Source organism: uncultured Thomasclavelia sp. (assembly GCF_944324745.1).
Lineage (GTDB): Bacteria > Bacillota_I > Bacilli_A > Erysipelotrichales > Coprobacillaceae > Thomasclavelia.
This window is the reverse complement of record NZ_CALUXO010000002.1, coordinates 1-57,671: the sequence shown is the minus strand read 5'-3', so window position 1 is coordinate 57,671 and position 57,671 is coordinate 1. Positions and strand designations below refer to the sequence as shown.

Sequence of the window (57,671 nt, the reverse complement as noted above, 5' to 3'; positions counted from 1 at the left end):
TTATTGTTTTATCAGCTAAAACAAGCAGATATTGATGTGATGGTATTTGAGGGTTTGATTACTGATATGATTAATCAAATAGAATTTGCACGAATGGATATTTTAATAAAGAATGATTAAAGCAATTCAATCTGGGATTGCTTTTTTAAATACAAAAAACCTCTAAAATTAGTTTTTTAGAGGTTTGATCATTAGTTATTAGTTAAGTAGCCTAATTCAGTTAATTTATTAAACAGTTGATTAGCTAAAAGCTGATTATAATAATTATTACCATTTAATCCATCAATTAATAAACTAGCTGGAACGTTTCCTGAAGCAATACTAGCTTGATCATCAGCAGTTGGTGTCAGCTTAGCATCATTTAAACCATCTGACAACAAGTAATTTTTAAAATCCAAATAATGCTGACCATAAGTAGTTGCCAGCAGATTATTAGTACTGTTACGATCGTTAGCTGTTAAGGAAACGACAATATATTGATCAGTATTAAAAGCTGATAAAATCTGATTTTGATAATTAACTAAACTGCCTTGAATACTTTCTTCATAAGAACCAGTAAATAAAATCAAGATATTATCTTGAGCAATTTCTGGTTTGGTGATTTCTACTTTAGTTAAAGTAGTGATCATAGTAGAACTGCCAGCTTCTAATCGTTTAAATAATAATTGATTAGTGTTAGCATCATAGCGAATACTGCCAGTAATGTTGTTGATAATACATGAATCAATCCCAGTTTGACTATTTAAAATAGCATCTTGGACTTCACCATTTTCATTGTATAACGTAATAGCTACTTCTTCATCACTACTTGGAATAGTCAAGTTATTGACATAGACATCCTGATTACCTAGTTTGATTGCTAGAGCGGCACTATTAATGCGATTATCACCAAGAACAGTTATCTCATTAGAAACTAAATCTTGTAAATATTCTGGATATGATTTAGTATCGTTGGCTCCCAGGGTAATACTATCGCCAACACAATAAATAGTTGGTAAATTAGTATCATTATTGGTAGCGACTGGAGTATCTTCACTAGAGTATTTAGAAAGAAATTGAGTTCTTTGATAACGATCATAAAATAAGATTGCTAAAATTAATGCAATTAAGACAGGAACAGCAATATAAAAATATAATGATTTTTTGTTGTGCATAACTAGTAATAATGATAATATCCGTTTTTAGAATTATCTTGTTCTACTTGGGTTAATACTGTTCCAATAATATTGACGTTATTTTTCTTTAAGATTTCAATTGATGCTTTGGCATCTTTACGATTTGTGATGCTTGAGGAACAAACAAAGATAGTTCCATCGACAACATTACCAATTGGAATGGCATCACTGACTGACATGATTGGTGGACAATCAATAATGATAAAATCATAAAGCGTTTTTAATTCGTTAATAAAGTTTTTAAAAACTTCACTACCAATCAGTTCCGTTGGATTAGGAACTTTGACTCCTGAAGTTAATACTGATAATTTCCCCACAAATGATGGATCTTCAACAAACTGAAAACATTTAGAACTAATAGTGTGACTATCACCATATTCCATTAATGCATTAGTTAAGCCACGAGAATTAGATAAATTAAGATAACGGTGAATTGTAGATTTTCTTAAATCACAATCAATTAATAAGACATTAGAATATTTAGTAGCATAAATTAAGCCTAGATTAATTGAAGTAGTACTTTTAGATTCACCAGGTATTGATGAAGTGACATTAATTGCTTTTACGTCTTTTCCAACAGTTGAATATTCAATACTAGTACGAATATGACGATAAACTTCTTTAAAATCAATTTTACTAGTTTTCTTTTCAGGTTGTGTGATTAAAAATGTTCGTTTTTCTTCTTTATTTCTTTTATTTCTAAGCATTTACTTTCTCCTTTTAAACCAAGGTATTCTCGATGTTTTTATCTTGTTTAATTTTACTAATTCTATTTTTTGACCATTGATAATTTTTAAAGGATTATCATACATCAGTTTAATGACATCTTCACTTTGATACTTTTTAGTTAAATAATCATATGTGTCTTGAAGATTTGGTGATCGAATGCCACTGGAACGATGAACGTCATTGGCAATTAGATGAACCATGCCCCGTTCTAATAATTCCAATGCAAATTCATGACTACGGCTATTGGAATTTAAGATACTTGAGCTATTGATTTGAATAACATAGCCATAATCAAGCCATTGTTCAATAATATCTAACTTTAGATGATGATGAAAATATCTTTCAACATGGGCAACAATAATTTTGTTTTTTAAACTAAATTCATAAATTCGTTCATCATAATCTTCTGGTAAGCGCTGGGTTACGTTGAATTCAACTAATACATAAGGACCGTTATTGATCGTTAAATAATTTTGATCTTGCAGCGCTGTTAAATAATCGCTGTTTAGCATGATTTCACAACCAGGATAAACTTCAATATCTAGTTGTTTGGCTAAAGCTTGTAACTCATTGATTCGCTGTTTCATTTGCGCAAATTCCAGGGCGGTTGTTGTCCCGGGAGTTAAATGTGGTGTCGCCACAATTTTACCTATATTTTGTTTTTTGGCAGCTTTAAGTGCTTCTAAGGCTTCATCAAGATCATTAATACCATCATCGATATCCCAGGCATAATGACTATGAATATCAATAAATTCCATTGCTTATTCCTCAAAATATGGTACAGTTCCTAGTAGTGGTACTCCTAGAAGTTGTTCGGCCTGTTCACCATTTTTAATTTTTGTATCTAATAAATAAGTTAATAAAATATATGCCAGGGCAATAACGACTCCAACGATGCCACCAATGATGATATTTCTAAAAATACTTGGTGATACCGGATTGGCATTTACTTCTGGTTGATCAACGATCGTCAGGTTGGTAACATTTAATTTTTCTTGAACCAGGGTAGTAAAGACGGTAATTGTTTCTGCTACGATATCTCTGGAAAGCTCTGGATCGGCTGTGGTAGCTGAAATCTCAATAATTTGAGTATCTGATGTGTTAGTAATTGTTAAGGCACTACGAACATCTTCAACAGTTATATTTAGATTTGTTGCTACTTCATTTTGGATGGTATTTCCTTGTAACAATTCAACATAGTTATTGACCATCATGTTGTTAGCACTTAGCTGTGATGAATCCATTGTTCCATCGACAACTTCAGCTCTTAACAGGACACTTCCTTCAGATGCGTATTTTTTATCAATTAAAAAAGTAGTAGCGGATACGGCAATAACGACACCTACTAAAGCTAACATAATGATTAATTTGATTTTTTTCTTCAATAATTTGAATAGTTCCGATAAATCGATCTCAACTTCATCATTTAATTCTGTTTTTTCCATATGTCCTCCCAAATATAAAATTAATTTTATTCAAATATATTATTAACATAATAAATATAACTATTCGCATAGTATTATCCTTTATAAAAAGAAAAAAAGCAATATTTTATCACAAAAAATCTCAAAAAAATCATAATCAAATAACAGAAATATAATAAAATATTAAAAATAGATTTTTTTCATTTTCTTAAATATGATTTATTTATAATATTTGAATGTAATTAATTGGAAAAATTTTGTCATTTCTTGTAAAAATAATTTATAAAATTAAGAAAGTAGTTGAAATGACTTGATTTTTTTGTTTTGATTAACGATAATATACCATGTATTAATGAAAGAAGATTTACATCATTAATGAAATAAAATTGTGATGAAAGATATTAAATTTATTAATGGGGGAGGAAAATTAATGGGAGAGAAAGCTAAACTGAATTTAAGAAGGTTTTTTCTAGTTGGTATCGATATAATAAGTATCGTTATTGCCAGCTATGGAGCCTTGTTTTTGCGATTCAATGGTCCGATTGACCCAATGTTTATTGCTAGATTAAATAATATTATCATCTTTTTAATTTTAATTGATTTAACAGTTTTTGTTTGTTTTCGTTTATATCACAGCTTATGGCAATTTGCCTCTATTACTGAGTTAAAAAATATTATTATCGCAGCTTTAACTAATAGCATTATTAATATGATTATCTGTGAGATTACCGGTAATGGAATGCCTAAAAGCTGCTATATCATTTTTTTCTTATTACTAGTATTGATGGTTGGTGGTGTTCGTTTCTTTTATCGTTTTGCCAGAATGTATAAGACCCATATTCATGTTGAAAAAGAGCGACGCCCTTTAGAAAAAGTTTTGATTATTGGAGCGGGTGTGGCCGGTGAAAAAGTTCTTAGAGAAATCAATAACTCTGATCATATTTATAAAGAAGTAGTTTGTTTCATTGATGATGAACCAACCAAATGGCGCCGTCAGATCCATGGTGTAGAAATTTTTGGTGGTCGTAATAAAATCATTGAAGCAGTTGAGCGCTATGGCGTTCAAGAAATTTTAGTTGCTATGCCTTCAGCTAGTAAAAAAGAATTAGCGGATATTTTAAATATCTGTAAAGAAACTAAATGTAAGATCAAAAGGTTACCAGGAATTTATCAGTTCATTAATGACGATATTCATATCAGTGACTTTAAAGATGTTGAAGTTCAGGATTTACTTGGTCGCGAACCAATCAAAGTTAATCTTGATGATATCATGGGTTATGTTACTAATCAGGTCGTCATGGTGACTGGTGGCGGTGGTTCGATTGGTAGCGAGTTATGTCGTCAAATTGCCGCCAATAAACCAAAAATGCTGATTATCGTCGATATCTATGAAAATAATGCTTATGATATTCAACTGGAATTAAAGCATAATTTTCCTGATTTGCACTTAGAAACGATGATAGCTTCGGTTAGAAATTCGGTTAAAGTCGATAAGTTATTCGAAACCTATCGTCCCGATATCGTCTATCATGCCGCAGCTCATAAACATGTCCCATTGATGGAAGACAGCCCTAATGAAGCGGTTAAAAACAATGTCTTTGGAACATTGAATGTAGTCAAAGCTGCTGATAAGTATCAAACTAAACGGTTTATCTTAATTTCAACCGATAAAGCCGTTAATCCAACTAATATCATGGGAGCAACCAAACGGTTGTGTGAAATGATCGTCCAAACTTACAATAAACGATCTAAAACCGAATATGTAGCCGTCAGATTTGGTAATGTTTTAGGATCAAATGGTTCAGTTATTCCATTATTTAAAAAACAGATCAAAGAAGGGGGACCAGTAACGGTAACCCATCCTGATATCATCAGATATTTTATGACGATACCTGAGGCTGTCTCTTTAGTGTTACAGGCCGGAGCTTATGCTAAAGGTGGCGAAATCTTTGTATTAGATATGGGAGAACCAGTCAAGATAGCGGATATGGCTCGAAACTTGATCAAATTATCAGGTTATGAACCAGATGTGGATATCAAGATTGTTTATACGGGATTAAGACCGGGAGAAAAATTATATGAAGAACTGTTGATGGAAGAAGAAGGCTTACAAGATACGCCAAATCATATGATTCATATTGGAAAACCAATTGAATTAAATGAAGAGATCTTTTTTGAACAGTTAAAAGAGTTAAAAGAAGCAGCATATGATGAAGTTGATGATATACGTCTGTTAGTTAAAGAAATGGTACCAACTTATCAATATCAGGGTACTGGTTTTAAAAGACGTACTACCCCAGCACTCAACAGTAGTAATGATGAGGCTGCATCTATCAACAATGATAATTTAGTTAAAGCTTAAATAAAAAATAAAAAAATAATTATTAGAAATAATTGTCGCTAGGTCACATTATTAAAGATAATTTGTCATAATAAAGCGTTAGTCGGCATTGATTGCTGACTAATTGTGCCTGCTCAAATGGAGGAATAACTATGTGTGAAAACTGGTATGTAATTCAGGTTCGTAGCGGGAAAGAGGAGGAAATTAAAAACACTTGTCAGCGGATGATATCTAGTGATGTCCTGCAGGAGTGTTTTATTCCTCGTTGTATCCGATTACGAAAAAAACAAGGAAGTTGGCAGGAATCTGAAGAAATTCTGTTTAAAGGATATTTGTTTATGGTTACTGATCAGATTGAAAACTTGTTTAATAAATTAAAACTAATTCCAGATTTGACGAAAGTATTAGGTAATGATGGTGAGTACATCTGTCCTATCATCAAAGATGAAGCCAGGTTTTTGATGGAATTTGGAAGAAAGGAACATGTGGTCAAAATGTCCCAAGGGCATATTATTGATAATCGTTTGCTGATTGTCAAAGGACCACTAGTTGGTTATGAGAACAAGATTCGCAAGATTGATCGTCATAAACGAGTTGCTTTTATTGAAGTTAGTTTATTTGATCAGGTACAAGTAGTACAAGTTGGTTTAGAAATTACGAGTAAAAATAGTTAAAAGCAGTCGGTTGACTGCTTTTTAAGTATTATTATTCACCTTCAAATATTTCTAAGATATCGGTAAGATTAAAGCCTTTTCGTTTTTTCTTTTTACTATCAGTAGTTTTATAGTCACGGTCTTTACCACCAGAACGTTCAATAATTTTTTCTAATTCACCACGATCTAACCAGATTCCGCGACATTCAGGACAATAATCAATTTCGACTCCATGTTTTTCGGCCATCAATAAAGTTACGTCTTTACAAACAGGACATTTCATCATATCGCCTCCTTTTTATGATTATATCATGTCGGCTATCTGGCTTTCAATAAACATCACTTGGTGTTTTGTTAAAATATTGTTATAATAACCAAGAAATGGAGGATAAGATGGAGTATTTAATTAAAGGTAATTATCTAATGCTTAAAATTGATGAAAATTTTGCTTCGATGACCTTAGAAGAAATCTTTCATTATTTTTGTTTATCAAAAAAGGCTATTCATTTATTGAAACAATATAAACAATATTTTTTAAATAATCAGTATGTGCCAATGAATACCATAGTCAAACAGGGTGATTGGCTTAAAATATCGGCTTTTGAAACAGGATTAGATTTTACCCCACAGCCTTTTTCGTTAGATATCGTTTATGAAGACGATTTTCTTTTAGTCGTTAATAAACCTTGCCATGTCATTATTTATCCTGAAGATAAAACTGGATCAAATACTTTATGTAATTATGTGGCTAATTATTATTTAGAAACTGATCAATATTATCCCATAAGACCGATCCATCGGTTAGACAAAGATACGACCGGTTTGGTTTTATTTTGTAAATGCGCTTTTTTGCAGCCACTATTAGATTCGATGCTATCAAAAAAAGAAATAGCCCGCTATTATTTGGCTTTGTGCCAAGGAATTATTGATCATGATATTGATATTAATTTACCAATTGGTCGTGATCGTCACACTAATAAAATGCGCATTAGTACATCAGGTAAACAGGCTATTACTCATGTTAAGGTATTAGAAAAAAATCTGGCTGGAAATTATACTTTGATCGAATGTCAATTAGAAACAGGACGCAAACATCAAATTCGAGTTCATTTACAGGCAATCTCACATCCATTAATTGGTGATCGATTATATGGAAAAGCCAGTAAATTAATCAACCGAACTGCTTTACATGGCTATAAATTAGTTTTTAAACATCCAATTTTAAATAAGCAGTTACAAATTACGGCTCCTTTACCAAAAGATTTTGAAAGACTTAAGAATAATTAATATTCTTAATAATTCTTAACATCTTTTTTACTTGTTTCTACTAGTTTTATTGTGATATTTGGGTAAGATAAGTAGTAGAAAGGATGAAGGTCATGAAAGGGAGAAATTTTTCTGGGAAACTTTTTGTGGAGTATTTTATTTTACCTAAATTAATAATTCTTGTTTTGGTGACAGTAGTGGCAGCTTTGGTTATTAAAAAGTATTGGTTGTTTATTTTATTGTTGTTACTGTTGGTTTTATTAATGAAAGCTGTTTATCAGTATTCAATGATGCAATCATCATTTATAAAAATTGGCAATAATAAAGTTATTTATCGTCATAAAGATAGTTTACTTAAAAATTTGGGGCAATATTTAAATTTATTTGATTGTGACGAACATAATTATTATGATTATCAAGTCAGGAGTATTACTGATGTGACTTCAAAATTCAATCATATTGTTATAAAGGGGCAAATCATTAAGCGCTGTTTTAGTGTTTATATGGATGATGATGAAAGTTGTTTGGACCAGCAAATATATCAGGAAATTAAAATTCCAAAAGTTTATGCTAATTTGAAACAGCTGATGGTATTTAAAAGTTACTAAATTGTTGCTTACACCGGAATTTTCTGGTGTTTTTTATGCAAAAAATACGATTTTAACTAGAAGTTACTAAATCGTATTTTATCATAATTTAAAAAAGAAATTTTAGAGTTTTGATAGCTTTGGTAAAAAACGATGGTTTAGAAGCACTGTTGTTAGTATAAAGAGGATAGGATATAGATGAATTGCCATCGATTATAACTTCGAGGGTACCAACAGTATCCCCTTTTTTTATTGGCAGTAAATTAGTATTATAGGTGATTTTAGTATCAATCTTACTTTCACTGTTTTTAGCTTTGGTATACACAATATCTTTATTACAGCGAACATCTAATGTGATATTATCCATTTTATCAACTAGATAGTTTTCAATCGTCGTATCTTTTGGATAAAGAGTAACTTGCTGATAATTATTAAAGCCATAGTCCAACATGGTACACATTTCTTCATTTCTAGTTTTAGGAGCTGCTTCGTTCATTAAAACCCCAATAATACGCTGATCATCACGTTTGGCTGTCGTTACTAAACAATAGCCAGCTTCTTTAGTATAGCCAGTTTTCAATCCATCAACACCATCATATTGTTTTAGTAGTTTATTAGTATTAACCAGCCAGAAACTTTGTTTACTGTCTTCACGAATATAACTATCATAAAGTGAAGTGACTTCCAGTAAATCATTACCACCAATTTCAATTAAATAAGCTGCCATCATTGCTAAATCATAAGCACAGGTATAGTGATCAGGATCATGAAGACCGGTAGCGTTTTTAAAATTAGTATTTTTAAGACCTAATTCTTTAGCTTTTTCATTCATCATAGCGACAAATTTTTCAATACTGCCCCCAATATATTCACCGACAGCAACACTGGCATCGTTAGCACTGGCAATTGCAATCGATTTGAACATATCTTTAAGGGACATTTTTTCACCAACTTCTAGATATACCTGACTGCCACCCATACTGGCAGCATATTTGGAAGTGGTGATTTGATCGTCAAAGGATATTTTTTGATCATTGATGGCTTCAAACATTAAAATCATGGTCATTATTTTTGTGGTTGAAGCTGGAAACAGTTTCTCTTCAGCATTTTTTTCATAAAGAATCTGACGGGAATTGGTCTCAATCAAAATAGCTCCTTGACCATTAGGAGTTAAGTCATTATCGATGGCATTGATATTTTTTATTGGTAAGATGCAAAAGATTAAAATGATAATTAAGAGTTTTTTCATCATAATATCGCCTCATTACATAATATGTCCTAGTTTGATAAAAATACATAGGACTTTTTTTGTCAGGCAAGTTCTACTTTTGTCGAAAGCATTTATTCGTTTTTTTAAAAGTTGTAAGATAGGTTCGAGGAGATGAGAAGATGGAAAATAAAATTGAGTATCAAGTTACTGATGATAAAATTATTGTTTATTTCTATGGTGAATTAAGCTGTAGTTATATTAGTAAATACCGAAGTTTATTAAATAGTATTTTAGATAAAAGTAGTAATCCGGTGTATTTTGATTTTTTACATACTAGTTTTATTGATAGTTCCGGAATCGGTTTGGTATTAGGACGTTATAATCAACTTTCTTTAGAGGGAAGAAAATTATATTTAACCAACTTGTCAAAGACAAGTTATAAAGTATTTGAGTTATCTGGGATGTTTGAATTGATGGAATATGTAGAGGGGGTAAAAAAATAATGAATCAAATGGAACTTAGTTTTAGTGCCAAGATTGAAAATGAGCCATTCGCTAGAACGAGTGTTGCCTCATTTGTTACAGCCTTGAATCCGACAATTGATGAATTAGTCGAAATTAAAACCATAGTCAGTGAAGGGGTAAGCAATGCCATTATTCATGGTTATCAAAATAATCCAAACTGCAATGTAGTAATCAAAGTAACGATTGAACAAAAGCGTAAAATTAAAATCATTATTCAGGATTATGGTAAGGGAATTGATGATATTGAAGCTGCTAAACAGCCAATGTATTCATCATTAAAAGAACTGGAGCACGCTGGAATGGGGTTGACGATCATTGAAGCTTTATGTGATCGTCTGGAAATTCATTCAACTTTGGATTTAGGAACAAAACTAACTATTATTAAGCAATTGAAAGAAAACGACTATCAAAGTGAATAAAACAATTGAATTAATTCAAAAAGCACATGAAGGGGATGAAAGTGCTAAAGAATTAGTAGTAAATCAAAATTTAGGTTTGGTCTGGTCGATTGTTCATCGCTTTAAAAATAATTATTATGATAAAGAAGATCTATTTCAAATTGGCTGTATTGGTTTGATGAAGGCAATCAATAATTTTGATGTGAATTATGGGGTCCAGTTTTCAACTTATGCAGTACCGATTATCATGGGTGAGATAAAACGTTATTTTCGAGATGATGGAACGATTAAGGTTAGTCGCTCATTAAAGGAGTTGAATTTAAAAGTTAATAAAGCTCGTGAAGTTTTAGCTAATCAAAGTGGTCATGATCCAACGATTGAGCAATTGGCTAATTATCTTCAAGTTGATCAGCAAGATATTGTTGAAGCAATTGATTCTTCATATTATCCAACTTCATTAAGTGAACCAATTTATGAAAAAGATGGTTCTTCGATTTCGATGGAAGAACGAATTGAAAATAAGCATAATAAAATGTGGTTTGAAAAAATTGCATTGGAAATGGAAATTGAAAAACTTGATGAAAAAGAAAAATTGATTCTTTATATGCGTTATCATTTAGATTTTAATCAAGAGCGAGTCGCTAGACGCTTAAATATCTCGCAAGTACAAGTATCAAGATTAGAAAAGAAAATTATCGCAAAGTTACGCAGTCACTTGAATGAATAAAAAATAATGATATAATGTCATCAGGTGATAATATGGAAGAATCAACTAAAAGTAAGAAACAGGTTTTATTAGAATACTTAAGAGTTATTGTAATTACATTGATAGTTACATATGGCGTATTGTATTTTGTTCAAATATCTAGAGTTTATGGAACATCAATGTTACCAACGTTTCATGAGGGTAATATTGTTCTTGTCGATAAAGTTTTTTATAAACATGGTGAACCAAAGCGTGATGATATCGTAGTAGTGGACTATAAGGATGCCGACCAAAATGAAACATATATTATTAAGCGAGTTATTGCTGTTGGTGGTGATCATTTAGAAATTAAAGATAATCATGTTTATTTAAATGGTGAGCTGCTGGAAGAGGATTATATCAATGGAACGATGATCAATAATGAAGATATGTCGATAGATATTCCTGAAGGAAAAATCTTTGTTATGGGTGATAATCGTAATAATAGTCTAGATTCCAGACGACTAGGATATTTTGATTTTGATGAGGATGTCGTTGGTAAAGTTTTCTTTACGGTTCCTTTCTTTTAAATTAATAAAGGTCTGATAGATTTAATGACAATATGTAGTGATAATATAAAAGCGGAGAATTTTAAAAAAATCCTCTGCTTTTTAATTTATAGAAAGCCAAAAGTGGTTTGAATGTTGGTTGATAATATTATTATGCTTCTTAGTATTTACTATCTATAGATTAAATAGTCAGCATCTAATGTGAAATATAGTGCTTGTATTTTAATGTTTAAAAGTAAAATTTGTGAAATAAAACGCATATTTTTAACGTAATTTCCTTTATTCACCATAATTTTAATAGTATAATTATGACGAGAAAGAATAGGTGAATTATAATTAAATGAGAATTTTAAAAAAAGTTATTTACTATTGTTCTAATCTTGATGGTCGTAGTCGCATGTTTTAATTCAACAGTTTATGCGGACTCAGACGAAAGAATTCCTATTGATCTTACGTATGAAGTAGAAGCCAATGAAGATGGCGTAACTGGTACTATTGTTGATGTTGAAATTAATAAAGGCGGGAATGAACTAATTATTCCTGATACTATCGATGGTCTGATTATAACTAAGATAGGAACAGGAGTCTTTATGAATCATGATTATAGATTTTCAATGTTGGAATATATTCATATTCCAGATACTGTTACGGAAATAGGATATAAAGCTTTTTTATTTGACCAAAATGTAAAAGAGTGTAATATTCCAAAAAATCTTGAATACGTAGAAGAATCTGCATTTGAAGGATGTGGATTTAATTTAGAAAATTACAAGTTTCCAAGTACATTGAAATATATTGGTCAACGTGCATTTTTTGGAAGTTTGATAAGAGGAAGTTTAGATTTATCAGATACGCAAATAACTGAACTTACCCCTGATTGTTTTGCTAATAATGATATTACATCTGTTACACTTCCAAAAAATGTAAAAATAGTAGATGGATTTTCAAATAATGAAATTACCGAAATTAACATGTCTGACTCTATAGAAGTATTCAATAACGATGCTTTTGCTTTTAACCCTGGACCTGAATATTTGGATATACCAGATGGCACAGTTACAATTGCCTCTGCATTTCGTCAAATGAGTAACTTAAAATATGTTAATATTCCTGATTCAGTAAAAATATGTCTGGTTCATTTTCAGAATCAGGTATAGTAGAGGCAGTGATTCCTGATACAGTAACAAATTATACTGGTGGAGCTTTTCGTTCATGCGCTGATTTGAAAAGTGTAACCTTGCCTGAAAGTTATACATCAATAAAAGATTATGATCTTTATGGCTGTACTAGTCTAGAAAATGTTAATTTAAGTTCAAAGGTAAATTATATAGGTGAATCAGCTTTTATGAATTGTACTAGTCTGACTACTTTGGATATAAGTACAGTAATTAATATATCACCTCGTGCATTTGAGGGGTGCACAAGTTTGGAAAAAATGGTAATTCCAGAATCTGTTGATTATATAAATAATAGTATTTTTCAAAATACACCAAATCTAAAATCATTAACAATTTTCAATCTAAATGCAAAATTTTATGATATATTCGGCGATACAAGCAGATATCCTGTTAACAGTTCACTAATAATTTATGGATACGAAAATTCAACGGCACAAACATTTGCCAAAGAAAATGGTATTAGATTTAAATTAATCGGTGAAGAGGAAGAAACAGAAGGATTTATTGCCCAAGAAGATGGCTAGAGAATAATAAATACAAGACTTGGATTTGGTACACAAACTTCTGCTGATGAAGGATTTGACTTACTTAATAGTGCATTACTTGCTCCATTTAAAAATTGGAGTAATCCTGATTTAATTTCAAATGCTAAAGATTATTTTCAGACATTGTTAAATGACCATGGTGGTAGATGCTTTGGATTGTCTGCATTAGCAGTTGCTCAATATAACGGTGATGTTGATCTAAACAGATATTTTGACAGAATTGGAGATAATCTCAATGATTTTGGTTATGAAGATACAATTTATTTTGATTCAAAAAATTATCCTGGTTATATCTATACCTTGAATGGAAATACCGAAGTTGTAAATTTGATAGATAAGGTGCAAGCATTACAGCATTCTTCTAAATTATCACAAGCTGAAGTTTACAAAGATGGCAATACATTTGGACAACTTTTGGATTATTTATATAATTCTAAGGAAAGAAATCCGATTCTAGTTACTTTTAGTACTGATACAAGCGAAGGTTTGATGAATCATGCTGTAGTCATTGAAACAAGCAAAAAACCAGAACATTATCTTGAAACAGATACATATTTTGTATATTGCTATGATCCAAATACACCTAAGATAGAAAATAATCTTGAAGGTGCTTCATCGCTATATAATGATGAAACACCAGGGTTGGAAATTGATTTAAATAATGATCGTTACAGATTTGTAATGAATTATGGTAATGGATATGAAAGTACCGCATGGACCGAAAGAGATATGTGGGGAGGACTTTTAAAATCAATTAATTTTTATGATTTAAGTTTGCTTGATGATTCTTTCTTTGAAGAAGAATTTCAGTTAGATACTGATAGTATTTCTCAGATTTTATTTTCTGGAAAAGGTATATCTATTAATGATGCAGAAACAAACAATATTCTTTTTGAGGCAAGCAATTTAAACGGTAGTAAATTAGGATTATATGATGAAAATATTGAATGCAATCCAATTTATTCAGATTTCGATAATGATAAATTAGGATTCCGTTTTGGTATGAATACAAGTGGGAAAACATTTTTATTGCAAGGTGAAAATGAACTTATCAATTTGTATAAAGATCGGGGTGTATTTATCCAATCTGATGGAAATATAAATATTGCTTTTGATAATGATAATCAAAGTATTAAACTAATTTCTGCTTCAGATGATTCTCAAATTAAGGTGATGATATCATCTCGTGATGGTTATAAATATGTTGAAACTGATGGAAGTTTAGATACTAATCAAGAGCTTGTTATTGATTTATCAGATGATGATTATGGTGTTAAAACGGATTCTGATAATATTCATTCAGTATCTTTTGAAAATAACGAAATTATTAATGAGAATTTTCATAATAACTTAAATAGCGATTATAACAATGATAACGAAAACAATGATAATGAAAATAATAATTATAATGATAACGATAACGAAAATTTAGTTGCTCAATCACCAGCTATTTCTAATGATCAAGATAATTATGAATTAAAAACTTCTCAAGATGCACAGTCTGTTAAAACTGGTGATGATACAAATTTAGGCTTATTATGTTTCTTATCAATGTTTACTGTTACATATTTCTTTATTTACCGGAAACGGCGTTTGTTATCTAAAAAATAATGACCGGAAATAAAAAAGGTAGATAAATACAAAGTAAATTTTATAGTGTTGAATTAAGGGATAGCTATATTATATAAAGAATAGCTATTCTTTATTTTTACGATAAAAAGTTAATTTTTTTAGAAATAAAGGTTGTATACAATATCATTTTTATGGTAAAATGACACAAATCAATAAGTGGGGGATATACTTATTGATAAAGAAAGGGTGATAAGATGTCATATAAATTTAAAATTGTTCGTGGTAATGCGATTTTGAACTTTTCTGAAGAATACTGTCAATCACGTTGTCAATTGATTGAAAGTGAATCTTTTGCAAGAGTATTACGTGGTTTTGTTAATGAGTGTAAAAGAAAAGAAAATACGATTTATACTTATTTAAAAGAAGTTAAGACTGAAACAGTTGATATCGTTAAAGACTTAAGAACTATTTTTAAATTATTGTTAGTAATGCCGATTGAAGAAGTTGAAGCTTCATATCCACATTTTGTCGGATATTTTAGAGATCGTGATGAATTTGTTAAGGTTATTGAAGAAGTATATTTGTTTTGGCGTAAATTACAACGTTATAGCGTAGTTTACAATGAAACTACTAGTCGCGGTTATCAAAATGTTCAATTTGCTGATGCGCAAGCTAAGTTTGAAGAATTGGTACTATCTGTTTATCGTACTATTGAAGAAACTGCATTAGGTTATCGTCATCATGTTTATCGACAAATTACAGCCGGTGTTAATGCTGGTTTAAGAGTAACTAATATGCGTTCATTTTTACCTTATGAATATCGTAATTTAGACGATATTCCATTTATTGAAACTGTTATTATCCATCCACCATTTATTACTTATTCAAAACGTAATAAACGTGATGGTATATTCCCAGAAATAAAACATAATCCAATTGAGGATTTAAAATTTGATTCAGAACAATGGTTCTGTTATCCTGCAAAAGTAGGAAACTTATTAGCATTTGTTTATTTTAATGTGGCTTTCATGGCTCAAGGGGTTGCATTATGTAACTTATTTGAATTAGCTAGTGAAGAAGAATTCCGTAATCGTAAACCAGATATTATTTATGTCTATGGTTATGAAGATGGTGAAAAGAATCAATCATTCTATCAAGATGATGAAAATGATATGATGGTAGCTTTACTTTCAGCTAATGATGACTTTGATTATTTTGGATACATGAAAAAAATGATGTTAACATTACACAATGTTCGTAAAATCAATCAACGTCAATTACCAGTTCATGGTGCAATGGTTCAAATTACTTTACACTCAGGTGAAGTTAAAAATATTGTTGTTATGGGTGACAGTGGTGCTGGTAAATCAGAAACAATTGAACAAATCAAAGTATTTGGTGCCGCATATATTCGTGATTTAGTTACTGTCTATGATGATATGGGTGTTTTATATTTAGATGATAATGGTACAATCAAAACATCAGGAACTGAAATCGGGGCTTTTGTTCGTTTAGACGACTTAGATGCTGGTTATAGTTTCAAAGAATTAGACCGTTCAGTTTTCATGAATCCTGATAAAGTTAATGCTCGAATCGTAATTCCAATTACGGACTATAAAGATGTTGTAGCACCTCATGATGTTGATATGTTCTTATATGCTAATAACTATGAAGAAGGTGGAGATGCTTTACACTTCTTTGATAACGTTGATAGTGCTTTAGAAGTATTTAGAGCGGGTAATCGAATGTCAAAAGGAACAACAACTGAATATGGATTAGTTGGAAGTTTCTTTGCCAATCCATTTGGACCAGTACAACGTCAAGAACAAACAGAAATTTTATTAGTTAATTATTTCAACCGGATGTTTAAACAAGGAATTAAAGTTGGTCAATTAAGAACTAGACTTGGTATTAAAGGTTATGAACACCGTGGACCTCAAGAAGCAGCTGTTGAAATATTAAAATATATTACTGGTGAAAAAGAATTAAAACAATTAGAAGATGAGTAAAAGCAGTGAGCAATCACTGCTTTTCTTTTGCTTAATTACGTTCTTTTTTTGATGATGATGAATATGTTTTGATGAGGGGATGAAGTTGAAACATTTATATTTATGGATAATTATCCTGGTATTATTAGTTTCTATTTTGATCTTACAAATTTTTCCCACTAACCCAATTATTTTATCAAGTTATTATCTGGTGGTAGAAATTTCCGAAAAGTTTGATCCCTATCAAAACATCAAGGCTGTAATTGGTGGTTCGATTGAAGATGTTAATGTTGATACAAGTAAAATTGATTTTAGTCAACCTGGTACTTATCCACTAACATATCGTTATAATAATATTGAAACGACAATCACAATAAAACTGCAAGATACTTTGGATATTGATTTAGAAGTTCAGGAATTGACAATAGATTTAAATATGGCAATTGATGCCAGTGATCTAATCAAAAATTATTATAATAAACAAAGAACTAAAGTTCGTTTTAAAGAAGATTATCAATTTGATCAAGTTGGTGATTATCCAGTTGAATTAGAAATTTGTCGTGAGAATAAATGCACTACTAAACAAAGTGTTGTCCATGTTTTGCCTGAAGATAATGAGGCACCAATAATTAATGGTATTAGAAATTTATCGGTTTTAAAAGATAGTGATATTGATTTGTTGTCAAGTGTTAGTGTTAGTGATAATCAAGATGACAATCCTGTATTAACGATTGACAGTTCTAATTTAGATGTTAGTAAGATTGGTGATTATCAAGTAACTTATTATGCTAAAGATCGTTCTAATAATATAACTAAAGAAACTTGTATTGTTTCTGTCGTGGCTGATACGATGATTGGCAGTTATGTTCAAAGTGATGAAAAGGTTGTTTATCTAACATTTGACGATGGTCCTTCAGTAAATACTTCCAAAGTACTGGAAATATTAGATGTTTATGGAGCTAAAGCAACTTTTTTTGTAACTGGGACAAATGAAGAATATTATTATTTGATCAAGGAAGCATATGATGCCGGGCATACAATTGGTTTACACAGTTATATTCATGAATATGATCAGATATATAACTCTACTTCCGCATACTTTGCAGATTTAAAACGAATTGAAGATCTGGTCTATAGTCAAATTGGAATCATTCCTAAATATTTACGTTTTCCAGGTGGCAGCAGTAATCAGGTGTCGAAAAAATATTGTTATAAAATCATGACTAAATTAACTAAAGAAGTTTTAAATCGTGGTTATCAATATTATGATTGGAATGAAGATAGTGAAGATGGTTCTGGGGAACTGTCAGTTAAACAGTTAGTTAAAAATGCGACGGCCAGTAATGATAATAATATTATTTTATTGTTTCATGATGCTAATGGTAAAGAAAACACCTTGAAGGCTTTAGGCCAAGTAATTCAGTATTATCAAAATAAGGGTTATCAGTTTAAAGGAATTGATAACAGCTCATATGTTGTTCATCATAGTGTTGTAAATTAAAGGTGGCATAGGAATTCTTTTAATTCATATAATTTAATGGTGATAGTGTGATTGATAAGTTGCTTAAATATATATATTATTTATTGATAGTTATAATTATCATAGCTGTTGTATGGGCATTAGTTAACTGGTTATTACCACTTTTTTTTAGTTGTTTATTAGTTGCTGTTTTTCAGCCGTTATTAAATCGTGAAATTGAATTTTTAAAAATCAATCACCAATTTATAAAAAAAATAGTCATCGTCTTAAATTATTTAATTCTTATTTTAATAATGATCGGATTAATTATCTTTTGTGTTATTCAAATTTATCAGATTTTAGAATTAATGCCGGGATACTTGCAAAATTTATATTATTTATTGAGCACTAATCATTATATTATTGATTTAAGCAAATATTTAGATATTATCTACAGCAGTTCAATTAGTGTTGTAGAAACTATTTCTTCTAATTTTATCCACTGGGTCATTAATTTTATTATTAAAATACCTAGCTTTATGTTTGATTTAATGTTTGTAATTATTACTTCATTATTTATTTTGCTTGATTATCAGTATCTGGAAACTAAGTTCATCAATCGTTTTGAATTAGTTTCGTTAGTAATTGCCACCGTTAAAGAGGTTTTAAGCAATATGTTTAAAACATATTTTATTTTAATGATAGTTACTTTTGGGGAACTGTATTGTGGTTTTTTGCTTATTGGATTAGATCAAGCTATGATGTTAGCCTGTATAATTGCAGTTTTTGATTTTTTTCCCATCTTAGGAATTGATATGATCATGGTTCCCTGGATCATAATTAATGCCATTACCAATAAGATTCCATTAGCATTAGGATTACTGTTTATTTACTTACTAGTTATTATTACTAAAAATATTTTAGAACCACGATTGATGGCTCGTAAACTAGGATTAAATCCAGTTGTATCATTGATTGGAATGTATTTAGGAATTGAATTATTTGGCGTTGTGGGAGTTTTTATTGTACCAATTGTTATTATGGTATTGATTGAAATAATTAGGGTAAAACGGCAGTTAAAAAGTAATGAATAGTTAATTGGATTAAGGTATAATAGAATCATCGGAAGTAAGGTGTAATTATGGATAGCAAAGTATTAAAGAAATGGGCCTGGAAAATGGCTGGTGAACAACGATTGGCTATTTGGAAAGCTTGTTTAGCAATTTTTGGTGTCAGTTTCTGTTTAATTGTATCGTTAATGCTGTTTTTTTACTGGCTTTTAAGTTTAAAAACTTCTTCGCTGGTTGGAATTATTGATTTTATAGCTGTGGCGATAATTTTAGTTGCTTATCTTTTTGTTGGTGGTTTTTCGATGCAGTTATATTGTTATCTAAGGGAACTGATAGTAAATAAACAAGCTAGTCTTAAATTATTGAAAGCAGATTTAACAACATATTTTTATCATGGAATTGCTTTTTGGCTTGTCATGCTGGCTTGTTTTTTAGGGCTGTTTTTATTTATCATCCCGGGAGTTTTGATTTATTTAAAATTTATGCCGGCACTTTATCTGTTGGCTAATCATCCAGAAATGTCAATCTTAACGGCTTTTACAACTAGTTGTGAATTGATGACAGCTAAAAGAATGATAAAAAGACTTACTTTAAAGTTAAGTGTTCTAGGCTGGGTAATTTTAGGTGTTGTGACAATGTTTATTGGCTTTTTTTGGATATTTCCATATTTATTAATGATTAATAATCGCTTTTTACTAGAGTTAGATGATCATCAATCAAGTACCTGTAAAATCAATGATCATCAGATTAATGATGATATTGGCGAATTTGCCATTTGTAATCATTTAAAGCATATTGATAATTATATCTTTGGTTTATTTAATGATTATCCAGTAGTCATTAAAGTTTTAAATGAAAATATATCGGTTACTGTTAGTGCGGTTGGTAATGATCGAATTAAAATTGATGAGTATTTTTCATTGCTGGAAAATAAGATTACCTGTGTCAAAGCTATTAATTATAGTAATGGACGGATTAAAGTTACTTTATCTGGTCATGATTTTAATCAGGTTTACCAATTATTAAAAAATTTAACGTTAACGATACGTAAAATCCACTATTTACCAGGTTGCAGTCATTGTCATCTACAACGGGAAACCAGCTTTTATCGCTATCATGGCAAGATTATTAATATTTGTCATGAATGTTATAGTCAATTACGTGGTAATGAAGATAGTTTTCATGAAAAATATTATTATGGTTTTTTAGGAGCTATGATTGGATCCTTGTTAGGAGCAGTAGTTTGGGTCGTAGCTTATCAATATACAGTTCTGGGTCGTTTGAGTGGTTATTTAATGGCATTTTTAGCTTTGAAAGGTTATCAAATTGTATCTAAACGACTTTCAAAAACCGGATTAGGAATCTGTGGTTTTTGGAGCGTAATAGCATTAATTTTAGCGGAGTTTTTTAGCTTGAGCTTTCAAATTATGCAGATTGCATCGTTATCTAGTTTGTTTGAAGCAATCATGATAACACCAGGATTTATTATCCATGGTAATATTGCAATTATAATTATTGAAGATTTAGTGGTTGGTTTAGCGTTTATCGTTTTAGCCTTTATTCAAATTAGTTATCGGCTTAATCATAAAGATCCCAATTTGGAATTTATTAGTCTCGAAGAGTAAAATCAGGAATAATATCCTGATTTTATGTGATTTTATCGTATTTTTTGTCTATTAATCACAAAAAATCAATGTTATAATAAAGATATTAAAAGCCAAATAAAAATGGAGAAGGAGAGACGAGATGACCAATTATTTGCTTGCTTTTATATCGGGAATTCTAGGTACAATGATAGGTGGGACAGCTTCATTTGTAATTACTGGGTTGGTTGGATTGATCGTTATTATCTTAGATGCTTCAGGAGCTAATACTGTTGTTTTGACAAATCAGGTATTAAATTTATTATTTATGCCTTGTGTTTGTTTCAATGGGGCCATAGCAGGATTGGCTTTTGCAGCTAATATTCGTCATCATGATATTAATGGTGCTAATGGGAATCGATCTTTATATTTTACTGGTGATTGGCTAGTTTTAATTATTGGTGGTATTTTTGGCTTGTTAGGATATGGGTTGTTTTCTTTGTTTACAGCCTGGCAGTTTCCAATTGATATTGGAGCTTTAGTGGTACTTTCAGTCAACGTTTTGATTCGGGTCTTATTTGGGACCAAGAAATATATCCATCATCCAGAAGAGTCACTTTTCAAACTTGATCAGCTCAATTTTTGGGGATTTCAAATAATCTTTGCTTTGGCACTATCGTTAGTTACAGCGTATTTTGTTGCTGATACTAATGTTTCCAGCATCGGATTTTCTTTAAGTGCCTTAAGTTTGATTTTTGTTTTCGCTACTCCGGATTTTCCGGCTACTCATCATACGACATTAATAGCGGGATATGCGATGATGGCTACCGGTTCATTATTGATCAGTGCTATTTTTGGGGTTTTAGCACAATTATTTTTCATTATTTTTAATACTTATTTTAATACTGAATTAGACAGTCATGTCGATGCACCTGCAGCATCAATTGCGTTATTCAGTCTAATTATTTTTACAGTATTTTAAAGAGATTTCAGTCTCTTTTTTTGGTTGCAAAAATAGCTGATTGGCATATAATTAATCTTAATTAGATTATTTAAAACGGAGGCTAAAATGGAAAAATATGAATTAGATGTACATACGCATACTATTGCCAGTGGGCATGCTTATTCGACTATTAGTGAATTAGTAGCTGAAGCTAAAAATAAAGAGTTGAAACTATTAGGAATTGTAGAACATGATGTTGGAATTCCGGGAACTTGTGATCCAATTTATTTTAAAAATTATCATGTCGTACCACGAAATTTTAATGGTCTAGATCTTATTTTAGGAATTGAAATAAATATTTTAGATCATGATGGTAAATTGAGTATTGATGAAAATTTGTATCAGTATGTTGATTATTGTATGGCTGGAATTCATTTTCATTGTTATCAACCCGGAACGATTGAACAAAACACCCATGCAGTTATTGAAACCATCAAAAATCCCCATATTAGTGTCATTGTTCATCCTGACGATGGTTATTGTCCTTTAGATTATGAAAAAGTAGTTTTGGCTGCTAAGAACTATCATACTCTATTAGAAGTTAATAATAATGCTTTAAGAAGTAATTCACGTTTGCATTCTCGAGAAAATGTAATTGAGATGTTAAGACTATGCCATCGTTGTCAAGTACCGGTTATTTTCGGTAGTGATGCTCATATTCATTTTGATGTCATGAATTTTGATCAAATCGAAAGTATTATCACGGAAATTAATTTTCCTAAAAAATTAATTGTCAATTATGATGTTGATAAGTTTTATCAATTCATCAAATAATAAAACCATGTAACTAATGCTACATGGTTTATTGTCATTTTATATTAGAAATTTTTAAAACTACACAATTACTAAATTTAAAGTACTTATTTAAATAATTAATCTAGATCCGTTTTGACTCAACCTCAGTGAGCCACTGATATAATTGGGGGTCTACGTTTCATATTTAGCCGATAATCTTTTTTCATATTGATTCTAAGATTAAATGGAGCGATCTTACTAGAAATGTAGTTGACGAAAATTGGGTTGGCTTTTAAAATACTTTCATCATCATCTGCTAGACCAATTCCAAGTAGCTGATATGATCTAAGTAGTACATCAATTAAAACTATTAATGTATAAAGTAATAATACTGAAATAACATACATCTCGTTCATATTTTCAACTCCTTTCGTCTAATCCTTTCCTCACCATTATAATAGCACAATTGTTCAAAAAATGAAAGGGCTTTCATAAATTTTTTAAAAAATTTTTGTTGAATTTATCGTTGTTTTTTGAATTTTATATATGTGATAAAAAATGTTTTTGATTAAAAACATTTATCAAAAATTTAAAAATTTATTGACACTAAAAATATATCAGTATATGATATTAACAAGCAAACCGATGAAGTGGAGATAAAAATAGATCGTGCACTTACAGAGAGCCTGGATGGTGGAAGCAGGTAGAACGCAGCCTATTAAATGGACCACGGAGGGCAAAGTGAAAAGCATTAGCTGAGTATTCTTTGACGTGAGACTTACGTAAGTAGTCATAGATGTGATAGCATCTAGTAAGAGCACGAGTGTATCGTGAAGCAAGGTGGCACCGCGGAATAAGTGTATTTTATCCGTCCTTGACAGAATTATTTTCTGTCGGGACGGTTTTTTGTTTATTAAGGAGGAAATTAAAAATGTATTATCCAACACTAGAACAAGCTCAAGAGATAGTAAAAAATGGTAATTATGATTTAATACCAGTAAGTAAAGAAATCTATGGTGATCAATTTACACCAATTGAAGTTATGCGAATTTTGAAAAACTACAGTAATCACTGTTACATGTTAGAAAGTGTGGATGATACTAAACGATGGAGCCGCTATACATTTATGGGTTTTGAACCAACAAGTGAAATTACTTGTTTAAATAATATGATGAAAGTTGATGATCAAATCTTTAAAGTTGATTATCCTGGAACCTATATTAAAAAATTGTTGCAGAAGTATCGAAGTCCTAAACTTACTGGACTGCCCTCATTTACTGGGGGTTTAGTTGGATATTTTGCTTATGATTATTTTAAATATAATGAACCGACATTAAAGTTACATGAAGATAATCAGGATTTTAATGATGTTGATTTAATGTTATTTGATCAAGTCATTTGTTTTGATAACTATCGACAAAAAATAATTTTGATTGTTAATGCGAGTACGACTGATTTACAAGAGAGTTATGTTGAAGCAACCAAACGGATCGAACGGTTAGAAAAAATCCTAAAAAAGGGTACTAAAGCTAAAATACCAGTATTAGAATTAAAAAGTGATTTTCAGTCATTGTTTAGCCAAAAAGAATATTGTGCAATGGTAGAAAAAGCAAAAGATCATATTAAAGAAGGGGATATTTTTCAAGTAGTTTTAGCCAATCGTTTAGCGGCTAAAGCTCAAGGCAGTTTATTTGATACTTATCGAATTTTAAGAACGACGAACCCTTCGCCATATATGTTTTACTTTTCTAGTCAAAGTCAAGAAATTGCCGGTGCCTCGCCGGAAACTTTGATTAAATTAGAAGATCACAATTTATATACTTATCCTTTAGCGGGAACGCGACCACGGGGTCAGGATGAAAATATGGATCAGATGTTAATGGAGGAATTGTTAGCTGATGAAAAAGAATTGGCAGAACATAATATGTTAGTGGATCTAGGTCGAAATGATATTGGTAGAATTGCTAAATTTAATAGCGTTAAAGTAGAAAAATATTTAGAAGTATTGAAGTTTTCACATGTGATGCACCTAGGTTCTACAGTAACGGGAATTATTAAAGATGACAAAGATGCAATTGATGCTATTGATGCTTTACTTCCAGCGGGAACTTTATCAGGCGCTCCTAAAATCAAAGCTAGTCAAATTATTGATGAATTAGAACAAAGTCGCCGGGGAATTTATGGTGGGGCGATAGGATATATTGATTTTACAGGTAATTTAGATACTTGTATTGCGATTAGGATCGCGTATAAAAAAGATGATCAGGTTTATGCTTGTTCCGGTGCTGGAATTGTTTATGACAGTATTGCTGAAAATGAGTATCAGGAGTGTTTGAATAAAGCTCGAGTTGTAATAAATGCGATCAAAGAAGCAGATGGAGGGATCGAATGATGATTTTATTAATTGATAATTATGATAGTTTTGCTTATAACTTGTATCAATTAATTGGTTCAATTGATCCTGATATTAAAGTGATTCGAAATGATGAAATGACTATAAAGGAAATAGAAACACTAGATCCTGAAATAATTGTTATTTCACCGGGACCTGGAAAACCTGGTGAAGCGGGAAATATTGAAGAAATTATTAAGTATTTTTATCAAAAAAAACCAATTTTGGGTGTTTGTTTAGGACATCAGGCTATTTGCGAAGCCTTTGGCAGTCAGATTACTTATGCTAAAAAGCTGATGCATGGCAAAAGTTCGCTGGTTTTTACTGAAGATGATTCAATATTTAACCATGTGACTAAACCATTACAGGTAGCTAGATATCATTCATTGGCAGTTGCTAAAGAAAGTTTAGCACCCAAGCTAAAAGTAATAGCAATTAGTGATGATCAAGAAGTGATGGCAATTAAACATAAAGATTATCCAGTTTATGGATTACAATTTCACCCAGAATCGATATTAACGCCAGAAGGAAAACAGATAATAGAGAATTTTTTGGAGGTAGCGAGAAATGATTAAAGAGGCGATATTGAAATTATCAAAGAAAATTGATTTAACGGCAGAAGAAGCTAAAACATGTATGAATGAAATCATGGATGGAAAAGCCAGTGATGTTCAAATGAGCAGTTATTTAACCGCTTTAAGTATTAAAGGAGAAACTATTGATGAAATAACGGGTAGTGCTGCTGGAATGCGGGAACATTGTATTAAATTATTAAATGATGAAGAAGTATTGGAGATTGTTGGTACTGGTGGTGATGGAGCTAATTCATTTAATATTTCGACGACATCATCAATAATTATTGCTGCCAGTGGTGTAAAAGTAGCTAAACATGGTAATCGGGCAGCTAGTTCTAAATGTGGAGCTGCTGATGTTTTAGAAGCTTTAGGTGTAAAAATTGATGTATCTCCTCAAAAAAGTGCTAAAATATTAAACAAGATTAACATCTGTTTCTTATTTGCTCAAAATTATCATATTGCGATGAAATATGTCGCTCCAGTTAGAAGAGAGTTGGGAATTAGGACAGTCTTTAATATTCTGGGTCCTTTGACTAATCCTGCTGGTGCCAGCATGCAGGTGATGGGGGTATATGAAGAAACTCTGGTAAAACCACTAGCTGAGGTTTTATCAAATTTGGGAGTAAAAAGAGCAATGGTAGTCTATGGACAAGACTGTTTAGATGAAATTTCTTTATCAGCACCAACTAGTGTCTGTGAGGTCAAAGATGGCAGCTATACCAGCTACACGATTACTCCAGAACAATTTGGTTTTAAACGGTGTAACAAGGCTGATTTAGTTGGAGGTAGTCCTGATTATAATGCCAAGATCACTCGTGATATTTTAAATGGTGTTAAAGGACCAAAAAGAGATGCTGTATTATTGAATGCCGGTGCAGCTATTTATATTGGTGGCAAAGCTAAGACGATGCAAGAAGGTATTGAATTGGCAGCTGATTTGATTGATTCTGGAAAAGCTTTATCTAAACTGGAGGAGTTCATTAAGGAAACTAATGCGTAGAAGGAGTTTAGAAAATGATTATTGATGACATTGTTGAAAGAACATTAGAGAGAGTTGCAGAAAACAAAAAAAGAAATTCAATTGAAAAGCTAGCTAAATTAGCTTTTGATAAGCCAATTAGTAAAGAATATCCTTTTGAAAAGGCGCTAAGAAAACCAGGATTATCTTATATTATGGAAGTTAAGCGTGCTTCGCCTTCTAAAGGAGTTATTACTCAAAACTTTGATTATAAAACAATTGCTAAAGAATATGAAGATATCGGAGCAGCTGCTATTTCAGTGGTAACTGAACCGGATTTCTTTCAGGGGGATGATGACTTTTTAGCGGAAATTAAAAAAGTTGTTAAGATTCCGGTTTTACGAAAAGATTTTGTTGTTGATGAATATATGATTTATGAAGCTAAATTATTAGGCGCTGATGCGGTCTTATTGATTTGTAGTGTTTTAGATGAAATTACATTGATGCGTTGTTTAAATCTAGCTGAACGTCTAGGAATGAGTGGTTTAGTTGAGGCTCATAGTTCTATGCAGGTCAAAAAGGCCTTACGAGTTGGGGCTAAAATAATTGGGGTTAATAATCGTGATTTAAGAAATTTTGAAGTAGATCTCAAAAATAGTATTGAACTTAGAAGCATGGTGCCTGAAGATGTTGTTTTTGTATCTGAAAGTGGTATTAAAACTTATGATGATATCCGGGCACTTGAAGAAAATAACGTTAATGCCGTTTTGATTGGAGAAACGTTGATGCGTTCTCATGATAAACGGAAGACCTTTGAAATCCTTCAAGGTCTACGTGAACCTAATGAAAATTAAAATCTGTGGTCTGTTTCGAAATCAAGACATAGATTATGTTAATGCATACCAGCCAGATTATATTGGTTTTGTCTTTGCCAAAAGTAAACGACAGGTTACTTATCAGCTGGCGAAGCAATTAAAACAGCAGTTAGATCCTAACATTTTAGCTGTTGGTGTCTTTGTTGATAGTAATTTAGATATTATTGAAAAATTAGCTGATGATAAAATCATTGATCTGGTTCAGCTTCATGGAAATGAAGATGTTGCTTATATTCGACAACTAAAGAAAAGAATCCAACTTCCAATCATCAAAGCAATTAAAATGAGTAATAATATTGACTTAAAAAAGCTTAACTATCCCGTAGATTATTATCTTTTAGATAATGTTGTTAGTGGCAGTGGTCAGACATTTAACTGGTCGTTGATAAAAGAAATTGATAAGCCATTTTTCTTGGCCGGCGGCTTAAATTTAAATAATCTTGATCAAGCCTTAAAAATAAAAGCATATGGACTCGATCTTAGCAGCGGTGTAGAAACCGATGGCTGTAAAGATCGAAATAAAATAGAACAGGTAGTAAGGAGAGTCAAAAATGGAAACAGGTAGATATGGAATACATGGGGGACAGTATATTCCCGAAACATTAATGAGTGAAATTCATAAAGTTGAACAAGCTTACGAGTTTTATAAAAATGATCCGGAGTTTAATCAGGAATTACAAAAGTTATTAAATGAATATGCCGGAAGGCCATCATTATTATATTATGCTAAAAAAATGACTGAAGATTTAAATGGCGCAAAAGTATATTTAAAACGTGAAGATTTAAATCATACGGGTTCCCATAAAATCAATAATGTTTTAGGTCAGGTTTTAATGGCTAAAAAGATGGGTAAAACACGAGTTATTGCGGAAACTGGTGCCGGGCAACATGGTGTAGCTACTGCTACAGCCGCCGCGTTACTGGGGTTAGAGTGTGAAATTTTTATGGGAAAAGAAGATACTGATCGTCAGGCTTTGAATGTGTATCGAATGGAACTTTTAGGAGCCAAGGTTCATAGTGTTACAACAGGAACCATGACTTTAAAAGACGCAGTCAATGAAACGATGCGTGAATGGACTAAAAGAATTGACGATACTCATTATGTGTTAGGGTCAGTTATGGGACCCCATCCATTTCCAATGATCGTCAGAGATTTTCAGAGTGTTATTTCTAAAGAAGCTCGCAAACAGATTTTAGAGTATGAAGGAAAATTGCCTACGGCTGTAATGGCCTGTGTTGGTGGTGGCAGTAATGCAATGGGAATGTTCTATCATTTCATTGATGATCCAGAAGTTGCATTAATTGGTTGTGAAGCTGCTGGTAAAGGAGTGGATACTGCCTTGAATGCTGCGACGATCGCTACTGGTTCTCTAGGAGTTTTCCATGGAATGAAGTCTTATTTTTGCCAAGATGAATATGGACAAATTGCACCAGTTTATTCGGTTTCAGCGGGATTAGATTATCCAGGAATCGGTCCGGAGCATGCCTATTTACATGATATTGGTCGTGCTCAATATGTACCAGTGACTGATGATGAAGCCGTTGACGCTTTTGAATATTTAGCTCGAACGGAAGGAATAATTTGTGCAATTGAAAGTGCTCATGCAATTGCACATGCTCGTAAAATTGTACCACAGATGAGTAAAGATGATGTTGTAATTATTTGTTTATCAGGTCGTGGCGACAAAGATGTTGCAGCGATTGCCAGATATCGGGGGGTTGATCTTCATGAATAGAATCCAAGAAGCGTTTAAAAATAAAACGGCATTTATTCCTTTTTTAACTGCCGGTGATCCTAATAAAGAAAGTACGATTGCTTATATTTTAGAATTAGAAAAAGCTGGAGCTTCATTGATTGAAATTGGAATACCATTTAGTGATCCAATTGCAGAAGGGCCAGTGATTCAAGATGCTAATATTCGAGCTATTAAAAATGGGATGACAACTGATCAGGTATTTGAAATAGTCAGTGCTGTTCGTCAAAGTTCACAAATACCAATTTGCTTAATGACATATTTAAATCCTGTTTTCCATTATGGTTATGATCGATTTTTTCAAAAGTGTCAAGAATGTGGGATTGATGGCATAATTATTCCTGATTGTCCTTTTGAAGAAAGCAAGGAGGTAACTGATGTTTGTTATCGATATGGAGTTACGTTTATATCAATGATCGCCCCAACCAGTCAAGAAAGAATTACTAAGATTGCCAGTCAGGCCCAGGGCTTTATCTATCTAGTTTCTTCAATGGGAGTAACTGGAATGCGTAATTCTATTGAAACGGATGTTAAAGGAATTGTAGAAACAATTAAATCAGTTACCGATACACCAGTTGCTATTGGTTTTGGAATCAATAATCCTGAACAAGTTAAATATTTTAAAGATATAGTTGATGGAATTATCGTTGGTAGTGCTATTGTAAATATTATTAAAGAACACCAGGATCAAAGCCATGAAACATTATATAATTATGTTCGTACATTAACTAAAGAATTGTAAAAAAAGAAACTGAAATTCAGTTTCTTTTTATATTTTAGAATATTTAATTAGATAATAACCGCCACCAATAATAACCATCAATAAAAGTAATAATTCTAAATTTTCCATTACTACCACCTCTATTTCTATTTATAGAATATCAAAATAAGTATTAAAATAACGTAAGTTATTGAATAAACCAATTAAAATTTCATTAAGAAAAAGTCAATCTTTATACAATCTTAATATCCTTGCAAAAATCTTTATTTTATATTTATACTTAATTTAGTATAGTGAATTCATAAAGATAGAAGGTCGAGGTGGTTGCTTATCAAAGAAAAAATTACCGAAAAACTGCTGCATGAATATTCGCCGACTAAAGTAATATTTTTAGGTTTTTGTTTAATTATATTACTAGGAACAATTTTACTAACTTTGCCAATTTCAGTAAAAGAAGGTCAAGAAATTTCTGTGATGACTTCTTTTTTTACCGCCACATCAGCAACTTGTGTTACTGGATTGATTCGAGCGGATACTTATACTAACTGGACCTGGTTTGGACAATTGGTTATTATTTCCTTGATTCAAATTGGTGGAATCGGATTTATGACATTATGTATTTATATCCTAACTTTGGCTAAAAAGAAGATTGGTTTTTTAACACGTTCAATTATGCAAAATTCCATCTCTTCCCCACAGGTTGGCGGAATTGTTAAGATAACAAAGTTTATCGTTGTAAAAACTTTGATTATTGAAGGAATTGGGGCATTTTTATTAGCGTTAGTATTTTGCCGTCAATTTGGTTTGGCTAAAGGAATCTGGTTTGCCATTTTCCATAGTATTTCGGCATTTTGTAATGCTGGTTTTGATTTAATGGGAACAATTGAACCATTTAACTCTTTAGTATCTTACCAGGATAACTGGTATGTTAATTTAATTATCATGTCACTAATCGTTATTGGTGGTTTAGGTTTTTTAGTTTGGAAAGATATGATCGATTCGCGTTTTAGTTTTAGAAAAATGCGGCTACATACTAAATTAGTTTTGACAGTTACTTTGATTTTAATCTTTGGCGGAACATTTTTAGTTTATATTTTTGAACAAGGTAATGCGACGATTTTAGAATCGATGTTTCAATCAGTGACCGCCAGAACAGCTGGATTTAATAGCGTTGATTTATCAAAAATTCGTGAGACAACCCAGGTGATCTTAATTATTTTGATGTTTGTCGGTGGTTCTTCTGGTTCTACTGCCGGTGGGATCAAAACAACGACAGCTGCTGTTTTAATTGTCAACATTGTCAATTTATTTAAACAGCGGAAAGCTGTAGAAGTATATCATCGGCGAATTAGTGATGAAATTATTAAAACTGCCAGTATTGTTTTAATGATTTATTTGATTTTAACAGTATCGGTTGCTTTGGTTATTTGTCATATTGATCAGGTTCCTTTTGTTGCATCTTTATTTGAGACGGTATCAGCAATGGCAACAGTTGGTCTAACTGTAGGAATAACTACTAGTTTAAGTGTTGTATCACAATGCTTATTAGCGTTGTTGATGATAATTGGGCGAGTTGGTTCGATTACATTTTTATTAGCATTTGCAAGTAATCGTCCGGTTCCATCAAAAGCAGCAGCCGAAAAAATTCAAATTGGTTAATAATAATTGAAAGGATTAAGAATTATGAAATCAGTATTAATAATTGGACTTGGTCGTTTTGGACGGCATTTATCGCGAAAATTTATTGAAGAAGGAAATGCAGTTTTAGCTATCGAAAAAGATGAAGAAAGAGCCGATAATGCGGTTAATATTGTCAATGATATTCAAATTGGTGATGCGACTAATGAAGATTTTATTGAATCATTAGGGGTCAATAATTTTGATATTTGTATTGTGGCTATTGGTGACAATTTTCAAACAGCCTTAGAAATAACAGTGCTATTAAAAGATTGTGGGGCAAAATATGTTATTGCCAGAGCTAATCGTGATGTTCATCGAAAATTGCTGCTTAGAAATGGAGCTGATTATGTTGTTTATGCCGAAAAAGAAATAGCTGAAAAAATTGCTGTTAAATATGGGTCTAAAAATGTTTTTGATTATTTAGAATTAACACCAGATATTGGAATTTATGAGATAAAGACACCAGAAAGCTGGTTAAATAAAACAATTATTGAAAAGAAAGTCCGGACCAGATTTCAAATTAGTATTTTAGCGACTAAAAAAGATGGGATGATTTATCCATTACCACAGCCTGATCATGTTTTTTCTAGTAAAGAAACTTTGATCGTTATGGCCAAAGAAAAGTCAATCAAAGAAATTGCTCGTTTTTAAAACTATGTTATAATCTTTAAGGGGTTTTTCAATGGATATTAAACAAGAACATGTTTTACTTTGTTTATCACCATCAGCTTCTAATCCTGATGTAATTAAAATGGCAGCAACGGTGGCTCGTGATAGTCAAGCTATTTTTACCGCTTTATATGTTGAAACACCAGATAGTACGAAAATGAGCAAAAAAGATCAGGAGCAGTTGCGTTATAATGTTAATTTATCAAGGCAGTTAGGAGCTAATATTGAAACAGCTTTTGGTGAGGATATAGTTTATCAAATTAATGAGTTTTGTAAGAATTTTAATGTTACTAAGGTTTTTATTGGATATAGTCAACGTAAAAAATGGCATCTTTATGATAATTCGTTAGATAAGCGAATTATTGAAACATTGCAGGATTTAGATGTTAATGTCGTTTATCATCAAGATCCCTTAAAGCAAGAACCAAAAAGAAAAAATAAGTTTATTTTTAAAATCAGTGATTTACTGATTTCCAGTCTGGTATTATTGCTTGCAACATTGATTGGAATTTTATTCCATCATTTAGGTTTTAGTGAAGCTAATACCATTACGATTTATATTTTAGGAGTTTTGATCATTGCGGTTACGACAACTAATCGTGTATATAGTTTGGTTTCATCAATTTTAAGTGTAGTTATCTTTAATTTTATGTTTACTAATCCGCGTTTTACATTTGCAGCTTATGATTCCGGTTATCCGGTAACCTTTGGTATTATGCTGATTGCGGCTTTTATTACCAGTACGTTAGCTATTAGGATCAATCAGCAGGCAAAACAGTCAGCTCAGTATGCTTATCGAACTAAAGTGCTACTAGAAACTAATCGTTTACTGCAAAAAGAAAAAAGTATTGCCGGAATTAAACAGACTACTGCCCGTCAGATAACTAAATTACTCAATATGCCGGTAATTATTTGTCAGGTCAATACCGATGATCAGATTTATTATGAATGTTTTGGTGAAGCTGATATTGATGAATTTAAACAGGATAGTGAAGTTATGAAGATTTTAACGGCTTTTAAGCAAAGAAAATCATTACAGGATACCAATTATTATTTACCACTAGTTAGTGCTAATGATATTTATGGAGTAGTTATAATTGTAGCTGGTGGTAATATTATTGATGCTTTTGAAAATAATTTGATTTTATCGATTGTCGGTGAGTCAGCATTAGCTTTAGAAAAGGAATTATTTAATAAAAAACGGGAAGAAGCGGCAATTGAAGCTAAAAACGAACGTTTACGAGCCGATTTATTACGCTCCATTTCCCATGATCTTCGAACGCCGTTAACTAGTATTTCTGGTAATGCCAGTGTTTTGATGAATGATGGCAATAATTTAAGTGAAGAGAAAAAATATGATTTATATCAGGTTATTTATGATGATTCTTTGTGGCTGATTAATCTGGTTGAAAATTTACTAAGTGTAACTAGATTAGAAAATGGGAAAATGAATCTTCATTTAGAAACTGAATTGATCGATGAAATCATTAACGAAGCTTTAAATCATATTAGCCGGCGAATTGAACAGCATCATCTGGTCGTCGTTAATCATGAAGAATTTATTTTGGCCAAAGTTGATGCCCGGTTAATTATTCAGGTAATTATAAATATTGTTGATAATGCTATAAAATATACTCCAAAAGGGTCAACGATTGAAATTGAGACAATTAAACATGATCATTTAGTCGAAGTTCAAATCCGTGACAATGGTCCTGGTATTAAAGATGAAGATAAAGAAAAACTATTTGAGATGTTTTATACTGTCAAACATAATATCAGTGACTCTCGTCGGGGCTTAGGCTTAGGTTTAGCATTATGTAAAGCAATTATCAATGCCCATAACGGAACTATTTCTGTCAAGGATAATCATCCTTGTGGCACCATATTTAGTTTTAGTATACCAATTGAGGAGGTTGAAATTCATGAATAAACCATCTATTTTAGTAGTTGAAGATGATAATGCCGTTAGGAACCTGATTGTAACCACGTTAGAAACTCATGATTATAAATATCATACATCACAAACAGGGAAACAGGCAATTTTAGAAACAGCTTCTAAAAAACCAGATATCATGTTATTAGATTTGGGATTGCCAGATATTGATGGAGTCGAAGTAATCAAAAAAGTCCGGACCTGGACCAGTTTACCGATTATCGTTATTAGTGCTCGAAGCGAAGATCATGATAAAATTGAAGCATTAGACGCTGGAGCCGATGACTATTTAACGAAACCATTTTCGGTCGAAGAATTATTGGCACGATTGAGAGTAGTAATTAGACGATTAAATCATAATCAAAGTCAGGCTAATGAAAACAGTGAATTTATCAATGGTGAATTAAGGATTGATTATGTTAGTGGCTGTGCTTATTTAAATGATCAAGAATTACATCTTACCCCAATTGAATATAAACTTTTATGTTTGTTGTCACAAAATGTTGGTAAAGTTTTGACCCATACTTATATTACTAAGGAAATATGGGGAAATACTTTAGAAAGTGATGTAGCCTCACTTAGAGTATTTATGGCAACACTTAGAAAGAAGATAGAAGCTAATCCAGCTAAGCCCAAATATATTCAAACTCATGTGGGAGTTGGATATCGAATGCTTAGAATTGAATAGTTTAAAAGGTCTGATTTTATCTCCCCAAAATCAGACCTTTTAAGTTTTTATAATAAATATAATTGTTCTTGATAAAGCAGCTGTTTGCCATCTTCATATTGACCTATTAATACATGTTTACCATTTACATAGTCATCTTTAAAATTAAACTTTTGTTTTCGCTCTAGATCATAACCACTTAAACTGGCGCCGACAGTATTTATTGGTAATCCTTTAGGACGTGTTATTTTTTCTAATACTTTTAAAACGTTTAAAAAATCATCAGCGGGATTATCAATATCATGCCACTTTTTTAAATCGATTAGTAAACATAATTGCTCATCAATGATTAATAATTCATTAGGATCTAACTGATAGATCGATTTACATGAATGGAAAGCATCAAGAATATTTTGTTTTGATTTGGTTTTAAAGATTATCCGAGTGTTTTCGATATTATTTAGATAAAATTCTTTCATATTTTGCTTGTATCCTTTCATTGTTTGATAATAATTTATATAATAATTATATCACTTATAATATGGAAGGAAAGAAGGTTAGATAATAATGCGTGAATATCATCTAATTGAACCAGTATATGATCAAAATTCTAAGATTTTGATTTTAGGATCTTTTCCATCAGTAAAATCCCGGGAAGCGATGTTTTTTTATCATCATCCCCAAAATCGTTTCTGGAAAGTTTTAGCTGCAGTCTTTCAAGATGATTTGCCAACAGAAATTGCAGAAAAGAAAGCATTTTTAATTAAGCATCAGATTGCTTTATGGGATGTTATTGCCAGTTGCGAGATTGTCGGTTCTAGTGATAGCAGTATTAGTGATGTAGAAGTTAATGATTTATCATTGATTATTGATAATAGTCAAATAAAGCAGATTTATACTAATGGTGCTTTAGCTGATAAGTTATATCATCGCTATTTTGATAGAATAATTGATTTACCAGTAACCAAGTTACCATCAACTTCACCGGCCAATGCTGCTTATTCGTTAGAGCGGCTATTAGAGTTTTGGCAGGTGATCAGACAGTAAAGATTTGACTTTATTTTTAGAAATGACTATGATAGGAAAGGTGATTTTATGACAGAAGGGAAAATTGCAACTGTTTTATTAAAGTTTTCAATTCCGATGATTTTAGGAAATTTATTACAACAGTTATACAATGTTGCCGACACATTTATCGTTGGACATTATATTGGAACCGATGCACTAGCAGCAGTTGGATCTTCGTTTACATTAATGACTTTTTTAACATCAATAATATTAGGACTATGTATGGGTAGTGGGGTATTATTTTCAATGCTTTATGGCGCTAGACAGGAAGATAAGATGAAAGAATCATTTTTCGTTTCATTTGTAGCCATAGCTATTTTTTCAATTGTATTACAATTAGGTTGTATGCTGCTAATTGATTGGATCTTAAAATTTATGAATACTCCAATCGATATATATCAGGCAACTTATGATTATTTGTTTATTATTTTTTGTGGAATCTTTTTTACCTTTTTATATAATTATTTTTCATCATTATTGCGATCAATTGGTAATTCAAGAACTCCATTATATTTTTTGGCTTTAGCAGCATTGATCAATGTTGTTTTAGATATTTTCTTTATTACTCAATGTGATCTAGGGGTTGCTGGAGCGGCATTAGCGACAATTATTGCCCAGGCTTTTAGTGGGATAGGAATAATGATTTATAGTTTTCTAAGTCAAAAGGAGCTAATACCCTCACGGCGTCATCTAGTATTTGATCGCTTGATTTTTAAAAAGATCAAAGATTATTCATTGTTGACCTGTTTGCAACAATCAGTGATGAATTTTGGAATTTTGATGATTCAAGGGCTAGTTAACAGCTTTGGAATTGTCACTATGGCTGCCTTTGTTGCAGCAGTAAAAATAGATTCCTTTGCTTATATGCCAGTGCAGGATTTTGGTAATGCTTTTTCAACTTATATTGCTCAAAATAAAGGGGCAAATTTAGATCGGCGCATTAAAGATGGGCTTAAAATCGCAATTTTAATGTCAACGGTTTTTTGTTTGATAATATCGTTTATTGTTTTTGTTTTTGCCGATAAATTGATGCTGATCTTTATTGAACCATCACAAATAGAAATCATTAATCAAGGGGCACAATATTTAAGAGTTGAAGGGGCATGTTATATTGGAATTGGCTGTTTATTTTTATTATATGGCTATTATCGTGGCATTGGAAAGCCTGGAATTTCGGTAGTTTTAACTGTTATTTCTTTAGGAACCAGAGTCGTATTGGCGTATAGTTTAGCTGGATATTTAGGACCATTGATCATTTGGTGGGCAATACCAATTGGCTGGTTTTTAGCTGATATTACTGGTATAATATTTGGTATTAAAAAAGAAAAATGGTTAGAAAAAAATATGGAGGAGGGAATGTAATGAAGTATGAGGATTTGCAACCATACATTGATAAACGTCAGGCTTTAAACCAAGCTTTAACTTTATTTTCATGGGATCAGGAAACCGAAGCACCAATTGCTTCAGTGGAGCTTACAGCTAAGTCAGTGGGGATATTATCAAAAGAATTATTTGAATTGATCAATGATCCTAAAGTTAAAGAGATTTTAGAAGATTTATTAGTTCAACCGTTACCATTAAGACAAAAAAGCGTAGTTGAAAATTGGCTGAAGGATATTAGAAAACTAGAGAAAATACCGGCTGATAAATATCAGGCGTATCAAGAAAGATTGATGATTGCTCAAAGAGTCTGGCAAAAAGCAAAAGCTGACAACGATTATCAGTTATTTATGCCTTATCTACAAGAAATCGTGGCTACTAAAAAAGAATTTGCCACTTATCGCTACCAAGATGAAGCTTGTTTATATGATGTGTTATTAGATGATTATGAACCGGGTTTTACGGTTGCTAAACTGGATGAGTTTTTTGCTAAACTGAAACAAGAAATAGTGCCATTATTAAAGAAAATTCAAACAGCTGATATTACGATTGATAAAAGTTATAATTATTTAGAATATGATTTAAAGAAACAACGGGAATTTAATCATTGGATTGCTGGATATGTGGGATTTGATTTTACTAAAGGATTAATTAAAGAAAGTGAACATCCATTTACTACCGAATTTCATAATCATGATGTTAGAATTACTACTCATTATTACTTACATAATCTAGAAAGTGCTCTGTTTTCAACGATTCATGAATGTGGACACGCTATCTATGAAATGAATATTGATAATTCCATTACCATGACGCCAATTGGTACGGGAGCCTCAATGGGAATGCATGAATCACAATCCCGTTTTTATGAAAATATTATTGGTCGTAGTCTTGATTTCTGGAAACCAATTTATCCTCGACTAAAGACAATTTTTGAAAAAAACTTAGAGGATGTTTCGTTAAATCAGTTTATTATGGGAATTAATAAAGTCGAACCAAGTTTGATTAGAACCGAAGCCGATGAATTGACTTATCCTTTGCATATTATGATTCGTTATGAAATAGAAAAGAAATTATTTAGTGAAGAGGTAGATTTTGCTACATTACCGCAACTTTGGAATCAATTATATCAGGAATATTTAGGAATTACACCAAATAATGATAGTGAAGGAATTTTACAAGATATTCATTGGGCCGGTGGGGATTTTGGCTATTTTCCAAGTTATGCAGTAGGTTCGGCTATCAGCAGTCAAATTTATAGTCATATGGTCAATAATACGGCTATTACTGATTGGATCGAATCAGGTGATTTTCAGGTTTTGAAGAAGTACCTTCAAGAATATATTCATCAATATGGGGCTATTTTTGATACTGATGAAATCTTGATGCGACTAATGGATGAAAAGTTTAATCCTGATTATTATATTAGATATTTAATTGATAAGTATACTAAGCTCTATGATTTGAAATAGAGCTTTTTATCTGTAAATAACATAATTTAACACAATGTGTTATTGAGAAATAATTTTCGCATACTTTTATTTTAAAATTCACTTAAATTTATACTTATAATTTTTAAAAATTTAAATTTTTCAACATGTGATAAAATCAAAGAATAAATTTTTTTAATAATAAAATAATCACAAAATATCATTTAATTTAATCACAAAATAATCTTAATAATAACAATTTATCTTGATTTAATGGGTATTTTTGTTCATTTGACCCCTAAAAATCATTCATATATAATCATTTTCGTAAGATAAAAATATATTTTTGTCAGGAAAATATCAGTGATTTTGTATGAAAAGAGGAGGGAGTTTATAAAAAGATGTTGATCTTTTTATAAGAATATATGGAAGAAAAGAAATATCAAATTAAATCAGGTTTTTTACTTCGGGAAGTAGCCGATGAATATGTCATTATTCCAATTGAGGCTCAAGGACCAATAGCTAATGCTGTTATGGCTCCAAATGATACGGCAGTGTTTCTTTGGAAAGCTTTTGAAAGTCCTAAGACAATTAATGATGTTGTTAAAATGGCATTAGAACAGTATGAAGCAACTGAAGAAGTAATTAGAAATTCTGTGATTCGTTTTGTGGCCGATTCATTAAAATATAATATCATGGAAGAAATTGAGTAGGGTAACTTTTAATGAAAATTGAATCTAATTACGGTTAGTTAAGGACTGACCGTATTTATTTATATGGGGGTAAAGAAAGATGAAATTTACATATGAGAAGTTTTTAATTGGAAAAGGAAATCAAAAACATGTACCGTTAAATGCCAGTTTAGAATTATTACCATTATGTAACATGAATTGTGATATGTGTTATGTTCACTTAACCAAAAAAGAAATGGAAGCTCAAGGGCGGTTGCTTACTGGTGATGAATGGCTGGAAATTGGAAGAAAAATGCAACAGGCGGGAACTTTATTTGTGATTTTAACTGGTGGCGAACCACTGTTATATCCGGAATTTAAAAAAGTTTATCTGGGATTAAAAAAACTGGGGATGATAATTACCATTAATACTAATGGAACATTGATTGATGAACAGTGGGCTGATTTTTTTGCAACACATTTACCGCGAAGAATTAATATAACTTTATATGGTGGCAATGAACAAACATATCAAAAGCTATGTCATTATCCTGGTGGTTTTCAAAAAGCTATCAGAGCTATTAAGTTATTAAGACAAAGAAATGTAGATGTTAAAATGAATGGCAGTTTAGTTAAAGCAAATCAAGATGATCTTGAAGAAATTATTAATCAGGCTGAAGAATTGAAAGTACCATTAAACATTGATACTTACATGTACCCAGCTACCAGAGAACGACATCGACCATATAATCAACAGGCACGGTTAAATCCCCAAGAAGCTGCTCGAGCTAAACAGATTTTTAATCAGTCACAAATGAGCGGAGATGAATATTATAATTTAGCAAAACAGGTAATGGAGCTTTATAAGCAAACACCTGCAGGAGATGAAGTACCTGGTAAAATGAAGTGTCAAGCCGGTAAAACTTCATTTACTGTTAATTGGCAAGGATATATGCGGCCTTGTGTAATGTTGACAAAACCGGCAATTTCCTTATTGGAAACAGATTTAAAGATGGCTTGGGAGACTTTACAAACGGGGATAGGTGTCATTGAGTTAAGCAGTAAATGCCAAGCATGTAAAATGCGTGATGTTTGTGATACATGCGGGGCCTGTGCTTTATTAGAAACTGGTGATTTTCAGGAAGTTCCTGAGTATATGTGTGAATATACCAAAGAAACATTAAGAATATATCAAGAATATATCAAGCAACATGAAACAGATTAATGGTTTAAGGAGAAGATATATGGAATATTTTGAAACAGTGGAAAAAATGTTAATAAATCAAGGAGCTAAAAATACTAAACCAGTTAGTGCTACTTTAGAGCTTACACCATTGTGCAATATGAATTGTGATATGTGTTATATTCATATTAATAAAGCTGAAATGCTTAAACAGGGAGCGTTATTAGAGTTTGCCAAGTGGCAGGAAATCATTAAGCAAATGGCTGTTGCAGGGGTTTTATTTATTACCATTACTGGTGGTGAACCTTTATTACATCCTGATTTTAAAGAAATTTATTTGGAATTAAAGAAAATGGGGATGATCGTTACTGTTAATACGAATGGAACTTTAATCGATGAAACATGGGCGGATTTTTTTGAACAACATCCTCCTAGAAGAATCAATATTACCGTTTATGGCAGCAGCGAAACTACATATGAAAAATTATGTCATTTTAAAGGTTACCAAAAAACAGTAGCTGCAATTAAATTATTGTTAGCAAGAAAGATCAAAGTTAAAATGAATGGTAGTGTTACTAAAGCCAATCTTGATGATTTCGATGCTATCTATCAATTAGCTAATGATTTAAAGATTCCAATTCATATGGATACTAATATGTTACCGGGATTAAAAGATCAATTTAAACCATTTGACCAGCAAGCACGATTAAATCCGCAAGACGCTGCTAGAGTTCATTTAAAAGTCTTACAAAATGAAATGGAAAGTGATCAATTTGATAGCTATGTTAAACAAATGATCCAAACAGTTGAAACTAAAACAACCCACTCGCGCCAAATTACCTGCCAGGCGGCTTGTAGTTCCTTTGCGATTAACTGGCAAGGATGTATGCGGCCTTGTGTTAGTTTATCAAATCCATCAATTCCAGTTTTAAAAGAAGGTTTGGAGCAAAGCTGGAATCAACTGGTGGCTTTAAGTAAAGAACTTTTAGTTAATGAAAAATGCAGCAGCTGTAAGCTTAGACCAATATGTAATACCTGCGTAGCTACAGCTAAGTGGGAAACTGGAGCGTATGCTGATATTCCCGAATATAATTGTATCTACGCTAAGGAAATGTATCGATTATTAAAAGAAATTGTTAATGAAAATAAGTAAAAAGGTTGTTACATAATAGTTGTAACAACTTTTATGTTTTTATGAGTCGATGATGTCAAATTTAGCCATTTATTTAAAAAATAGTGATTACCTGTTATAATGTTTTTACAAGAATACAAATGATGAGGTGAAGGTAATGGAATCGATGATTGATTTTATTCATAATCGAATAGAAAAGAAACATTATGATGTTGCCGTTGATTTTACTATGGGTAATGGTCATGATACGTTGTTTTTAAGTAATTTAGCTGATAAAGTGTATAGTTTTGATATTCAACAGCAAGCCCTTGATAAAACTAGTGAACTTTTAGGAAATAAAGAAAATGTTACGTTAATTTTGGATAGTCATGAACATGTAGATAAATATGTGGAACAAATTGATGTAGGTGTATTTAATTTAGGTTATTTACCAAATGGTGATCATAGTATTACCACTAAGGCTGACAGCAGTTTAATTGCGATAAAAAAAGGGATCGAGTTATTAAAACCGGATGGTATTTTATATTTAGTGGTTTATGTTGGCCATGAAGAGGGAAAAAGGGAAAGCAAGGTTATTGATGAATATGTTTCTAATTTGGATTTTAGATTGTTTAATGTTGGACAGTTTAAAATGATCAATAAGGAGCTGGCTCCTTATGTCTTGATGATTGAAAAAAGGAAATTACCAGGTTAATAAAAAAACAGAAATTTATAATTGATTAAATTTCTGTTTTTTAATATTAATTGACAATATTTTATTTATTTTCTTCGATCGTATTTTCTGTTTCAATTGTTGGCTGTTTTTGCTTTTTAATATAACTGATGATATATCCTAAAGCAAAAATAACAACAGCATATCCTAAATATTCCAGAGTGTTGTTCATATAGTAAATGATACAATCAAACCAGTCAGCTGATAGTGAAATTGATCCAGCAACATGTAAAGACCAGATATAGCTAGTTACATTATAGAAACTTAATAAAAATGCTAGAAGCATCCCCGCTGCTATAATATAAAGAATAATTACTAGAGCACTAGTTTTTCCTTTATTATTTTTTAATTTCATTTTATTTATTCCTCCCGTGTTGCTAACTATAAGTAAAAAATATGTGAAGATTGTGTGAATAGTTAATAAATATGAATTATTTATTAACTAAAAATGAAAAATACTTCATATATCAAGCATTATTTATTATTTTGATAACGTTTAGCATACTTGTTTTGAATATATAATTTATCTTGAGCTACTCTTGAACGGTAATTTTGATAATTTTTATTAAATTGATTATGACCGTGAAAGATAATAGTATTGGGATTTACCGTTGAAACAATATTTCCCGCAGCGCGGATGAAAAACTCTTTATGATCCATCATTCTAATATTATCATCCCAGCCCAGTTCTTTTAGTTTATTAGTTCTTACAATAAATGAGTTAGGCGATTTTCCAACAACGATATGATTTTGATCAATCATAGTTAGATGGGGAATTATCAGTTTTTTAGGAGCTCGGGACATCGATTCACTAAAATAGAATTGTAATGATTTTTTAGGTAATTGGCACTTAGGTGTAGACATGATACCAAAACCAACTAAATCGACTTCACGGTGCTGATTTAAAAAAGCTAATTCATCTTCAATTCTAGTTAACGGGGTCAAAAGTTCATCATCATCTAATCTAACAGTATAGGCAGTAGTAACTTTTTCTAATGCTCGATTTAATCCATAGCTTAGACCACTATTAAAGGGTAATTGAATTATTTCTAAATTGTCACCTTTGATTTTAAGGGGTTTGTGACTGTCATCGGCAATAATAACTTTTGCTCCAGGATAATATGAAGCAATGTTTTTATATAAGCGTTTGGCTAGTTTTTGTCTTTCAAAAGATTTGTAAATAAAAGTAACATTATTTGCTACATTATTAATTGCTTCTTGATCAGGTTTTCGATAACCTTTAATATACCATTGACTCGAAAAGGATAAATATTCGATTTTAATTAAGATATTGTAGGCTAAATAGAACAGGGGTTCTAGCTTGCTGTGAGATAGTTTTTTAATTATATTTTTCATTGTGACCTCTCCATAATTATGATAGAGAAATTCTATCATAATCGCCATTTGATAACAATAAAATGCTTGATAAATCACATTAGATGTAATTAATGTAGTGAATTATAAATATCGTGGTGTTTTTGGTGAAAATTTTAATATTATTTTAATAAAAAGAGATTCATTATTGATGAAATCAATCAATAAAAATGGTATAATAAAGGCAACAAGGAGGTATGCAATATGGTAAAAAGAATTAGCGTTACCGTAACTGATCCAGTTGGTTTATATGCTACTCCAGCAACCGAATTAGTTGATACTATGAAAGTGTTTAAAAGTGATATTAAACTAGTCTACGCTTCAAAAACTGTCAACATGAAATCATTAATGGGTGTTTTATCTTTAGGGATTCCAACTAAGGCAGATATTGATATTATTGCTGATGGAGAAGATGCTGATGCCGCTATTGACCATGCGGTAAAAAAGATGAAAGAATTAGGTATTATTGACCAATAATGATGGATGAAAGGGACTTTTGTCCCTTTTATTTTGCCTATTTATCAAGAATATGATATAGTAAATACGAATTTGAAAAAAAGGGGTCAGATACATGGAAAATTTTCTTAAGTTAGTATTTGCTTTTGTGATTGGGTTTATCTTGGTGGTTATAGCCATGCCAAAAGTAATACCATTTTTACATAAGATGAAATTTGGACAGGTAGAAAGGGAAGAAGGGTTAGCTTCTCATAAAAAGAAAAATGGAACACCAACAATGGGAGGAATTGTTTTTGTTTTAGCAGCAATTGTTGCAGCGGTAATTGTCAATATCGGAGGTTTATTTAATCCGGAATTAATCTTAACGACCATTGTTTTAGTAGGTTATAGTGCTATTGGATTTGTTGATGATGCATTGATAATTATCAAACATAGTAATAAAGGGTTACCACCTTTAGCTAAATTGTTAGCGCAAATTGCTTTGGCAATTATTTGTTATTTCTTTGCAATGAACTTTATTCCTGATTTTACATCAGTAGTAACGATACCAGTTATCAAAGCAGAAATTGATTTTGGTATTTTATACCCAGCTTTAATTTTAATAATGTTTGCCGGAGCTAGTAATGGAGTCAATTTATCAGATGGACTTGATGGTTTAGCTACTGGTCTTTCAATGGTTGCGATTGCACCATTTATTATCTTTGCAACAATGACTAAAGATTATGCTCTAGCAAGCTATGCTACTGCTATGGTTGGAGCATTGTTAGGATTTATGATGTTTAACTATCATCCAGCTAAGATTTTTATGGGTGATGTTGGTTCCCTTGGTTTAGGTGGTTTTATTGCAATTTTGGCAATTTTGACTAAACAAGAATTATTGTTGATTTTAGTTGGTGGTGTTTTCTTGATGGAAACATTATCAGTAATCATTCAAGTTGTTTCATTTAAAACCAGAGGAAAAAGAGTCTTTAAAATGGCACCAATTCATCATCATTTTGAAATGTTAGGTTGGTCAGAACAGCAAGTTACTATTTCATTTTGGTTTATTGGTTTCATTTGTGGAATTTTATCGATTGTAATTGGAGTGTTATAACATGTTAACAGGTAAAAAAGTATTAGTAATTGGATTAGCTCGTAGTGGTAAAGCAGCAATTAGATTATTACATCATTTAAATGCTACTATCACGGTAAATGAAGCTAAGGATGCTAAAGATATTCCTGAATATCAACAATATATCGATATGGGAATTGAAATGGTTACTGGCAGTCATCCTGATGAATTGTTTGAACGTGATTTTGATTTTGTTATCAAAAATCCTGGAATTAATTATCATAAACCATTTATCCTGAGATTGAAAGAGCGTAAAATTCCTGTTTATACGGAAATTGAATTAGCTTTTCAGGTTGCAAAAAAACAACATTATATTGCGATAACGGGTACTAATGGTAAAACAACAACGGTAACTTTAATTGAAAAGATTTTAAAAGGACAGTATCCTAAAGTGCATTTAGCGGGAAATGTTGGTTATCCTTTATGTGATATTGTCATGGATAATAACTTATTGGAAGAAGAAAATCATTATGTAGTAATTGAAATGAGTAATTTCCAATTATTAGATATTGATACTTTCAAACCACATCTTTCAACGATCATCAATTTAACGCCAGATCATTTAGATTATATGGCTTCATTAGATGAATATTATGCTTCTAAAACCAATATTTATAAAAATACTGATCAAGAGGATTTTTATGTTGTTAACCTTGATGATAAAACCGTATTAGAATATCTTGAGCGTTATCCAGTACCATGTAAGCAAGTAACTATGTCGTTGACTAAAGAAGCTGATTGTATGATCAAAGATCAAGCTATTTATTTTAAAGATGAAAAGATCATCGACTTAGATGAAATTAAGATCGTAGGAAATCATAATGTTCAAAATATCATGGTAGCAATCTGTATGGCTAAGTTATCTAATGTGGCTACTGAGGTTGTTGAACGAGAAATTGCTTCGTTTATGGGAGTAGAACATCGAATTGAATTTGTCAGAGAAATTAATGGTGTTAAAGTATACAATGATTCTAAAGCAACGAATACTGATGCTAGTATTATTGCTTTAAAGGCTTTTGATAAACCAGTTATTTTATTAATGGGTGGTTTTGAAAAAGGGTTGGATTTAACGGAAATGGCAACATATGGTAATCATATTAAACGTTTAGTTGCTTTTGGAGCAGCTGGTAAAAGATTTAAAGATGAAATGCATGTTGCTAACAGTGTACTAGTTAAAGATCTAGAAGCAGCAACGATTGAAGCCTTAGATCAAGCAGAGCCTGGAGATATAGTATTACTTTCACCATCAACTAGTAGTTTTGATGAATTTACTAGTTATGAACAACGTGGGAAAGTATTTAAGGAAATTGTAAATAATTATAAAAAGTAATGAGTCGTCTAAATGATGACTCATTTTTTTAGTTGATAACAGCGATTGTTTTAATGATTTAAAGGTGTTATATTAGTAAATAAATATAATTTTTGATAAATGGAGGTAGAAAAATGAGAGATGAGCCTAATAAAAATATGATAGCTGTTTATGATTTGCTGTATCTAATCAATAAATCTCGAAGTGAAAGTAATGATGTTATGATTGCAAAGAAGATATTAGAAAATCGGTATGATTTAAATAAATATTCGTTGGATAAATTGAGTGAAAAAACTTATTTTTCGCAAGCTTCTTTATCTCGTTTTATTAAAAAAATGGGATATAAGAATTATAGTGAGTTTAAAAATAGTATTATGCTTTCTAATTATGTGATTGAAAAAAATAATGAAATTCAAAATAATCTAGGATATGAAGATGTTTTGATGGATGTCACTAATAGTATTGCTCAGTGTCTTAGCTATATTAATGATTTGGATCAAAGACATATTGAAAGAGTGATTGAAAAATTAAAAACTTCGCAAACTATTATTTTTATGGGATCGGAGTTATCGATGGCTATTACTCATTTGTTGCAGATGGCTTTGATATCTTTAGGGAAGGAAGCATATGTGATTTTTGATTATCATTTTCAAAATGAATTATTACAAAAGATAGATGATGATAGCTTGATTGTTGTAATTTCTTTGGAGCAAAGAGCTTATAAGCAGATTAGAGATAATTTATTTCAAAACAATAATTCTAATGTTTATAAAATGTTATGGACGATAGATACTAATCATGAAGATATTGAACGGTTTGATGATTTTATTATTTTTGGTGGTATTGTTAAGAAAAATATGGGCTATTGGCAGTTAATGTATTTTATTTTATTGATGTATAAGTTACTATTGAATGAGTCTAAATAGTGCTTTCATTCATTTTCTGAATGATTGAATTTTTTTTAGAAATATATCATGTTTTTTTAATGTTATAATTGAAAACGGTTACAGAAAGGAGAAACAGATGAAGAAAACATTAAAAAGACTGATTATTTTTTTATTTACTGGAATATTATTGTTTTCAAGTTTAGCAGTATATAATCCAGTAAATGCAATAGAAAGTGATGATGTTCAAAATCTTGAGCAACAAGTTAGTGTTGAAGATATTAATGAACAGATATCATTATTGCCAGATAGTATGTATAATGTAGATGATGTAAGTAATACATATTTTCAGGCATTAAATATTAAAGAGGAATATGAGGGATTATCTGATGAAGAGAAAAATAATGTCCAAAATTATCAAAAAGTGGAAAATTTGATCAATGGAAATGATAGCTCTTTAGATTTAGATAATATCTTATATGAAGATGGTAGTTATTTAAATGGTAAAACAATTGGTTATTTAGGATCATCAATTACATATGGTTTCCAAAGTGGTGGGGTATCATTTGTCGATTATATTCAAAAAATTAGTGGTAGTACCTCAATCAAGCAAGCTATTACTGGTGGTCCTTTAGCAAAAAAAGAAGGTGCTCGTGAAGAGGTAAGTTATATTACCCAATTATTAGAAGGCGCAATTACACCAGATACTAAATTAGATGCTTTAGTAGTACAATTATCTACTAATGATGCTTCTTTAGGAATTGAATTTGGTAGTTTATCTGATTCTTATGATCTTGATGATTTTGATTATTCTACAATTTATGGAGCAATGGAATATATTATTGCTTATGCTAAACAAGTTTGGGATTGTCCAGTAATTTTTTATACTAATCCATATCTTAGCGATGAGGCAATCAGCCATTTTGTTGCAGTAAATGGTGGCAGTGAACAAGAAATTAAAGAAGTTTATCAAACTGTTTATCAAGAAATGGTCGATGCGCTCTATGATGTTCAAAGTAAATGGGATATTGGAATCATCGATATGTGGAATGAATCATCTTTTGTTGATGTTCTATTAAGAGAATACTATATGGTTGATCCAATTCATCCATCTAAAGCGGGATATTTATTTTGGTATACCCCATTTATTCAAGCTCAATTAGAGACGATGTTACAGGAAAATGATGATATTTATGCAATAGATTTGAACAAAACTAGTGATACTACATATCAATATAATGCTGCTGATTTTGGTTATACAACTGATTATTCTTCAGTAGTAACTCCAGTTTATTATGTTTATCCAGGAAATGTTACAGAAAAAGAAGCTGAAAAGATGCTTGATGAAATGAATATTATCAATAATCTACAAGAATGGGCAGCTTCAGTGACCGTAGTAACACCAATGAATGGAGAAAACTATACTCAAGAAGATAGTGATGCTTTTATTGAATTAATTGGCCCAGGAACTTCAAACATTAAAGTTATTGGAATTGATGATGGAGCTACTTTTGTCAATAACTATTTATCTCAAAGATGTTATGCTATTGCTGGTATTATGACATATAATGGTTCGATGGAAGCAGGATTGGACTATAACGTTTGCTTACCAGCTTACTTAAGTAATCCTAGTACAGTTGCCAAAGAATATTATATTCAAGCAAATGATGCTACTGAAGTTCAAACAAATGTTTATCAAAGTCAAAATGACCCATTACAAAAAGTTGTTATTGGTGAAAACGAATCTCTAGCTGCAGCTTTTGAAAATGCCTGGGAAACTGTTTTTTCAAAGAATTATCGTCAACATAATGAAAAAACAGAATTCTATACGGCTGACCCAATTAACTATACTGATCCTTATCCATTGATTGGTATTGCTGATTATGACGAATTAAATATTCAATATAATTCAATCTATAATACGCCATTAAATGGAGCAGGTAGTTATACTTGGTTTGAATATATTCCTAGAGAAACTTTAGATGAACCAAATGGTTCAGTACCATTAGTTATTTCTTTACACGGTAATGGTAATGATGCCAGACTGCAAGGGGAAACTACTGGTTGGGTAGAGTTAGCTAGTCAAGAAAAATTCATGGTTATGGCTCCAGAATGGCAAGGTATTGTATATGATTCATCTACCCATGAACCTGGTCCTAATTTCTTTAATTGCGATGGACTTGAAGGAGATAAACTAATTGAATGGATTGATATGTTAAAGGTTAAATATCCACAAATCGATTCTTCAAGAATCTACATTACTGGTTTATCAGCTGGTGGCAGTGCATCACAGCTATATGGAATTAAATATAATGATGTCTTTGCTGCTGTTGGTGCTGTTTCAGCTCCAGCTGTAGATAAAGATGAAATAGTAAGTTTAGCCCAAAATTATGATGGACCTGATGTACCATTGATCTATATGTGTGGTGATCATGATTTCTTTGGAATGATTCCAGTTGACTTATCAAGTCAAAATAGCTTCCAGGTCGGTGATGGTCTATATATTCAAGATGTTGATCCAGCGTGTGAAATTTTTCCTGTGATTCAAGCTTACCAGAAAGTAAATGGAACAACTGTCAGTGAAAATTATGATATGTCTTTAAATCCATATTATGGAATTGCATTAGATAATCAACAATGGTTCAAACTAGGAACTAAGGATGCTTTAGAAGGAACTATATCTAATGAAAATGGTGTGATCATGAAATTTACTGCGATTAAAGATCAAGCTCATTGGAATTATAAGCCTGAAGCTCAATATATGTGGGATTTCTTTAAAAATTATACTCGCGATAATCAAACAGGAGAAACGACAATAGTAAATCCATCTGATGAATCAACTGTATCTACTGAAACAGCAGTGGCTACTGGAGATGAAGAAAATATTAATATTTATCAAGTAGGACTAGTAATTTCATTAGCTAGTATTGTAGTAATTTTAAAGAAAAGACAAGATATCTTAAACTAATTGTTTAAATATTGCCTAAGGATAATAATTATTCTTAGGCTTTTATATTTTCTATAAACCACCAAAACTCTTTTCATTTAAACAATTATTGTTCATATAATGGTAGTGGTGGTATAAATGAAACGTAATCGAGTAGTTATTATTGTGATAACGATTGTTTTAATTGGTTTGGCGATGGTTTATAGTGCTTCAAATATTTGGGCTGGTTATAAATATAATGATTCATTATATTATATTAAACGTCAGGTAATATTTGCTATTATTGGAATCGTTTTGATGCTGGTAGTTTCTAGAATTGATTATCATATTTATCAAAAATATGCCAATAAATTATTGATAGGCACTTTTTTATTGATGATTTTAGTTTTAATACCAGGAATTGGTTCGGTTCGTGGTGGTTCAAGGTCCTGGTTTAATTTAGGGGTTATTTCTTTGCAGCCATCTGAATTATTTAAGATAGCGATGATTATATATAGTGCTAATTATATCAGTAATCACTATCATCAGTTAAAGAAGATCAAAGCTAGTTGGAAGTTATTGATTATTTTGTTTTTAGGTTTTGGTTTAATTATGATGCAGCCGGATTTTGGTAGTGGTGTAGTAATGGTTTGTTCAATTATTGTAATGATTATTGTTAGCCCATTTCCCTTTAAATATTTTGTAATGCTAGGAATCGTTGGAGTCATTGGAATTGTCTTGATGATTATTTCGGCTCCATATCGTCTTCAAAGAATTGTGGCTTTTTTAAATCCTTTTGCTGATCCATTAGGTAGTGGTTTTCAAATCATTCAGTCTTTATATGCGATTGCTCCTGGAGGCATTTTAGGAGTTGGTTATAATAATAGTATTCAAAAGCATTTTTATTTACCAGAACCACAAACCGATTTTATTTTTGCAATTTTTTTAGAAGAGTTTGGTTTAATTGGGGGAATTATATTAGTAGGTTTATATGGATATTTGTTTATTACAGTTTTTAATCAGGCTATGAAAGTTAAGGATTTGTTTGGAAGTTTTTTAATGATTGGGATTATTTCAATGATTGGAATTCAGACTTTAATTAATCTGGGAGTTGTTGTGGGATTGTTCCCCGTTACAGGAGTTACGTGGTAATTACGAGAATAATATCCATAAACCTTAAATCATTTAAAACATTGATAGGATGGAAAAAGTGCTCTAAAGTGTTAATCGTAGATGGATTGCTAGAGTAACTAAATTTGGCTTTTACATATTTAAGGTGCAATTTAACTTTGTACTTTAGAACTAGAAATTTGAATTTAAAAGCAAGTGATTAACATAAAATAAAATGATACAATATTAAAGAGGCAGGTGATAAGTATGGGAATCTATTTAAACCCAACAAATCAAAATTTTTATGAAGCTGTTAATAAGGAAATATATGTTGATAAATCATTGCTTATCAATAAGATTGAGTATTTAAGAAATAAAGTTAATAAATATATTTGCGTATTAAGGCCAAGACGCTTTGGAAAAAGTACAGATGCCAATATGCTTGTTGCCTATTATTCAAAAGGTTGTGATTCCCGTGAAATCTTTGATTCATTAAAAATCAGTCAAACTGATATTTATTTAAACCATCTTAACAAACATCATGTCGTTAATATCAATATGCAAAGTTTTTTAAGCAATACCCATAATATTGATAAGATGATACAGTTATTGACGGTAAGAATCTTAAATGAGTTAAAACAAGAGTATTCAGTTACTTTTTTTGATGAAACAAATTTATCGTTATCTTTGGAAGATATTTATGCTGCTACAGAAAATCAATTTATCTTCATAATAGATGAGTGGGATTGTATATTCAGAGAATACGCTCAAGATAAAGAATCCCAAAAAGTATATCTTGATTTTTTAAGAAACCTGTTGAAAGATAAGCCTTATGTAGAACTGGCTTATATGACAGGCATATTGCCAATCAAAAAATACGGAACCCATAGTGCTTTAAATATGTTTAAGGAAATATCCATGTTGAATGCAACACCTTTAGAATCATTTATGGGCTTTACTGAACAGGAAGTTCAAGATTTATGCTTAAAATATGATATGGATTATCATGAAATGCAGCAGTGGTATGACGGTTATCAGATGTCAAAGGATATATCTGTCTATAATCATCGTTCTGTTGTCTATGCCATTTTGGATAGAAAATATGAAAACTACTGGACATCAACGGCGACCGAAGGAAGTACTGGAAGTAAAACCTATGAAGCTTTGCAAGTATATATAGATATGAATTTTGATGGTTTGAAGGATAATATCGTTCAACTATTATCGCAAGAAAATGTACCTGTCCAAACAACATCATTTCAAAATGATATGACAACGTTCAAATCAAAAGATGATGTGTTGACACTTCTTATACATCTAGGATATTTAGGATATAACAGTTCTAATCACACATGTTATACTCCTAATAAGGAAGTTGTTGATTCATTTATTAATTCTATTAGAAGCTCTGACTGGCAGGAAACTACAAAAGCATTACTAAATAGTCGTGATCTGCTAGAAGCAACATGGAGAAAAGATGAAAAAGCAGTAGCTAGATATATCGAAGAAGCGCATTTGGATACATCAATACTTACTTATAACAATGAAAATGCACTGTCATATACATTATCGATAGCTTATATTTATGCAAGAAATCATTATACGATGATAAGAGAGATGCCAAGTGGTGAAGGATTTGCAGATATCGTTTTGATTCCATATCGAGATAAACCAGCCATGATTATTGAGTTAAAATGGAATCAGGAAGCTAAAACAGCAATTGAGCAGATCAAAGAAAAGAAATATCCAAAAGGATTGGAAAAATATATAGATAACTTATTATTGGTTGCAATTAGCTATGATAAGAAAACTAAAAAGCACACATGTATTATAGAAGAAGCAGGGAAGGAACACTCAAAATAAGTGATCCTTTTTTGGGTTATTCTTTTGTGGAACGTTTATAAAGATAAGTTATATATTGGAAATGTTGGTAAATTACCAGATAACTGGACGGAAGAAACTCTTTATAAAAAACATAGTTCAAAGCCTTATAATCCTAATATTGCACATGTATTTTATTTAGCAGGACACATTGAATCATGGGGGAGAGGTATTGAGAAGATAATTAATTCTTGCAAGGAAAATAATCTTCCGTTACCAATTTATCATATTAATCCAACTGATATTATGGTCCAATTTAATGTACCCAGATAGATTAATAATAAACAATTTTGCAGAGGTTACAGAGAAGGTTAGAGAGAAGGTTAGAGAGAAAGAGTTGGAAGTTTTAAAATTATTAATGGAGGATCCGGGATACACTACTAGCGTATTAGCGAGAAAAATAGGTGTAAGTAGAAAAACAGTATCGAATAGAATACGGTCTTTAAAGCAAAAAATATAATTATAAAAATTGGATCGGATACTAAAGGATATTGGAAAATTATTAAGTAGTATTAACTTTATATTAAAATCAAATTATAATAAGATACAGATAAAATTATACAGGGGGAAGCGAAATGACTAAAACTAAGCAATCGAGAGTTTTTATTACTGGGGATACCCATTGTCCTTATGATATTCATAAATTAAATTCTAAGTGTTTTCCCGTTGGAAAAACACTTAATAAAAATGATATTGTGATTATTTGTGGTGATGCGGGATTTGTCTTTGGTGGTGATAAACAGGATAAATGGTGGATCAACTGGATCAGCAAGAAACCATGGACAACTGTATATGTTGATGGGAATCATGAAAACCATCCACTATTAAATTCATATCCTGAAGTTGATTTTTATGGGGCTAAAGCTAATAAAATCACGGATTCTCTTTATCATATTAAACGTGGTGAAATTATGGAAATCAATGATGAAAAGTATTTTTGTTTTGGTGGTGCTTTTTCTCATGATATTGAGTATCGAATTGAAAATGTTAGCTGGTGGCAAGATGAATTGCCTGTTCAAGAAGAAGTTGATAATGCCATCGATAACCTTCAAAAATATCATAACCAGGTTGATTATATCATTAGTCATGATGTACCAACTAGTATCAATATGCGACTTGGATATAATACTCCAAGAATGAGTTATTATACTCCAGGTAAATATATTCATTTGTGTAATTTTTTACAAAATATTTTAGAAACAGTAAGTTTTAAGGCTTGGTTTGCAGGTCATTATCATCGAGATGAATTAATTGGTGATGTTTTAATTTTATATCAGGATATTGTAGAAATAAATAAGCAATTAAATCCTAAAACTAATGAATGGAGTTATTATGAAAAACTTGATGATGGAATTAATGAAATTAGATCCAGGAGATATACTAAAGAGGAATTAATTGAATTATTTAGGCAAGATGATTTGTATATGACTTATAGTAAGATTGATACTTTTGATCATTTTTCTAGTGGTGAAAATATTACTCCAGCGATTGCTTTTTTTGATGTTGAAACGACTGATGAGGAACTAGAGGCTTTATCTAATTTATATAATCAATATCTAATAAAAAAAGCTACTCGTGAGGATTAATGATAAGTGGTGTTAAAGATTGTTTTATCTTTAACACTATTTTTGTAAATTTAAACTTTTTGATAACAAATACGTTATTATTTTGTTATTTTTAATTTTTTTAGGCTTATATATGTATTATTCTGCTCAATTTTATTATCATTAAAGCGTGCAAGAAAAGCACGATTGATAGCATGAAAGGAGTGGATAATATGCCTAGAAGAGGTGAAAGCATCTATCATCGTAAAGATGGACGGTGGGAAGCAAGATATGTTAAAGGAATCACCTTTGACAATAAGAAACTTTATGGAAGTGTATATGGTAAATCTTATAAGGAAGTTAAGGAAAAGCGAAGGACTATCTGCATGCAATTGGAAAATAATAGCTATATTATTTGTAAAGAAACCACAGGGTTTTATGCTAGGCAGTGGTTAAAAGTAAATAGAATTCGTTTTAAACCAGCAACTTATGAAAAATATTTAAATATTGTTAATAATTATATTTTGCCATCTTTTGATTGTTTTAAAATAAAAGATCTGACAACTACACATATCAATATTTTTTCTAATCAGTTACTAAAACAGGGTAAAAGTGGAAAACCACTGTCTCCAAAAACAGTTAAAGATATTTTATTGATCTTAAAGGCAATAATTTCTTTTATCGAAAGTGAATACAACATTAATGTTAATATTAAAATAGTTTATCCCACAAATCCTAAACAAGAAGCTAATATTTTAAATGAACAGGACTTTTTAGCTTTAAATCGAGTGTTGATAAATGAGATGGATTTATGCAAGTTTGGAGTTTTGGTAGCTATGGCTACAGGCATTAGAATTGGAGAAGTTTGTTCATTGAAGTGGGAAAATATTGATCTTGATAATCGGTATATGATTATTGAAAAGACGATGCAAAGGATTAAAAACTTTGATAATGATGGGCCAAAAACCAGGGTAATTGAAGTATCGCCAAAAAGTGATAATTCTAAACGAATGATTCCAATACCTCATAATTTAATACCGATATTTAAAAGATTTAAAGCTAATGATAATTGTTATATTTTAAGTGGTGATTGTAAAAAAATAGTAGAACCACGACAAATGGATCGTAAGTTTAAAAGTTATGTTCAAGAAGCTGGAATTGAAAGAGCTAACTTTCATATGTTACGTCATACATTTGCAACATTATGTATTGAAAATGGTTTTGAAGTAAAGTCACTTAGTGAAATTTTAGGACATAGTAGTTCTAAAATTACGCTTGATCGTTATGTTCATTCTTCTTTTAATACTAAACAAAAGTATCTTGATCGGTTTTCAAATAAGTTTATTGGTATTTAATTATGATAAAAATATTATTTTTATTATTATTTATTTGTGAATTATTAGTTATTTTTATCTAAATTTATTGAAAAATTTGTATAATTTTTTAATTTATGAAAAATACAAAAACAAGCAAATTTTGAGTTTAAAAATTGTGAAAAAGCTAAAAAATGTCCTAGAATATACTATTCTATGGCAACACTTTGGCCATATACATCATATTTTTGACGTTAATTGATAAACTTAAATCACAGAAAGATTTAAAATTATAAAATAATTCGTTGAAAAATACTATCATTTACTCTATAATGTGGAAGAAGTAAAAAATAGTCTTAGAATAGTATATTCTAGGACAGCTTCTAGACAATATTTTTGATGAAGTAATCACTGACTTAGCGCATGTTATGGATTTGAAATGGTCATAAAAAACGGTGGTGGAACTATATAGTTTAGATAGTTCCACTGGGATTGTGCTGTCTTTAGGAGGTAGCTATGGAAAATGGATTTGTTATACAAATCGATTATCAAAATGAAAGTAAAATATTAGATATCTTAAATTCAGATCTTTTTAGTGATTGTCTAAAAAGGTCTTTTATTTTGAAAAGAAAACAGTTAAAGAATTTTGGCCAAGGTTGGCAAATGCATGTTGTTGATGTAATTAGAGGTTTTATATTTATTGATGTAATTGATTTGGATTTATTTAAACGGAAGTTAAGTAAATGCAAAGAAATCTTTGAGTTAAATAATCATCAAAAGATTCGATTATTTAAATTAAAAAAGCATGATCTAGGTTTTTTAAATAAGTTTAATGCAGCAGTTGTAATTGAAAACTCTACCGGTGATATTGAAAACGGGAAGATTGTTGTAAAAGAAGGACCATTAATGGGAAATGAAGAAATGATTAGAAAGGTTGATCGTCATAAGAGATTAGCCTTTTTTAAATACAAATTTTCTTTCAATGATTATGACATATGCTTTGGATTAGAAATCAAAAATAAAAGTGTTTAGTTTTATTTTTATAAAGAGTAGTTTTTGAGGGGAATATTATGATTTATAAAGTGTATGTTAAAAGAATTATTGACTTTATTTTATCACTTTGTGGTTTGATAATATTAAGTCCAGTATTTCTAATTTTATGTATCTGGATAAAATTAGATAGTAAAGGACCAATATTATTTAAACAAAAACGAGTGGGTAAACATAAAACATATTTTAATATCTATAAATTTAGAACGATGTATATTG

General features: G+C 31.0%; 59 protein-coding genes (1 of these 59 running past the window's edge). 49 read left to right on the top strand and 10 right to left on the bottom strand.

What is annotated here, in order from left to right; all coding sequences use genetic code 11:
* Positions 1–120 carry the 3' portion of a helix-turn-helix domain-containing protein gene (locus Q0K54_RS00300; protein WP_294577717.1) on the top strand. It extends 222 nt beyond the left edge of the window, so 120 of the gene's 342 nt are visible here — the last part of the coding sequence; its start codon lies off the left edge, out of view; the stop codon is at positions 118–120.
* Between the two features lie 71 nt (positions 121–191).
* Here Q0K54_RS00300 and Q0K54_RS00295 read toward each other — a convergent pair whose 3' ends face one another.
* From Q0K54_RS00295 to Q0K54_RS00280, 4 genes are read right to left on the bottom strand one after another with little or no spacing between them, the layout of a single operon-like run.
* Positions 192–1,154: a hypothetical protein gene (locus tag Q0K54_RS00295; RefSeq protein WP_294577715.1), complete on the bottom strand. Its 963-nt coding sequence runs from the start codon at positions 1,152–1,154 to the stop codon at positions 192–194.
* 2 nt (positions 1,155–1,156) lie between these two features.
* Complete coding sequence (locus Q0K54_RS00290; RefSeq protein WP_294577714.1) at positions 1,157–1,882, bottom strand: CpsD/CapB family tyrosine-protein kinase; 726 nt, start codon at positions 1,880–1,882, stop codon at positions 1,157–1,159.
* Positions 1,883–2,662 (bottom strand): tyrosine-protein phosphatase, encoded by a 780-nt coding sequence (locus tag Q0K54_RS00285; RefSeq protein ID WP_294577712.1) that lies wholly within the window; start codon positions 2,660–2,662, stop codon positions 1,883–1,885. It abuts the gene before it with no gap.
* 3 nt (positions 2,663–2,665) lie between these two features.
* Positions 2,666–3,349 carry a YveK family protein gene (locus Q0K54_RS00280; RefSeq protein WP_294577709.1) on the bottom strand — a complete coding sequence of 228 codons (684 nt, stop codon included), beginning with the start codon at positions 3,347–3,349 and terminating at the stop codon, positions 2,666–2,668.
* Between the two features lie 409 nt (positions 3,350–3,758).
* Here Q0K54_RS00280 and Q0K54_RS00275 point away from each other — a divergent pair, with 409 nt between their 5' ends.
* The gene (locus tag Q0K54_RS00275; protein WP_294577707.1) at positions 3,759–5,690 is read left to right on the top strand and encodes a nucleoside-diphosphate sugar epimerase/dehydratase; all 1,932 of its coding nucleotides are present in this window, start codon (positions 3,759–3,761) and stop codon (positions 5,688–5,690) included.
* Positions 5,691–5,821: 131 nt separating this feature from the next.
* On the top strand, positions 5,822–6,343 hold the full coding sequence (loaP, locus tag Q0K54_RS00270) for an antiterminator LoaP (protein ID WP_294577704.1): 522 nt from the start codon (positions 5,822–5,824) through the stop codon (positions 6,341–6,343).
* A 31-nt stretch (positions 6,344–6,374) separates the two neighbouring features.
* On the opposite strand, the gene Q0K54_RS00265 is transcribed toward loaP, so the two are convergent.
* Positions 6,375–6,608 (bottom strand): zf-TFIIB domain-containing protein, encoded by a 234-nt coding sequence (locus Q0K54_RS00265; RefSeq protein WP_294577701.1) that lies wholly within the window; start codon positions 6,606–6,608, stop codon positions 6,375–6,377.
* 107 nt (positions 6,609–6,715) lie between these two features.
* Here Q0K54_RS00265 and Q0K54_RS00260 point away from each other — a divergent pair, with 107 nt between their 5' ends.
* Positions 6,716–7,609 carry an RluA family pseudouridine synthase gene (locus Q0K54_RS00260; RefSeq protein WP_294577698.1) on the top strand — a complete coding sequence of 298 codons (894 nt, stop codon included), beginning with the start codon at positions 6,716–6,718 and terminating at the stop codon, positions 7,607–7,609.
* A 92-nt stretch (positions 7,610–7,701) separates the two neighbouring features.
* Positions 7,702–8,196, top strand: a complete 495-nt coding sequence (locus tag Q0K54_RS00255; protein ID WP_294577695.1) for a hypothetical protein — start codon at positions 7,702–7,704, stop codon at positions 8,194–8,196.
* Positions 8,197–8,284: 88 nt separating this feature from the next.
* Here Q0K54_RS00255 and Q0K54_RS00250 read toward each other — a convergent pair whose 3' ends face one another.
* Positions 8,285–9,427 carry a D-alanyl-D-alanine carboxypeptidase family protein gene (locus tag Q0K54_RS00250; protein ID WP_294577693.1) on the bottom strand — a complete coding sequence of 381 codons (1,143 nt, stop codon included), beginning with the start codon at positions 9,425–9,427 and terminating at the stop codon, positions 8,285–8,287.
* A 137-nt stretch (positions 9,428–9,564) separates the two neighbouring features.
* Between Q0K54_RS00250 and Q0K54_RS00245 the strand changes: the two genes are divergently transcribed.
* The 13 genes from Q0K54_RS00245 to Q0K54_RS00185 all read left to right on the top strand — a co-directional run bounded on the left by Q0K54_RS00245 (position 9,565) and on the right by Q0K54_RS00185 (position 22,733).
* On the top strand, positions 9,565–9,888 hold the full coding sequence (locus Q0K54_RS00245; protein ID WP_294577689.1) for an anti-sigma factor antagonist: 324 nt from the start codon (positions 9,565–9,567) through the stop codon (positions 9,886–9,888).
* A complete protein-coding gene (gene spoIIAB, locus Q0K54_RS00240) occupies positions 9,888–10,328 on the top strand; it encodes an anti-sigma F factor (protein ID WP_294577687.1) in 441 nt (146 codons plus the stop codon). Before Q0K54_RS00245 ends, spoIIAB begins: the two co-directional genes overlap by 1 nt.
* Positions 10,321–11,034, top strand: a complete 714-nt coding sequence (locus tag Q0K54_RS00235) for a SigB/SigF/SigG family RNA polymerase sigma factor (protein ID WP_374011437.1) — start codon at positions 10,321–10,323, stop codon at positions 11,032–11,034. The genes spoIIAB and Q0K54_RS00235 overlap by 8 nt, the downstream gene beginning before the upstream one ends.
* Before the next feature lie 32 nt (positions 11,035–11,066).
* Positions 11,067–11,582, top strand: a complete 516-nt coding sequence (gene lepB / locus Q0K54_RS00230; protein ID WP_294577684.1) for a signal peptidase I — start codon at positions 11,067–11,069, stop codon at positions 11,580–11,582.
* A 362-nt stretch (positions 11,583–11,944) separates the two neighbouring features.
* Positions 11,945–12,718 (top strand): leucine-rich repeat domain-containing protein, encoded by a 774-nt coding sequence (locus Q0K54_RS00225; RefSeq protein ID WP_294577683.1) that lies wholly within the window; start codon positions 11,945–11,947, stop codon positions 12,716–12,718.
* On the top strand, positions 12,688–13,263 hold the full coding sequence (locus Q0K54_RS00220; RefSeq protein ID WP_294577680.1) for a leucine-rich repeat domain-containing protein: 576 nt from the start codon (positions 12,688–12,690) through the stop codon (positions 13,261–13,263). The genes Q0K54_RS00225 and Q0K54_RS00220 overlap by 31 nt, the downstream gene beginning before the upstream one ends.
* Before the next feature lie 177 nt (positions 13,264–13,440).
* Positions 13,441–14,895 (top strand): hypothetical protein, encoded by a 1,455-nt coding sequence (locus Q0K54_RS00215; protein ID WP_294577677.1) that lies wholly within the window; start codon positions 13,441–13,443, stop codon positions 14,893–14,895.
* Positions 14,896–15,110: 215 nt separating this feature from the next.
* Positions 15,111–16,865, top strand: coding sequence for a phosphoenolpyruvate carboxykinase (locus tag Q0K54_RS00210; protein WP_294577675.1), 1,755 nt, complete (start codon positions 15,111–15,113; stop codon positions 16,863–16,865).
* An 85-nt stretch (positions 16,866–16,950) separates the two neighbouring features.
* On the top strand, positions 16,951–18,345 hold the full coding sequence (locus Q0K54_RS00205; RefSeq protein ID WP_294577673.1) for a polysaccharide deacetylase family protein: 1,395 nt from the start codon (positions 16,951–16,953) through the stop codon (positions 18,343–18,345).
* A gap of 47 nt (positions 18,346–18,392) precedes the next feature.
* Positions 18,393–19,397 carry an AI-2E family transporter gene (locus tag Q0K54_RS00200; protein WP_294577671.1) on the top strand — a complete coding sequence of 335 codons (1,005 nt, stop codon included), beginning with the start codon at positions 18,393–18,395 and terminating at the stop codon, positions 19,395–19,397.
* A 47-nt stretch (positions 19,398–19,444) separates the two neighbouring features.
* Positions 19,445–20,998, top strand: a complete 1,554-nt coding sequence (locus Q0K54_RS00195; RefSeq protein WP_294577668.1) for a hypothetical protein — start codon at positions 19,445–19,447, stop codon at positions 20,996–20,998.
* 121 nt (positions 20,999–21,119) lie between these two features.
* Positions 21,120–21,938, top strand: coding sequence for a hypothetical protein (locus Q0K54_RS00190; protein WP_294577665.1), 819 nt, complete (start codon positions 21,120–21,122; stop codon positions 21,936–21,938).
* An 87-nt stretch (positions 21,939–22,025) separates the two neighbouring features.
* Positions 22,026–22,733 (top strand): phosphatase, encoded by a 708-nt coding sequence (locus tag Q0K54_RS00185; RefSeq protein ID WP_294577662.1) that lies wholly within the window; start codon positions 22,026–22,028, stop codon positions 22,731–22,733.
* Between the two features lie 125 nt (positions 22,734–22,858).
* Here Q0K54_RS00185 and Q0K54_RS00180 read toward each other — a convergent pair whose 3' ends face one another.
* Complete coding sequence (locus Q0K54_RS00180; protein WP_294577659.1) at positions 22,859–23,110, bottom strand: hypothetical protein; 252 nt, start codon at positions 23,108–23,110, stop codon at positions 22,859–22,861.
* Between the two features lie 515 nt (positions 23,111–23,625).
* On the opposite strand from Q0K54_RS00180, the gene trpE reads away from it, so the two are divergent.
* The 11 genes from trpE (at position 23,626) to Q0K54_RS00125 (ending at position 34,939) form a co-directional block, all read left to right on the top strand.
* A complete protein-coding gene (gene trpE / locus Q0K54_RS00175) occupies positions 23,626–25,086 on the top strand; it encodes an anthranilate synthase component I (RefSeq protein ID WP_294577656.1) in 1,461 nt (486 codons plus the stop codon).
* A complete protein-coding gene (locus Q0K54_RS00170; protein WP_294577798.1) occupies positions 25,086–25,661 on the top strand; it encodes an aminodeoxychorismate/anthranilate synthase component II in 576 nt (191 codons plus the stop codon). The genes trpE and Q0K54_RS00170 overlap by 1 nt, the downstream gene beginning before the upstream one ends.
* Positions 25,654–26,661: an anthranilate phosphoribosyltransferase gene (gene trpD / locus Q0K54_RS00165; RefSeq protein ID WP_294577653.1), complete on the top strand. Its 1,008-nt coding sequence runs from the start codon at positions 25,654–25,656 to the stop codon at positions 26,659–26,661. The genes Q0K54_RS00170 and trpD overlap by 8 nt, the downstream gene beginning before the upstream one ends.
* A 14-nt stretch (positions 26,662–26,675) precedes the next feature.
* Positions 26,676–27,473 carry an indole-3-glycerol phosphate synthase TrpC gene (gene trpC, locus Q0K54_RS00160; RefSeq protein WP_294577650.1) on the top strand — a complete coding sequence of 266 codons (798 nt, stop codon included), beginning with the start codon at positions 26,676–26,678 and terminating at the stop codon, positions 27,471–27,473.
* Positions 27,463–28,059, top strand: a complete 597-nt coding sequence (locus tag Q0K54_RS00155) for a phosphoribosylanthranilate isomerase (protein ID WP_294577647.1) — start codon at positions 27,463–27,465, stop codon at positions 28,057–28,059. The genes trpC and Q0K54_RS00155 overlap by 11 nt, the downstream gene beginning before the upstream one ends.
* Positions 28,046–29,230: a tryptophan synthase subunit beta gene (gene trpB, locus Q0K54_RS00150; RefSeq protein ID WP_294577644.1), complete on the top strand. Its 1,185-nt coding sequence runs from the start codon at positions 28,046–28,048 to the stop codon at positions 29,228–29,230. Before Q0K54_RS00155 ends, trpB begins: the two co-directional genes overlap by 14 nt.
* Positions 29,223–29,990, top strand: a complete 768-nt coding sequence (trpA, locus tag Q0K54_RS00145; protein ID WP_294577641.1) for a tryptophan synthase subunit alpha — start codon at positions 29,223–29,225, stop codon at positions 29,988–29,990. The genes trpB and trpA overlap by 8 nt, the downstream gene beginning before the upstream one ends.
* Positions 29,991–30,293: 303 nt before the next feature.
* On the top strand, positions 30,294–31,628 hold the full coding sequence (locus Q0K54_RS00140) for a TrkH family potassium uptake protein (protein ID WP_294577638.1): 1,335 nt from the start codon (positions 30,294–30,296) through the stop codon (positions 31,626–31,628).
* A 24-nt stretch (positions 31,629–31,652) separates the two neighbouring features.
* A complete protein-coding gene (locus Q0K54_RS00135; protein WP_294577635.1) occupies positions 31,653–32,300 on the top strand; it encodes a TrkA family potassium uptake protein in 648 nt (215 codons plus the stop codon).
* Positions 32,301–32,331: 31 nt separating this feature from the next.
* Positions 32,332–34,248: a DUF4118 domain-containing protein gene (locus Q0K54_RS00130; RefSeq protein ID WP_294577632.1), complete on the top strand. Its 1,917-nt coding sequence runs from the start codon at positions 32,332–32,334 to the stop codon at positions 34,246–34,248.
* Entirely contained in the window at positions 34,241–34,939 is a 699-nt protein-coding gene (locus tag Q0K54_RS00125) for a response regulator (RefSeq protein WP_294577630.1), read from the top strand. Before Q0K54_RS00130 ends, Q0K54_RS00125 begins: the two co-directional genes overlap by 8 nt.
* A 47-nt stretch (positions 34,940–34,986) precedes the next feature.
* Here the strand turns inward: Q0K54_RS00125 and Q0K54_RS00120 are convergent, their stop codons facing one another.
* On the bottom strand, positions 34,987–35,397 hold the full coding sequence (locus tag Q0K54_RS00120; protein ID WP_294577627.1) for a hypothetical protein: 411 nt from the start codon (positions 35,395–35,397) through the stop codon (positions 34,987–34,989).
* A gap of 88 nt (positions 35,398–35,485) precedes the next feature.
* Between Q0K54_RS00120 and Q0K54_RS00115 the strand changes: the two genes are divergently transcribed.
* From Q0K54_RS00115 to Q0K54_RS00085, 7 genes are all read left to right on the top strand, one after another.
* Positions 35,486–35,965, top strand: coding sequence for a DNA-deoxyinosine glycosylase (locus Q0K54_RS00115; RefSeq protein WP_294577624.1), 480 nt, complete (start codon positions 35,486–35,488; stop codon positions 35,963–35,965).
* 48 nt (positions 35,966–36,013) lie between these two features.
* Positions 36,014–37,348, top strand: coding sequence for an MATE family efflux transporter (locus Q0K54_RS00110; RefSeq protein ID WP_294577621.1), 1,335 nt, complete (start codon positions 36,014–36,016; stop codon positions 37,346–37,348).
* Complete coding sequence (locus tag Q0K54_RS00105; protein ID WP_294577619.1) at positions 37,348–38,838, top strand: carboxypeptidase M32; 1,491 nt, start codon at positions 37,348–37,350, stop codon at positions 38,836–38,838. Before Q0K54_RS00110 ends, Q0K54_RS00105 begins: the two co-directional genes overlap by 1 nt.
* Before the next feature lie 383 nt (positions 38,839–39,221).
* Positions 39,222–39,509 carry a PqqD family protein gene (locus Q0K54_RS00100; protein WP_294577616.1) on the top strand — a complete coding sequence of 96 codons (288 nt, stop codon included), beginning with the start codon at positions 39,222–39,224 and terminating at the stop codon, positions 39,507–39,509.
* Between the two features lie 79 nt (positions 39,510–39,588).
* Positions 39,589–40,692: a radical SAM protein gene (locus Q0K54_RS00095; RefSeq protein ID WP_294577614.1), complete on the top strand. Its 1,104-nt coding sequence runs from the start codon at positions 39,589–39,591 to the stop codon at positions 40,690–40,692.
* Between the two features lie 19 nt (positions 40,693–40,711).
* Positions 40,712–41,803 carry a radical SAM protein gene (locus Q0K54_RS00090; RefSeq protein WP_294577611.1) on the top strand — a complete coding sequence of 364 codons (1,092 nt, stop codon included), beginning with the start codon at positions 40,712–40,714 and terminating at the stop codon, positions 41,801–41,803.
* Positions 41,804–41,939: 136 nt separating this feature from the next.
* Positions 41,940–42,476: a class I SAM-dependent methyltransferase gene (locus tag Q0K54_RS00085; protein ID WP_294577608.1), complete on the top strand. Its 537-nt coding sequence runs from the start codon at positions 41,940–41,942 to the stop codon at positions 42,474–42,476.
* A 61-nt stretch (positions 42,477–42,537) separates the two neighbouring features.
* Here the strand turns inward: Q0K54_RS00085 and Q0K54_RS00080 are convergent, their stop codons facing one another.
* On the bottom strand, positions 42,538–42,849 hold the full coding sequence (locus Q0K54_RS00080) for a hypothetical protein (RefSeq protein ID WP_294577605.1): 312 nt from the start codon (positions 42,847–42,849) through the stop codon (positions 42,538–42,540).
* A gap of 119 nt (positions 42,850–42,968) precedes the next feature.
* Positions 42,969–43,850 (bottom strand): glycosyltransferase, encoded by an 882-nt coding sequence (locus Q0K54_RS00075; protein ID WP_294577602.1) that lies wholly within the window; start codon positions 43,848–43,850, stop codon positions 42,969–42,971.
* Between the two features lie 222 nt (positions 43,851–44,072).
* Here Q0K54_RS00075 and Q0K54_RS00070 point away from each other — a divergent pair, with 222 nt between their 5' ends.
* The 13 genes from Q0K54_RS00070 to Q0K54_RS00020 all read left to right on the top strand — a co-directional run.
* Entirely contained in the window at positions 44,073–44,345 is a 273-nt protein-coding gene (locus Q0K54_RS00070) for an HPr family phosphocarrier protein (protein WP_294577595.1), read from the top strand.
* Between the two features lie 94 nt (positions 44,346–44,439).
* Positions 44,440–45,417 carry a phospho-N-acetylmuramoyl-pentapeptide-transferase gene (gene mraY / locus Q0K54_RS00065; RefSeq protein WP_294577592.1) on the top strand — a complete coding sequence of 326 codons (978 nt, stop codon included), beginning with the start codon at positions 44,440–44,442 and terminating at the stop codon, positions 45,415–45,417.
* 1 nt (position 45,418) lies between these two features.
* On the top strand, positions 45,419–46,765 hold the full coding sequence (murD, locus tag Q0K54_RS00060; protein WP_294577589.1) for a UDP-N-acetylmuramoyl-L-alanine--D-glutamate ligase: 1,347 nt from the start codon (positions 45,419–45,421) through the stop codon (positions 46,763–46,765).
* A 113-nt stretch (positions 46,766–46,878) separates the two neighbouring features.
* Positions 46,879–47,670, top strand: a complete 792-nt coding sequence (locus Q0K54_RS00055) for a MurR/RpiR family transcriptional regulator (RefSeq protein WP_294577586.1) — start codon at positions 46,879–46,881, stop codon at positions 47,668–47,670.
* A gap of 97 nt (positions 47,671–47,767) precedes the next feature.
* Positions 47,768–50,596 (top strand): PHB depolymerase family esterase, encoded by a 2,829-nt coding sequence (locus Q0K54_RS00050; protein WP_294577583.1) that lies wholly within the window; start codon positions 47,768–47,770, stop codon positions 50,594–50,596.
* A gap of 117 nt (positions 50,597–50,713) precedes the next feature.
* Complete coding sequence (ftsW, locus tag Q0K54_RS00045; protein WP_294577581.1) at positions 50,714–51,706, top strand: putative lipid II flippase FtsW; 993 nt, start codon at positions 50,714–50,716, stop codon at positions 51,704–51,706.
* Positions 51,707–51,931: 225 nt separating this feature from the next.
* On the top strand, positions 51,932–53,527 hold the full coding sequence (locus Q0K54_RS00040) for an AAA family ATPase (protein WP_294577578.1): 1,596 nt from the start codon (positions 51,932–51,934) through the stop codon (positions 53,525–53,527).
* Positions 53,528–53,818 carry an ATP-binding protein gene (locus tag Q0K54_RS13740; RefSeq protein ID WP_374011436.1) on the top strand — a complete coding sequence of 97 codons (291 nt, stop codon included), beginning with the start codon at positions 53,528–53,530 and terminating at the stop codon, positions 53,816–53,818. It begins immediately after the preceding gene.
* Entirely contained in the window at positions 53,805–54,005 is a 201-nt protein-coding gene (locus tag Q0K54_RS13735) for a winged helix-turn-helix domain-containing protein (protein WP_374011435.1), read from the top strand. Before Q0K54_RS13740 ends, Q0K54_RS13735 begins: the two co-directional genes overlap by 14 nt.
* Before the next feature lie 115 nt (positions 54,006–54,120).
* A complete protein-coding gene (locus Q0K54_RS00035) occupies positions 54,121–55,131 on the top strand; it encodes a metallophosphoesterase (protein WP_294577575.1) in 1,011 nt (336 codons plus the stop codon).
* 191 nt (positions 55,132–55,322) lie between these two features.
* Positions 55,323–56,444 carry a site-specific integrase gene (locus Q0K54_RS00030; protein ID WP_294577572.1) on the top strand — a complete coding sequence of 374 codons (1,122 nt, stop codon included), beginning with the start codon at positions 55,323–55,325 and terminating at the stop codon, positions 56,442–56,444.
* A gap of 474 nt (positions 56,445–56,918) precedes the next feature.
* Positions 56,919–57,434: a hypothetical protein gene (locus tag Q0K54_RS00025; RefSeq protein ID WP_294577569.1), complete on the top strand. Its 516-nt coding sequence runs from the start codon at positions 56,919–56,921 to the stop codon at positions 57,432–57,434.
* A 41-nt stretch (positions 57,435–57,475) separates the two neighbouring features.
* Positions 57,476–57,671: sugar transferase (locus Q0K54_RS00020; protein ID WP_294577566.1), on the top strand; the 196-nt coding region annotated here is incomplete at its 3' end.

What these genes read in the sequence shown, in the direction of transcription:
- Q0K54_RS00295 (WP_294577715.1), bottom strand. Translation starts at nt 1,154, where the DNA reads ATGCACAACAAAAAATCATTATATTTTTATATTGCTGTTCCTGTCTTA.
- Q0K54_RS00290 (WP_294577714.1), bottom strand. Translation starts at nt 1,882, where the DNA reads ATGCTTAGAAATAAAAGAAATAAAGAAGAAAAACGAACATTTTTAATC.
- Q0K54_RS00285 (WP_294577712.1), bottom strand. Translation starts at nt 2,662, where the DNA reads ATGGAATTTATTGATATTCATAGTCATTATGCCTGGGATATCGATGAT.
- Q0K54_RS00280 (WP_294577709.1), bottom strand. Translation starts at nt 3,349, where the DNA reads ATGGAAAAAACAGAATTAAATGATGAAGTTGAGATCGATTTATCGGAA.
- Q0K54_RS00275 (WP_294577707.1), top strand. Translation starts at nt 3,759, where the DNA reads ATGGGAGAGAAAGCTAAACTGAATTTAAGAAGGTTTTTTCTAGTTGGT.
- loaP (WP_294577704.1), top strand. Translation starts at nt 5,822, where the DNA reads ATGTGTGAAAACTGGTATGTAATTCAGGTTCGTAGCGGGAAAGAGGAG.
- Q0K54_RS00265 (WP_294577701.1), bottom strand. Translation starts at nt 6,608, where the DNA reads ATGATGAAATGTCCTGTTTGTAAAGACGTAACTTTATTGATGGCCGAA.
- Q0K54_RS00260 (WP_294577698.1), top strand. Translation starts at nt 6,716, where the DNA reads ATGGAGTATTTAATTAAAGGTAATTATCTAATGCTTAAAATTGATGAA.
- Q0K54_RS00255 (WP_294577695.1), top strand. Translation starts at nt 7,702, where the DNA reads ATGAAAGGGAGAAATTTTTCTGGGAAACTTTTTGTGGAGTATTTTATT.
- Q0K54_RS00250 (WP_294577693.1), bottom strand. Translation starts at nt 9,427, where the DNA reads ATGATGAAAAAACTCTTAATTATCATTTTAATCTTTTGCATCTTACCA.
- Q0K54_RS00245 (WP_294577689.1), top strand. Translation starts at nt 9,565, where the DNA reads ATGGAAAATAAAATTGAGTATCAAGTTACTGATGATAAAATTATTGTT.
- spoIIAB (WP_294577687.1), top strand. Translation starts at nt 9,888, where the DNA reads ATGAATCAAATGGAACTTAGTTTTAGTGCCAAGATTGAAAATGAGCCA.
- lepB (WP_294577684.1), top strand. Translation starts at nt 11,067, where the DNA reads ATGGAAGAATCAACTAAAAGTAAGAAACAGGTTTTATTAGAATACTTA.
- Q0K54_RS00225 (WP_294577683.1), top strand. Translation starts at nt 11,945, where the DNA reads ATGGTCGTAGTCGCATGTTTTAATTCAACAGTTTATGCGGACTCAGAC.
- Q0K54_RS00220 (WP_294577680.1), top strand. Translation starts at nt 12,688, where the DNA reads ATGTCTGGTTCATTTTCAGAATCAGGTATAGTAGAGGCAGTGATTCCT.
- Q0K54_RS00210 (WP_294577675.1), top strand. Translation starts at nt 15,111, where the DNA reads ATGTCATATAAATTTAAAATTGTTCGTGGTAATGCGATTTTGAACTTT.
- Q0K54_RS00195 (WP_294577668.1), top strand. Translation starts at nt 19,445, where the DNA reads ATGGATAGCAAAGTATTAAAGAAATGGGCCTGGAAAATGGCTGGTGAA.
- Q0K54_RS00190 (WP_294577665.1), top strand. Translation starts at nt 21,120, where the DNA reads ATGACCAATTATTTGCTTGCTTTTATATCGGGAATTCTAGGTACAATG.
- Q0K54_RS00185 (WP_294577662.1), top strand. Translation starts at nt 22,026, where the DNA reads ATGGAAAAATATGAATTAGATGTACATACGCATACTATTGCCAGTGGG.
- Q0K54_RS00180 (WP_294577659.1), bottom strand. Translation starts at nt 23,110, where the DNA reads ATGAACGAGATGTATGTTATTTCAGTATTATTACTTTATACATTAATA.
- trpE (WP_294577656.1), top strand. Translation starts at nt 23,626, where the DNA reads ATGTATTATCCAACACTAGAACAAGCTCAAGAGATAGTAAAAAATGGT.
- Q0K54_RS00170 (WP_294577798.1), top strand. Translation starts at nt 25,086, where the DNA reads ATGATTTTATTAATTGATAATTATGATAGTTTTGCTTATAACTTGTAT.
- trpD (WP_294577653.1), top strand. Translation starts at nt 25,654, where the DNA reads ATGATTAAAGAGGCGATATTGAAATTATCAAAGAAAATTGATTTAACG.
- trpC (WP_294577650.1), top strand. Translation starts at nt 26,676, where the DNA reads ATGATTATTGATGACATTGTTGAAAGAACATTAGAGAGAGTTGCAGAA.
- Q0K54_RS00155 (WP_294577647.1), top strand. Translation starts at nt 27,463, where the DNA reads ATGAAAATTAAAATCTGTGGTCTGTTTCGAAATCAAGACATAGATTAT.
- trpB (WP_294577644.1), top strand. Translation starts at nt 28,046, where the DNA reads ATGGAAACAGGTAGATATGGAATACATGGGGGACAGTATATTCCCGAA.
- trpA (WP_294577641.1), top strand. Translation starts at nt 29,223, where the DNA reads ATGAATAGAATCCAAGAAGCGTTTAAAAATAAAACGGCATTTATTCCT.
- Q0K54_RS00135 (WP_294577635.1), top strand. Translation starts at nt 31,653, where the DNA reads ATGAAATCAGTATTAATAATTGGACTTGGTCGTTTTGGACGGCATTTA.
- Q0K54_RS00130 (WP_294577632.1), top strand. Translation starts at nt 32,332, where the DNA reads ATGGATATTAAACAAGAACATGTTTTACTTTGTTTATCACCATCAGCT.
- Q0K54_RS00125 (WP_294577630.1), top strand. Translation starts at nt 34,241, where the DNA reads ATGAATAAACCATCTATTTTAGTAGTTGAAGATGATAATGCCGTTAGG.
- Q0K54_RS00120 (WP_294577627.1), bottom strand. Translation starts at nt 35,397, where the DNA reads ATGAAAGAATTTTATCTAAATAATATCGAAAACACTCGGATAATCTTT.
- Q0K54_RS00115 (WP_294577624.1), top strand. Translation starts at nt 35,486, where the DNA reads ATGCGTGAATATCATCTAATTGAACCAGTATATGATCAAAATTCTAAG.
- Q0K54_RS00110 (WP_294577621.1), top strand. Translation starts at nt 36,014, where the DNA reads ATGACAGAAGGGAAAATTGCAACTGTTTTATTAAAGTTTTCAATTCCG.
- Q0K54_RS00105 (WP_294577619.1), top strand. Translation starts at nt 37,348, where the DNA reads ATGAAGTATGAGGATTTGCAACCATACATTGATAAACGTCAGGCTTTA.
- Q0K54_RS00100 (WP_294577616.1), top strand. Translation starts at nt 39,222, where the DNA reads ATGGAAGAAAAGAAATATCAAATTAAATCAGGTTTTTTACTTCGGGAA.
- Q0K54_RS00095 (WP_294577614.1), top strand. Translation starts at nt 39,589, where the DNA reads ATGAAATTTACATATGAGAAGTTTTTAATTGGAAAAGGAAATCAAAAA.
- Q0K54_RS00090 (WP_294577611.1), top strand. Translation starts at nt 40,712, where the DNA reads ATGGAATATTTTGAAACAGTGGAAAAAATGTTAATAAATCAAGGAGCT.
- Q0K54_RS00085 (WP_294577608.1), top strand. Translation starts at nt 41,940, where the DNA reads ATGGAATCGATGATTGATTTTATTCATAATCGAATAGAAAAGAAACAT.
- Q0K54_RS00080 (WP_294577605.1), bottom strand. Translation starts at nt 42,849, where the DNA reads ATGAAATTAAAAAATAATAAAGGAAAAACTAGTGCTCTAGTAATTATT.
- Q0K54_RS00075 (WP_294577602.1), bottom strand. Translation starts at nt 43,850, where the DNA reads ATGAAAAATATAATTAAAAAACTATCTCACAGCAAGCTAGAACCCCTG.
- Q0K54_RS00070 (WP_294577595.1), top strand. Translation starts at nt 44,073, where the DNA reads ATGGTAAAAAGAATTAGCGTTACCGTAACTGATCCAGTTGGTTTATAT.
- mraY (WP_294577592.1), top strand. Translation starts at nt 44,440, where the DNA reads ATGGAAAATTTTCTTAAGTTAGTATTTGCTTTTGTGATTGGGTTTATC.
- murD (WP_294577589.1), top strand. Translation starts at nt 45,419, where the DNA reads ATGTTAACAGGTAAAAAAGTATTAGTAATTGGATTAGCTCGTAGTGGT.
- Q0K54_RS00055 (WP_294577586.1), top strand. Translation starts at nt 46,879, where the DNA reads ATGAGAGATGAGCCTAATAAAAATATGATAGCTGTTTATGATTTGCTG.
- Q0K54_RS00050 (WP_294577583.1), top strand. Translation starts at nt 47,768, where the DNA reads ATGAAGAAAACATTAAAAAGACTGATTATTTTTTTATTTACTGGAATA.
- ftsW (WP_294577581.1), top strand. Translation starts at nt 50,714, where the DNA reads ATGAAACGTAATCGAGTAGTTATTATTGTGATAACGATTGTTTTAATT.
- Q0K54_RS00040 (WP_294577578.1), top strand. Translation starts at nt 51,932, where the DNA reads ATGGGAATCTATTTAAACCCAACAAATCAAAATTTTTATGAAGCTGTT.
- Q0K54_RS13735 (WP_374011435.1), top strand. Translation starts at nt 53,805, where the DNA reads ATGTACCCAGATAGATTAATAATAAACAATTTTGCAGAGGTTACAGAG.
- Q0K54_RS00035 (WP_294577575.1), top strand. Translation starts at nt 54,121, where the DNA reads ATGACTAAAACTAAGCAATCGAGAGTTTTTATTACTGGGGATACCCAT.
- Q0K54_RS00030 (WP_294577572.1), top strand. Translation starts at nt 55,323, where the DNA reads ATGCCTAGAAGAGGTGAAAGCATCTATCATCGTAAAGATGGACGGTGG.
- Q0K54_RS00025 (WP_294577569.1), top strand. Translation starts at nt 56,919, where the DNA reads ATGGAAAATGGATTTGTTATACAAATCGATTATCAAAATGAAAGTAAA.